Origin of the sequence: Planococcus halotolerans (assembly GCF_003289955.1) — a bacterium.
GTDB lineage: Bacteria > Bacillota > Bacilli > Bacillales_A > Planococcaceae > Planococcus > Planococcus halotolerans.
The window spans coordinates 1-57,671 of record NZ_QLZR01000011.1 but is presented as its reverse complement, the minus strand read 5'-3'; the positions used below and the strand labels follow the sequence as shown (position 1 = coordinate 57,671).

55 protein-coding genes, 1 rRNA gene and 2 riboswitches (1 of these 58 running past the window's edge) are annotated in these 57,671 nt (G+C 45.4%); of the genes, 10 read left to right on the top strand and 46 right to left on the bottom strand.

The window, feature by feature from the left end:
• Both DP120_RS17705 and DP120_RS17700 read right to left on the bottom strand, forming a co-directional pair.
• Positions 1 to 332 carry the 5' portion of a YihY/virulence factor BrkB family protein gene (locus tag DP120_RS17705; RefSeq protein ID WP_112224959.1) on the bottom strand. 607 nt of this gene lie to the left of the window's left edge, so 332 of the gene's 939 nt are visible here — the first part of the coding sequence; it begins with the start codon at positions 330 to 332; its stop codon lies off the left edge, out of view.
• Positions 316 to 777 carry a YtxH domain-containing protein gene (locus DP120_RS17700; protein WP_112224958.1) on the bottom strand — a complete coding sequence of 154 codons (462 nt, stop codon included), beginning with the start codon at positions 775 to 777 and terminating at the stop codon, positions 316 to 318. The genes DP120_RS17705 and DP120_RS17700 overlap by 17 nt, the downstream gene beginning before the upstream one ends.
• 193 nt (positions 778 to 970) lie before the next feature.
• Between DP120_RS17700 and DP120_RS17695 the strand changes: the two genes are divergently transcribed.
• Together DP120_RS17695 and DP120_RS17690 are read left to right on the top strand one after the other, a co-directional pair.
• Positions 971 to 2,344 carry an alanine/glycine:cation symporter family protein gene (locus tag DP120_RS17695; RefSeq protein WP_112224957.1) on the top strand — a complete coding sequence of 458 codons (1,374 nt, stop codon included), beginning with the start codon at positions 971 to 973 and terminating at the stop codon, positions 2,342 to 2,344.
• Positions 2,345 to 2,402: 58 nt separating this feature from the next.
• Positions 2,403 to 2,624: a DUF1128 domain-containing protein gene (locus DP120_RS17690; protein WP_084242285.1), complete on the top strand. Its 222-nt coding sequence runs from the start codon at positions 2,403 to 2,405 to the stop codon at positions 2,622 to 2,624.
• A 93-nt stretch (positions 2,625 to 2,717) separates the two neighbouring features.
• On the opposite strand, the gene DP120_RS17685 is transcribed toward DP120_RS17690, so the two are convergent.
• Both DP120_RS17685 and DP120_RS17680 read right to left on the bottom strand, forming a co-directional pair.
• Positions 2,718 to 3,704, bottom strand: coding sequence for a class I SAM-dependent methyltransferase (locus DP120_RS17685; protein WP_112224956.1), 987 nt, complete (start codon positions 3,702 to 3,704; stop codon positions 2,718 to 2,720).
• On the bottom strand, positions 3,701 to 5,008 hold the full coding sequence (locus DP120_RS17680) for an FAD-dependent oxidoreductase (protein WP_112224955.1): 1,308 nt from the start codon (positions 5,006 to 5,008) through the stop codon (positions 3,701 to 3,703). The genes DP120_RS17685 and DP120_RS17680 overlap by 4 nt, the downstream gene beginning before the upstream one ends.
• 226 nt (positions 5,009 to 5,234) lie before the next feature.
• Between DP120_RS17680 and DP120_RS17675 the strand changes: the two genes are divergently transcribed.
• The 4 genes from DP120_RS17675 to DP120_RS17665 all read left to right on the top strand — a co-directional run bounded on the left by DP120_RS17675 (position 5,235) and on the right by DP120_RS17665 (position 8,638).
• Complete coding sequence (locus DP120_RS17675) at positions 5,235 to 6,467, top strand: aminopeptidase (RefSeq protein WP_112224954.1); 1,233 nt, start codon at positions 5,235 to 5,237, stop codon at positions 6,465 to 6,467.
• An 85-nt stretch (positions 6,468 to 6,552) separates the two neighbouring features.
• Positions 6,553 to 6,693, top strand: coding sequence for a hypothetical protein (locus DP120_RS18560; RefSeq protein ID WP_165843834.1), 141 nt, complete (start codon positions 6,553 to 6,555; stop codon positions 6,691 to 6,693).
• 255 nt (positions 6,694 to 6,948) lie between these two features.
• On the top strand, positions 6,949 to 7,956 hold the full coding sequence (gene mreBH / locus DP120_RS17670; RefSeq protein WP_112224953.1) for a rod-share determining protein MreBH: 1,008 nt from the start codon (positions 6,949 to 6,951) through the stop codon (positions 7,954 to 7,956).
• Between the two features lie 115 nt (positions 7,957 to 8,071).
• Positions 8,072 to 8,638 carry a beta-class carbonic anhydrase gene (locus DP120_RS17665; RefSeq protein WP_112224952.1) on the top strand — a complete coding sequence of 189 codons (567 nt, stop codon included), beginning with the start codon at positions 8,072 to 8,074 and terminating at the stop codon, positions 8,636 to 8,638.
• Positions 8,639 to 8,830: 192 nt separating this feature from the next.
• Here the strand turns inward: DP120_RS17665 and DP120_RS17660 are convergent, their stop codons facing one another.
• The 3 genes from DP120_RS17660 to DP120_RS17650 all read right to left on the bottom strand — a co-directional run bounded on the left by DP120_RS17660 (position 8,831) and on the right by DP120_RS17650 (position 11,748).
• Positions 8,831 to 9,313: a DinB family protein gene (locus tag DP120_RS17660; RefSeq protein ID WP_112224951.1), complete on the bottom strand. Its 483-nt coding sequence runs from the start codon at positions 9,311 to 9,313 to the stop codon at positions 8,831 to 8,833.
• 85 nt (positions 9,314 to 9,398) lie between these two features.
• On the bottom strand, positions 9,399 to 9,947 hold the full coding sequence (locus DP120_RS17655) for a GNAT family N-acetyltransferase (RefSeq protein WP_112224950.1): 549 nt from the start codon (positions 9,945 to 9,947) through the stop codon (positions 9,399 to 9,401).
• 1 nt (position 9,948) lies between these two features.
• A complete protein-coding gene (locus DP120_RS17650) occupies positions 9,949 to 11,748 on the bottom strand; it encodes a M3 family oligoendopeptidase (protein WP_112224949.1) in 1,800 nt (599 codons plus the stop codon).
• A 203-nt stretch (positions 11,749 to 11,951) separates the two neighbouring features.
• On the opposite strand from DP120_RS17650, the gene DP120_RS17645 reads away from it, so the two are divergent.
• A complete protein-coding gene (locus DP120_RS17645; RefSeq protein ID WP_112224948.1) occupies positions 11,952 to 12,671 on the top strand; it encodes a tryptophan-rich sensory protein in 720 nt (239 codons plus the stop codon).
• Between the two features lie 62 nt (positions 12,672 to 12,733).
• Here the strand turns inward: DP120_RS17645 and map are convergent, their stop codons facing one another.
• Together map and thiT are read right to left on the bottom strand one after the other, a co-directional pair.
• A complete protein-coding gene (gene map / locus DP120_RS17640) occupies positions 12,734 to 13,486 on the bottom strand; it encodes a type I methionyl aminopeptidase (protein ID WP_112224947.1) in 753 nt (250 codons plus the stop codon).
• A gap of 223 nt (positions 13,487 to 13,709) precedes the next feature.
• Positions 13,710 to 14,285, bottom strand: coding sequence for an energy-coupled thiamine transporter ThiT (gene thiT, locus DP120_RS17635; protein ID WP_112224946.1), 576 nt, complete (start codon positions 14,283 to 14,285; stop codon positions 13,710 to 13,712).
• 94 nt (positions 14,286 to 14,379) lie between these two features.
• Positions 14,380 to 14,479: riboswitch (TPP riboswitch) on the bottom strand.
• A gap of 140 nt (positions 14,480 to 14,619) precedes the next feature.
• On the opposite strand from thiT, the gene DP120_RS17630 reads away from it, so the two are divergent.
• Positions 14,620 to 15,693 carry a M20 family metallopeptidase gene (locus DP120_RS17630; protein ID WP_112224985.1) on the top strand — a complete coding sequence of 358 codons (1,074 nt, stop codon included), beginning with the start codon at positions 14,620 to 14,622 and terminating at the stop codon, positions 15,691 to 15,693.
• A 262-nt stretch (positions 15,694 to 15,955) separates the two neighbouring features.
• Here DP120_RS17630 and DP120_RS17625 read toward each other — a convergent pair whose 3' ends face one another.
• The 4 genes from DP120_RS17625 to DP120_RS17610 form a co-directional block, all read right to left on the bottom strand.
• Positions 15,956 to 16,906, bottom strand: coding sequence for an SGNH/GDSL hydrolase family protein (locus DP120_RS17625; RefSeq protein WP_112224945.1), 951 nt, complete (start codon positions 16,904 to 16,906; stop codon positions 15,956 to 15,958).
• A gap of 12 nt (positions 16,907 to 16,918) precedes the next feature.
• On the bottom strand, positions 16,919 to 18,148 hold the full coding sequence (locus tag DP120_RS17620) for an aminopeptidase (protein WP_112224944.1): 1,230 nt from the start codon (positions 18,146 to 18,148) through the stop codon (positions 16,919 to 16,921).
• Positions 18,148 to 19,305 carry a DEAD/DEAH box helicase gene (locus tag DP120_RS17615; RefSeq protein WP_112224943.1) on the bottom strand — a complete coding sequence of 386 codons (1,158 nt, stop codon included), beginning with the start codon at positions 19,303 to 19,305 and terminating at the stop codon, positions 18,148 to 18,150. The genes DP120_RS17620 and DP120_RS17615 overlap by 1 nt, the downstream gene beginning before the upstream one ends.
• Before the next feature lie 134 nt (positions 19,306 to 19,439).
• Positions 19,440 to 20,912: a DHA2 family efflux MFS transporter permease subunit gene (locus DP120_RS17610; RefSeq protein ID WP_112224942.1), complete on the bottom strand. Its 1,473-nt coding sequence runs from the start codon at positions 20,910 to 20,912 to the stop codon at positions 19,440 to 19,442.
• Between the two features lie 176 nt (positions 20,913 to 21,088).
• On the opposite strand from DP120_RS17610, the gene DP120_RS17605 reads away from it, so the two are divergent.
• Positions 21,089 to 21,946 carry a TetR/AcrR family transcriptional regulator gene (locus DP120_RS17605; protein ID WP_112224941.1) on the top strand — a complete coding sequence of 286 codons (858 nt, stop codon included), beginning with the start codon at positions 21,089 to 21,091 and terminating at the stop codon, positions 21,944 to 21,946.
• A gap of 166 nt (positions 21,947 to 22,112) precedes the next feature.
• On the opposite strand, the gene DP120_RS17600 is transcribed toward DP120_RS17605, so the two are convergent.
• The 6 genes from DP120_RS17600 to DP120_RS17580 form a co-directional block, all read right to left on the bottom strand.
• On the bottom strand, positions 22,113 to 23,561 hold the full coding sequence (locus DP120_RS17600; RefSeq protein ID WP_112224940.1) for an amidase family protein: 1,449 nt from the start codon (positions 23,559 to 23,561) through the stop codon (positions 22,113 to 22,115).
• A gap of 69 nt (positions 23,562 to 23,630) precedes the next feature.
• Positions 23,631 to 23,789, bottom strand: a complete 159-nt coding sequence (locus DP120_RS17595) for a Fur-regulated basic protein FbpA (RefSeq protein ID WP_084242305.1) — start codon at positions 23,787 to 23,789, stop codon at positions 23,631 to 23,633.
• A gap of 130 nt (positions 23,790 to 23,919) precedes the next feature.
• Complete coding sequence (rlmD, locus tag DP120_RS17590; RefSeq protein WP_112224939.1) at positions 23,920 to 25,284, bottom strand: 23S rRNA (uracil(1939)-C(5))-methyltransferase RlmD; 1,365 nt, start codon at positions 25,282 to 25,284, stop codon at positions 23,920 to 23,922.
• A 70-nt stretch (positions 25,285 to 25,354) separates the two neighbouring features.
• Positions 25,355 to 25,465, bottom strand: a complete 111-nt coding sequence (cydS, locus tag DP120_RS18845; protein WP_420812457.1) for a cytochrome bd oxidase small subunit CydS family protein — start codon at positions 25,463 to 25,465, stop codon at positions 25,355 to 25,357.
• Between the two features lie 15 nt (positions 25,466 to 25,480).
• A complete protein-coding gene (locus DP120_RS17585; protein ID WP_112224938.1) occupies positions 25,481 to 26,509 on the bottom strand; it encodes a cytochrome d ubiquinol oxidase subunit II in 1,029 nt (342 codons plus the stop codon).
• Positions 26,506 to 27,855: a cytochrome ubiquinol oxidase subunit I gene (locus DP120_RS17580; RefSeq protein WP_112224937.1), complete on the bottom strand. Its 1,350-nt coding sequence runs from the start codon at positions 27,853 to 27,855 to the stop codon at positions 26,506 to 26,508. The genes DP120_RS17585 and DP120_RS17580 overlap by 4 nt, the downstream gene beginning before the upstream one ends.
• A 208-nt stretch (positions 27,856 to 28,063) precedes the next feature.
• Here DP120_RS17580 and DP120_RS17575 point away from each other — a divergent pair, with 208 nt between their 5' ends.
• The gene (locus tag DP120_RS17575) at positions 28,064 to 28,492 is read left to right on the top strand and encodes an NUDIX hydrolase (protein WP_112224936.1); all 429 of its coding nucleotides are present in this window, start codon (positions 28,064 to 28,066) and stop codon (positions 28,490 to 28,492) included.
• 53 nt (positions 28,493 to 28,545) lie between these two features.
• Here the strand turns inward: DP120_RS17575 and DP120_RS17570 are convergent, their stop codons facing one another.
• From DP120_RS17570 to rrf, 27 genes are all read right to left on the bottom strand, one after another.
• Positions 28,546 to 29,457, bottom strand: coding sequence for a diacylglycerol kinase (locus DP120_RS17570; protein WP_112224935.1), 912 nt, complete (start codon positions 29,455 to 29,457; stop codon positions 28,546 to 28,548).
• 82 nt (positions 29,458 to 29,539) lie between these two features.
• Positions 29,540 to 30,100: a thioredoxin family protein gene (locus DP120_RS17565; RefSeq protein ID WP_112224934.1), complete on the bottom strand. Its 561-nt coding sequence runs from the start codon at positions 30,098 to 30,100 to the stop codon at positions 29,540 to 29,542.
• Between the two features lie 341 nt (positions 30,101 to 30,441).
• Positions 30,442 to 31,872 (bottom strand): Asp-tRNA(Asn)/Glu-tRNA(Gln) amidotransferase subunit GatB, encoded by a 1,431-nt coding sequence (gatB, locus tag DP120_RS17560; protein WP_112224933.1) that lies wholly within the window; start codon positions 31,870 to 31,872, stop codon positions 30,442 to 30,444.
• Complete coding sequence (gene gatA, locus DP120_RS17555) at positions 31,869 to 33,338, bottom strand: Asp-tRNA(Asn)/Glu-tRNA(Gln) amidotransferase subunit GatA (RefSeq protein WP_112224932.1); 1,470 nt, start codon at positions 33,336 to 33,338, stop codon at positions 31,869 to 31,871. The genes gatB and gatA overlap by 4 nt, the downstream gene beginning before the upstream one ends.
• Before the next feature lie 17 nt (positions 33,339 to 33,355).
• Positions 33,356 to 33,646 (bottom strand): Asp-tRNA(Asn)/Glu-tRNA(Gln) amidotransferase subunit GatC, encoded by a 291-nt coding sequence (gene gatC, locus DP120_RS17550; protein ID WP_112224931.1) that lies wholly within the window; start codon positions 33,644 to 33,646, stop codon positions 33,356 to 33,358.
• Between the two features lie 247 nt (positions 33,647 to 33,893).
• Entirely contained in the window at positions 33,894 to 35,042 is a 1,149-nt protein-coding gene (locus DP120_RS17545) for a CamS family sex pheromone protein (protein WP_112224930.1), read from the bottom strand.
• A 13-nt stretch (positions 35,043 to 35,055) separates the two neighbouring features.
• Positions 35,056 to 37,062, bottom strand: a complete 2,007-nt coding sequence (gene ligA, locus DP120_RS17540; protein ID WP_112224929.1) for an NAD-dependent DNA ligase LigA — start codon at positions 37,060 to 37,062, stop codon at positions 35,056 to 35,058.
• A 14-nt stretch (positions 37,063 to 37,076) separates the two neighbouring features.
• On the bottom strand, positions 37,077 to 39,290 hold the full coding sequence (pcrA, locus tag DP120_RS17535; protein ID WP_112224928.1) for a DNA helicase PcrA: 2,214 nt from the start codon (positions 39,288 to 39,290) through the stop codon (positions 37,077 to 37,079).
• 28 nt (positions 39,291 to 39,318) lie between these two features.
• Complete coding sequence (pcrB, locus tag DP120_RS17530; protein ID WP_112224927.1) at positions 39,319 to 40,020, bottom strand: heptaprenylglyceryl phosphate synthase; 702 nt, start codon at positions 40,018 to 40,020, stop codon at positions 39,319 to 39,321.
• Positions 40,021 to 40,225: 205 nt separating this feature from the next.
• On the bottom strand, positions 40,226 to 40,546 hold the full coding sequence (locus DP120_RS17525) for a YerC/YecD family TrpR-related protein (RefSeq protein ID WP_101803366.1): 321 nt from the start codon (positions 40,544 to 40,546) through the stop codon (positions 40,226 to 40,228).
• A gap of 125 nt (positions 40,547 to 40,671) precedes the next feature.
• Positions 40,672 to 42,402, bottom strand: a complete 1,731-nt coding sequence (locus DP120_RS17520) for an adenine deaminase C-terminal domain-containing protein (RefSeq protein ID WP_112224926.1) — start codon at positions 42,400 to 42,402, stop codon at positions 40,672 to 40,674.
• Between the two features lie 211 nt (positions 42,403 to 42,613).
• Positions 42,614 to 43,204 (bottom strand): GNAT family N-acetyltransferase, encoded by a 591-nt coding sequence (locus tag DP120_RS17515; protein WP_112224925.1) that lies wholly within the window; start codon positions 43,202 to 43,204, stop codon positions 42,614 to 42,616.
• A 204-nt stretch (positions 43,205 to 43,408) separates the two neighbouring features.
• Positions 43,409 to 44,662, bottom strand: a complete 1,254-nt coding sequence (gene purD, locus DP120_RS17510; protein WP_112224924.1) for a phosphoribosylamine--glycine ligase — start codon at positions 44,660 to 44,662, stop codon at positions 43,409 to 43,411.
• 18 nt (positions 44,663 to 44,680) lie between these two features.
• A complete protein-coding gene (gene purH, locus DP120_RS17505) occupies positions 44,681 to 46,219 on the bottom strand; it encodes a bifunctional phosphoribosylaminoimidazolecarboxamide formyltransferase/IMP cyclohydrolase (RefSeq protein ID WP_112224923.1) in 1,539 nt (512 codons plus the stop codon).
• Between the two features lie 31 nt (positions 46,220 to 46,250).
• Positions 46,251 to 46,823, bottom strand: a complete 573-nt coding sequence (purN, locus tag DP120_RS17500) for a phosphoribosylglycinamide formyltransferase (protein ID WP_112224922.1) — start codon at positions 46,821 to 46,823, stop codon at positions 46,251 to 46,253.
• On the bottom strand, positions 46,813 to 47,874 hold the full coding sequence (gene purM, locus DP120_RS17495; RefSeq protein ID WP_112224921.1) for a phosphoribosylformylglycinamidine cyclo-ligase: 1,062 nt from the start codon (positions 47,872 to 47,874) through the stop codon (positions 46,813 to 46,815). Before purM ends, purN begins: the two co-directional genes overlap by 11 nt.
• A gap of 11 nt (positions 47,875 to 47,885) precedes the next feature.
• Positions 47,886 to 49,307, bottom strand: a complete 1,422-nt coding sequence (purF, locus tag DP120_RS17490) for an amidophosphoribosyltransferase (RefSeq protein WP_112224984.1) — start codon at positions 49,305 to 49,307, stop codon at positions 47,886 to 47,888.
• Positions 49,283 to 51,511: a phosphoribosylformylglycinamidine synthase subunit PurL gene (purL, locus tag DP120_RS17485; RefSeq protein WP_112224920.1), complete on the bottom strand. Its 2,229-nt coding sequence runs from the start codon at positions 51,509 to 51,511 to the stop codon at positions 49,283 to 49,285. Before purL ends, purF begins: the two co-directional genes overlap by 25 nt.
• Entirely contained in the window at positions 51,495 to 52,178 is a 684-nt protein-coding gene (gene purQ / locus DP120_RS17480; protein ID WP_112224919.1) for a phosphoribosylformylglycinamidine synthase subunit PurQ, read from the bottom strand. The genes purL and purQ overlap by 17 nt, the downstream gene beginning before the upstream one ends.
• Positions 52,175 to 52,429 (bottom strand): phosphoribosylformylglycinamidine synthase subunit PurS, encoded by a 255-nt coding sequence (gene purS / locus DP120_RS17475; RefSeq protein WP_112224918.1) that lies wholly within the window; start codon positions 52,427 to 52,429, stop codon positions 52,175 to 52,177. The genes purQ and purS overlap by 4 nt, the downstream gene beginning before the upstream one ends.
• Positions 52,426 to 53,142 (bottom strand): phosphoribosylaminoimidazolesuccinocarboxamide synthase, encoded by a 717-nt coding sequence (purC, locus tag DP120_RS17470; protein WP_112224917.1) that lies wholly within the window; start codon positions 53,140 to 53,142, stop codon positions 52,426 to 52,428. Before purC ends, purS begins: the two co-directional genes overlap by 4 nt.
• Before the next feature lie 16 nt (positions 53,143 to 53,158).
• Positions 53,159 to 54,454 carry an adenylosuccinate lyase gene (purB, locus tag DP120_RS17465; RefSeq protein ID WP_112224916.1) on the bottom strand — a complete coding sequence of 432 codons (1,296 nt, stop codon included), beginning with the start codon at positions 54,452 to 54,454 and terminating at the stop codon, positions 53,159 to 53,161.
• Complete coding sequence (purK, locus tag DP120_RS17460) at positions 54,454 to 55,593, bottom strand: 5-(carboxyamino)imidazole ribonucleotide synthase (RefSeq protein ID WP_112224915.1); 1,140 nt, start codon at positions 55,591 to 55,593, stop codon at positions 54,454 to 54,456. The genes purB and purK overlap by 1 nt, the downstream gene beginning before the upstream one ends.
• Positions 55,590 to 56,078, bottom strand: a complete 489-nt coding sequence (gene purE, locus DP120_RS17455; RefSeq protein ID WP_112224914.1) for a 5-(carboxyamino)imidazole ribonucleotide mutase — start codon at positions 56,076 to 56,078, stop codon at positions 55,590 to 55,592. The genes purK and purE overlap by 4 nt, the downstream gene beginning before the upstream one ends.
• Positions 56,079 to 56,212: 134 nt before the next feature.
• Positions 56,213 to 56,312: riboswitch (purine riboswitch) on the bottom strand.
• Between the two features lie 86 nt (positions 56,313 to 56,398).
• Positions 56,399 to 56,587: an NETI motif-containing protein gene (locus tag DP120_RS17450; protein ID WP_112224913.1), complete on the bottom strand. Its 189-nt coding sequence runs from the start codon at positions 56,585 to 56,587 to the stop codon at positions 56,399 to 56,401.
• Positions 56,584 to 57,105 (bottom strand): DUF2179 domain-containing protein, encoded by a 522-nt coding sequence (locus DP120_RS17445; protein WP_205854563.1) that lies wholly within the window; start codon positions 57,103 to 57,105, stop codon positions 56,584 to 56,586. Before DP120_RS17445 ends, DP120_RS17450 begins: the two co-directional genes overlap by 4 nt.
• A gap of 313 nt (positions 57,106 to 57,418) precedes the next feature.
• A 5S ribosomal RNA gene (gene rrf, locus DP120_RS17440) occupies positions 57,419 to 57,534 on the bottom strand.
• Positions 57,535 to 57,671: the final 137 nt, after the last annotated feature.

Below are 57,671 nucleotides of genomic sequence, written 5' to 3'. Positions count from 1 at the left end.
AAGATTTCGTTCAAGGTTTCTTCGATTAAAAGATAAATTTCCCCTGGCACTACATTTCCCATGAAATCATAGATTTGATTTTCAGCGATATTCAAGTAAGGCAGCAGCGTAATCAGGAAAATAAGCAAGGGAAAAATAGACAACAGGAAAAAGAACGCTAACTGCGCTCCAAGTCCTGTGACATCTACATCATTGATTCTTTTCCATAATTCCTTTAGAAACCCGGAGGTACGGGTGACATCGTAACTGGGCCCGTTCGCCGCCGAACTTTCCTGCGGAAGATCTGATTCGGTTTTCTGGTTTTTTTTCAGGGAATTACTGTTTTTTCCCATATTCCGCATCGCGGTTCGAATTATTGTTTGATGAGCTGCTGTTGTCATCAGTCAATGATGATGAAGCAGATGGGTCATCTTCCTTGAGTGCTGATTTGACATCCTTCGTCGAATCAACAACTGCTTCTTTCGTATCAACGAACGCCTCTTTCGTATCCATAGCCATTTCTTTTACCTGAGGAGTCAATTCTTTCAATTCATTGACTTTATCCCCAACATAAGAAGCGTCATCAGAAACGCGCTCATAAAGATTTTGGAATCTGTTTGCCTGCTGCTGAACTGCAGACTTCAATTCATCTTTATTGCTTGCATAGTATTTCGCGTTCTCAGAAACCTTTTTCGATTTCTGCATTACATCATTGCGGGTATTGCGGTCAAATAGGGAAACAATTACTCCCACTGCCGCCCCTACTAATAGTCCTGTCATCAATTTGTTTTGGCTCATTCTGAATTCCTCCCAAAGAATAGTTTGTTCTAGCGTGTCTTTTGAATTTTTCCCTAATTGCAACATATTTAAACTTATCTCATAAAATTTTAAAAAAGCCTTGACTATAGGCAAGAACTTTCGGAATATTAAATCAACAGGAGGTGTAAAATTATATCAGGAAATAGAATTACATAACTTAGGGGGAAACTTGATGGAAAGATTTGAAGAATTATTGGGCACGATCAGTGGGTATGTTTGGGGAGTCCCTCTCTTAATCCTGATTGTCGGAACAGGAATTTATCTTACAGTACGTCTCGGGGTCCTTCAACTTCGTTTATTGCCTTATGCACTTAAATTAACTTTTTCCAAAAATGTTGATAAAGACTCTAAAGGGGACATTTCTCACTTCCAGGCCCTTTCAACTGCCATGGCAGCCACTGTCGGTACCGGTAATATCGTCGGGGTCGCCACTGCTGTTGTACTCGGTGGTCCAGGAGCAATCTTCTGGATGTGGCTTTCTGCATTCTTCGGGATGGCTACAAAGTACGGGGAAGCGGTTTTGGCTGTTAAATATCGCATTACCGATTCAAAGGGACAGATGGCCGGAGGGCCGATGTATTATTTGGAACATGGTTTGAAGCAGAAATGGCTGGCTGTGCTGTTCGCTATTTTTGGCGCAATCGCCGCGTTCGGAATCGGCAACATGACGCAGTCCAATTCTGTTGCTTCAATTGTTGATGAAACATTCGGTCTGGCTCCATGGGCCACAGGACTCCTCCTTACTGCATTTGCAGGATTAGTAATATTGGGCGGGATTAAGACAATCGGTAAAGTTACCGCATTCTTTGTTCCTTTTATGGTTTTGTTTTATGTTATTGCAGGATTAGTTATTATGGTCATGAATTTCGACTTGATCCCTGCCGCTATCGGCACGATCTTCAGTGCCGCGTTTACAGGTGAAGCTGCTGCCGGCGGAGCAATCGGTGCCGCAATCCGTTATGGTGTTGCCCGCGGGGTATTCTCCAACGAAGCCGGTCTTGGTTCAGCGCCAATCGCTGCTGCTGCAGCCAAAACGGATATGCCTGGCCGTCAGGCACTCGTATCTATGACACAAGTTCTGTTTGATACATTGATCGTTTGTTCGATTACAGGAATTACGATTGTCATGTCCGGTCTGTATACGCAAGAAGGACTTGAAGGCGCGCCTTTGACTAGTGCGGCATTCGGTCAGTATCTTGGCGGAGTAGGTCCTTACATTGTCGCATTCGGTTTGATTTTCTTCGCCTCTTCGACAATTATCGGCTGGTCTTATTACGGCGAGAAATGTTTCCAATATTTATTCAAGAGCCCGAACTTGCTGATTGTATACCGTGTACTATTTGTTGCAGCTGTCTTCCTTGGCGCAACTGCTTCACTTACGGTCGTCTGGACATTCTCTGATGTTATGAACGGTTTAATGGCAGTGCCGAACTTAATCGGTCTTCTTGGCCTGTCAGGTGTAATTGTTTATGAAACGAAGAGAATCGTTGCAAAAGCGAAAGAAGAAAAAATTGAGAAAGCTGAACTTGCACGTTCAGGAAATTGACATTTTTTTTGATAAGTGAAATGATAAGGCATACCATACCGAAAGGCAGGAACTTATGATGGACTTATCGAAACAGTCTCCAGAAAACGTCAATTACATGATCGAGGAAATAAAAGCTAAATTGCGGATGGTTAATGTCGATGCGATGAAAGCTGAACATTTCAATGCTTCACAGTATGAGGATTTGCGCGATTTGTATGAAATGGTCAAAAAGCGTGATAATATCACACCAAATGAAATGCAGGCAATCGCCCAGGAACTTGGCTCGCTGCGGAAATAAGAAAAGCGACATCGAAGAGCCGGGCTGTTAGAGTCTGGACAAAGAAAAGCCCCCGAATTTTTTCGGGGGCTTTTTAATATTTATCTGTAATTTCTATTGAGGTTTACTGTACTGCGCAATATACCAGCCACCCTCTTTGATGACAGTGTGGATGCCGAGCATTTCCAGTCCGGCCGCTTGTCCCCAATCACGTAATTCTTCGCGGGTAGGAAGGCGGTACAGATTATCGAAGGAAGAAAAGAAACTGTTGAAGACATTTGCAAATGGAGGATCGTCGCTGCTCCCGGCGATGGGCGTGACGATTGAAAGTACGCCGCCAGGACTGACCCATCCGGCCAATTCATAAATCAGTGCTTCGCGCTTTTCGAGATCAATATAATGGAGAACATTATTCATCATCACCATATCAAAAGTCTGTTCGGGATGATAATCCCATAAATCCGCATTTTGAATTTCGATATTTTCATCCTCGGCTGTCAGCTGCTGCGCTTTTTCTGTCACTTCTTCACTGATTTCAATACCGGTGAATCGGGTTTCCGGAAATCTGCCGGCTAATTTTTTAATGTAGCCCGCTTCTCCGCAGCCGATATCCAGTACCGAACGGATATCGTTTTCACGGATGCGCTTCGACATTTTAGGCATAGCCAGCACTTCGAGCAATCTGCTTGTTTCGGCCACCGTGCCAGCGTGTTTTTCTTCATCAAAATGAAGCCGGTTGCTGTTGCGCATCATTTCCGGGTAATTCAGGAGCGTCGGTATATGAAGCTCCATCATTTCCTTCAACAATACGCCGGAAGAATTATCCCCTTTCGGTTTAGGCAATTTCCATGTATTAGCGAGCTTATGGCGTCCGCGCCCAGCCTCTTTGAGATGTCCAATGGAAACCCCGACGGCCACCCATTGCTCAAGAAGTTTTTCGTCCAATCCATAAGCATCTGCGACATCCGATTTGGCCATCGGCCGCTCAAAGGCCTTAAACAAATCCAGTTCATAACCGACATAGGCATGCCAACTGTAAAGGAATGGTTCATTTCTCTTCATATACATCCTGGCTTTAAACATTTTCATCACATCTATCATATTAACCCCTCATCTTTCCATGGATAATCGTCTTCCCTTGTGTAATATCTCAGCTCTTTTGATTTTTTCGGGAGATCCCTTAAACGGACAGGAATAATGCCTCCCTGGATAAATCTGTCCCTTACGTTTTCCTTCCACATGCCGAGTCCTGAGACATTAAGCATTTGCTTGAAATGAAGAATTGGATCCTCTTCCATCCGTTCGAATGTTTTCTGGCGAAGAAAGCTGACCGGTTTGAATGGATAGGAATACGCAAGCGCAGCCAAGTGGCTGAGCTGGATGACATGATCCGCCCGTTTATAACGGACTTTCTCATACCATTTTAAATTTTCGGGATTTTTTTTATGGTTTTCAATCATATCCGCTGTGAGCTCGCCAAGAATATCTGCGTCCTGGATCGCCATATTCATGCCTTCTCCCGCCATGGGATGGACGGCGTGCGCTGCATCGCCGATAATCGCTTTATTGTCCCTGACGTACGAGGGTGCATGAAACATCACTGGAATCATCAATTGAATTTTCTTCCAATCAGTCAACTGCTGGACATAGCCGTCCATGGCCGGAGCGAGATCCGTATATAGCTTGTGGAAATGACTGATCGGTTTTTCCTTCAGTTCCTTATAATCTCCCTCCGGAATCAGATAGACTGACCGCACCTGATTATCTGGCAATGGAAATAAACCAAGAAAACGATTATATGTAGAGATAATTTGACCGTCCGTAAAAGTTTCAGGCCTCGGGAAAGATACTGTTAAAAAATGATGATTATAGGCAGTTTGTTTAATATCAACTTCCATATGCTTTCTTGTCACAGATGCTCTTCCCTCTGCACCAAAAAAGAATTCTGCCTCGACTTCCAATTTTTCCTTGCCTGCTTTCAGCAATGCTGTGTTTTCGGTATATCCGGTACAGGATGTTCCCGACATATAATGGAAATTCTTATATTCTGATGCAGCCTTCAATAGAATATCCTTGAGTTCTTCGTGATGCACCATGAAGGCAGCATTAAATTTACCGGGCAATACGCTGTAATCCATGAAAGTCTGGTCACGGACCTGAAGTGAACTGGACAGTTCGAGCATATCCAGGACTTTGATTTCGTTGCTACGGGCAGTAATTTCGTCGTAAAGGCCCAATCCCTCGAATATCTGCAGGCTTTTTGGCTGCAGCAATTCCCCTTTATATGTAGGCGCTTTTGCCTTTAAACGCTCTGCCATTACTACTTCAACATTCCGCTGAACAAGTTTAAGGGCGAGTGTAAGGCCACCGATACCGCCGCCGCTGATAAAGACTTGTGTTTTCATCAAACTCAGCTCCTCATTACTGTATTCCTCAAACCTTAGCCAGAAAAACCTCACTACTGGATATCCACACAAATAAAGTCCGAATCTTTTTACCACAAAGATACTTAAGACCTATAAAGTTAGATTTTCTCAATGATTTTCGGAATAACATGGATATTTAGCAGGCAGGCATTGCGGACTATGACTGAAAATTGATACTATAATAGAGATGAGAGGAGAGATTCATTTGACATCATTAAACGATAAATTGACACGCTATGCCGAATTGGCGGTAAAGGTTGGCGTTAACATCCAGCCAAACCAACAACTTTACATAGCAGCTTCACTCGAGGCAGCACCACTTGTACGCCTTATTGTAAAAAAAGCATACGAAACTGGGGCAAAACAAGTATTCGTAGACTGGAATGACGATGAAGTATCAAGACTGCGTTTCGAAATGGCTCCGGAAGATTCCTTCTCGGAGTTTCCTTCCTGGAAAGTTCAGGAGCGGGAGCAATTGGCGGAGCAAGGTGCTGCTTTCATGAGCATTGTTTCGCAAAGCCCTGATCTTTTGAAAGGAATCGATTCCAAACGCATTGCTGCCTTCCAGAAGGCAAGTGGACAGGCACTCAATAAATACCGCCAATATGTTCAATCCGACAAAATCAGCTGGACGGTTCTTGCTGCTCCTTCAAAAGCATGGGCAGCTAAAGTTTTCCCGGATGTGCCGGAAGAACAGCAAATTGAAGCTTTATGGGAAGCCATCTTCAAAGCGGTCCGCGCAGATTTGGACCAGCCGATTGAAGCGTGGAAAGAACATGATGCGTTATTGCATACCAAAGTCGATTACCTGAACGGCAAAAAATATTCGAAATTGCATTACACTTCCCCTTCCACTGACTTGGAAGTTGCTCTTCCAAAAGGGCATTTATGGTGCGGTGCCGGTTCAATCAATGAAAAAGGTGATGCTTTCATGGCCAATATGCCAACCGAGGAAGTATTCACTGTTCCACAAAGAGACGGCGTAAACGGTTATGTTTCGAGCACGAAACCACTTAGTTACGGCGGAAATATCATTGATGATTTCAAAGTCACTTTTGAAAACGGACGCATTACAGACGTAACGGCAAAGCATGGCGAAGATGTATTGAAGCAATTGGTTGATACTGACGAAGGTTCACATTATCTGGGAGAAGTTGCTCTTGTGCCGCATGAATCACCAATCTCAGCTTCCAACATCCTTTTCTACAACACTTTATTTGATGAAAATGCTTCAAACCATTTCGCTATCGGGAGCGCTTACTCTTTCTGCCTTGAAGGCGGCAAGAAAATGTCTTCCGAGGAATTGCTTGAACATGGCTTGAACCAAAGTATTACGCATGTCGATTTCATGGTCGGTTCTGAAAAGATGGATATTGACGGTATTTTGGAAGACGGCACACGTGAGCCGATTTTCAGAAACGGCAATTGGGCATTTTAAATCTCACTAATTCGACACTTAATCTTTTTTCAATTATCATGTATACTAAGATATGATAATCATAGTCGAGAGGGGAGTTATCATCATGTTGTCTGGTATTGTCACAGTATTAGGTTTTATGGCTGTAATCTTCATGTTCTTCTTCACGTTGCTCCATTATTTAGGGAAAGAATTGCATACACATGACGCAGAGCACGTAGATCCGCATCCGGATCGCAAATACTAAATTTTATACTTGAAAGCAGACTTTTTTAACAAAAAAGTCTGCTTTTTTACTAGATTAAAATGACCGAAAGATTACAGTTTGGAAACATTTCATTTGCACATCGATTACATACTAAATCAAACGTCCCACAAAACATCACCTTCTTAATTCGATAGGCCCCCGTTATATTGCATTCTGCTGCACTGAAAAAAACAGCTGGATTTAAGCGTGTTAAAATTCAAAATGGACTTGTTTTATATTAGGAGGAGTTTAGGCATGTTTTCTTCATCGGATATCGGAATTGACTTAGGAACCGCAAATATACTTGTTTATACAAAAGCAAAAGGCATTATTTTAAATGAACCTTCAGTAGTAGCCTTGGACACTAAAACCGGTAGAGTTATCGCAATCGGCGAAGAAGCCAAAGCAATGATCGGCAAAACGCCAGCTTCCATCCGTGTGGTGCGCCCGCTCAAGGATGGCGTAATCGCCGATTTTGATGTGACCACAGATTTACTGAAAATGGTTATGCAAAAAGCAGCGAAGCAAATGGGGGCTGCTTACCGGAAACCGAATGTCATGATCTGTACCCCTTCCGGCGCCACTTCAGTGGAACGCCGGGCCATTCATGATGCAGTTAAACAAAGCGGCGCGAAAAGCGTTCATTTAATCGAAGAACCGGTTGCTGCTGCCATCGGCGCTGATCTTCCTGTAAGCGAACCGATTGCGAGCGTCATCGTGGATATCGGCGGCGGCACGACAGAAGTCGGCATCATTTCGTTCGGAGGCGTTGTTTCCTCCAATACTGTAAAAGTGGCCGGAGACCGTATGGATGAGGATATCGTCCAATACGTACGCAAGCATTACAATGTATTAATCGGTGAACGCACTGCGGAAAATATCAAAAAAGAAATCGGCTATGCGCTGATTCCACATAAAGCAGAAACCATGGAAATCCGTGGACGCGATATTATGACCGGATTGCCGAAGACAGTCACTTTAACTTCAACAGAAATTCAGGAAACGCTGAAAGAGCCATTATTGGCTATTTTGGAGTGTATCCGTGCCACTCTTGAAAATTGCCCGGCTGAACTATCAGGCGATATTGTCGATCAAGGTGTCGTAATCACTGGCGGCGGAGCTTTGCTGAAAGGCATGCAGCAATGGCTGTCTGAAGAAATCTCAGTACCGGTCCATATGGCACCGATGCCACTCGAATCAGTTGCCATCGGCACTGGACGTTCGCTCGTCATGATGGACAAACTCGATAAAATTTCAAAATAACACTATTCCGGAAGCTTTGATGCTTCCGGATTTTTTATTGTCTACGGATGAAAATAGTCATCAGCCTGATTTTCGATTAAAATAAAAGACAGTAACAGTTTAAGGAGTGGTAAATGTGTCAATGCTGAATGAAATACTGGACTATAACAAAAAGTTTGTTCAAGAAGAAGAGTATGAGCAATTCATCACTACAAAATTCCCTGACAAGAAAATGGTCATTTTGACTTGCATGGATACGCGGCTGTTTGAACTGCTGCCAAAATCCATGAATTTAAAGAATGGCGACGTAAAAATCGTCAAGTCAGCCGGCGCTGTCATCAACCATCCATTTGGTGGAATCATGCGCAGCCTGATAGTCGCGATTTATGAACTAAACGCTGATGAAGTTTATATAATCGGACATCATGATTGTGGAATGTCGGCCATTGAACCCCAGAAAATCCTTGAAAAAATGAAGACTAGAGGAATTGCTGAAGAAACCATTGATATGATGCGCTATTCCGGTGTTAATCTCGATGAGTGGCTGCGTGGTTTCGATAATGTTACAGAAAGCGTCCGCCATAGTGTCAACATGGTTCGCAATCATCCATTGATGGATATTAATGTACCGATACACGGACTGGTAATTGATCCGACTACCGGCAAACTCGATTTGGTTGTAGACGGAAATGAAAATCGCTGAAAAGGTTTGACCGAACAGCATTCGGTCGAACCTTTGCGACGAAGCTAGCGCAGCGATGCAACGCCCTTTCATGTCTCGAAGCTAGCGAAGCGATGCAGAGACAGGAGCAAAATTTTTGGCAAGCGAAGCTGACTTGCGGGATATCGATTTCCTATATTTCTTTCTCTACAAGCAAAAACCGCTGAGAATTTTTCAGCGGTTTTCTTTCGGAAAATAAATATAATCAGTCAAAATTCCTTCCTTGCCGAACTGCCTCAGCAAGGAAACAATCTGTCCCCGGTGATAAGAAGCGTGATTGATAAAAGCGAAAAGCATCTCTTCTCTCGTTTCTTCAAAAGAATCCCCACGGAGATTGGTGAATTTCATAAGCTTCTGCCACTGCTCTTCATTCAGTGACGAGAAATACAGTTCCATTTCCGCATGGAGCAGCATAAATGCCTCTTTTGCCTCTGCTGCCGTATCTACACCGAATTGTTCTGCTGCTGGTTTTGCGATGCCGGTCATTCTTAACAGCCATAGTTTTTCAACGGTGATGACATGGCTGACTGTTTCTTTAATCGAAGGAAAGGAACTGTCTCCTTCTTTTGTATAAATTTCTTCTCCAAGGCCTTCTATGTGTGACAGGATTTCCTGGCTTGCCCACTTATGGTAGGCAAACAGTTTATCTCGAAGCATAAGGCACCTTCTTTCTGTCGGCGTATTAGTCCCACAGCCATCTTTTCATTTCTTTCCACCATTTTTTATAGGCGGCCTTACCCTTTCAAAATTCCTTTTCAAGAATGGCATAATGGTAATGATCTTCCCACACCCCATTGATATGAAGAAATTCCTTTAATAATCCTTCATTCATGAACCCAGCCTTTTCCAGTACTCGTACAGAGCCCGTATTTCTCGGAGATACATAGGCTTCGATCCGGTGCAGCTGTATTTTTTCAAAACCAAAAGCGACGATCAGTCCCACAGCTTCTGTGGCAATGCCGCGGCCCGTATAGGATTCATCGATGGAATAACCGACCAAAGCACTGAGAAATGGCAAACGCTTGATGCTGTACATGGAAATATGGCCAATCAGCTTATGCGTGTGCAGTTCAAAAATACCAAAACTGTATTCCCTGTTTTCCCTTGCCTGATAGATGGATTCACGAATTTTCTCACGCTGGACGGCAGGCGTAAAATAACTGTCCCGATGCTGAGGTTCGAAAATTGCCCAGTATTCCCTGTTTCGGAGGAGCAATTGCACCATTTCTTCCGCATCGTCTGCTGTCAAAATCCGAAGGTAGCACAACTTGCCAGTCAATAGAAAATTCATATCATTCAGCAGGAGACGTCAGCGAAATAAACTCTTCAGCATCTTTTACACAAAGAGCAATACCTTTTTCCCAGAATGCTTCTTGTGTAATATCTTCTCCCAGATGCTTCATCGCCAAGTCTTCAGCAGTCATGATTGCCGTATCACGCAAGAGCGCCATATATTTTTCCTCGAATCCTGCTCCTTCTTCCAATGCTTTCGCATAAACGCTCAATGAGAACAAATAGCCGAATGTGTAAGGGAAATTATAGAATGGCACATAAGTAATATAGAAATGGAGCTTGGATGCCCAGAAATGCGGATGAGTGGACTTTAACCCGCCGCCGAATCCTTCTCTCTGTGCTTCTTCCATCAATTCATTCAGGCGAGAAGCCGGTACGACACCTTTTTTCCGTTCTTCATAGAAGCGTGTTTCAAACAGGAACCGTGAATGGATGTTCATGAAGAAAGCGACACTGCGTTGAACTTTGTCTTCAAGCAAAGCAACTTTCTCGTCATCTGATGCTGCATTTTTCACGGCCGCATCAGCAACAATCATTTCAGCGAAAGTGGAGGCCGTTTCTGCCACGTTCATCGCATAGGAACGGTTGATCTGATGGACAGGGCGCAGCGCGTAGGAATGGAATGCGTGGCCAAGTTCATGTGCTAAAGTGGCGACATTCGACATCGAACCGCTGTAAGTCATGAAAATACGTGATTCTTCAGTCATAGGAAGGCCGGTACAAAAACCTCCCGGACGCTTATTGGGCCGGTCTTCCGCTTCGATCCAGCCTTTTTCAAAAGCATCGCGTGAGAATTTCTCAAGTTCCGGACCAAATTTTTTAAAATGTTCCAAAATGAATTCTGCACCTTCCTGATAGGAAAACGATTGGGTGCTCTCTGTTACAGGAGCGTCCACATCGTACCAATCGAGCCCGTCTTTTCCGAGCAATTTCGCTTTCTGGTTAAGGTAATCGACAAACGGCTGTTTGTTTTTTGAAATTGCTCCCCACATAGCATCCAATGTTTCCTGCTTCATACGATTCATCTGAAGCGGTTCATGCAGCGGGTTTTCCCATCCACGCTTTTTATAGACTTCCAGACGGAATCCTGCGATGGAATTTAAAGTCTTTGCGAAGAAATCCTCTTTTTCTGTCCATGCATCCTCGAGTTTCCTATAGGAATCTTTTCTGACTTCCGCGTCAGCATGGGAACTTAAATTATTTGCCTGTCCTACAGACATTGTCTTTTCCTGGCCATCGACAGTGATTTTAATCTTAATGTCACCCACAAGCATATCGTAAAGCTGGCTCCAGCCATGATAGCCATCCATGCTCAATGCCGTAATCAGGTTTTCTTCCTGTTCGGAAAGCAATTGCTTCGCTTCATCGCGCCATTCATTCAGAACGAAAGTGAATTCATTGAGTTCATTATCCTGCATTAATTGCTGCCAGACATAATCATCCGTTTTTGTCAGGTCCTGCTGGATTTTCTGAAGAGCTGAATTGAAACGCGCACTTAAAGTGGCAGATTCACTCTGCAGCAGTGATGCTTTTTTGTCTTCCGTATTTTGTGCCTGCAGGCAGCCGATGAAGGCGCTGGACTGGCGAAGGTGCAGCATCATATCTTTTACGGCTTCAAGCACCTCTGCCACTTGCCGGGCATCTTCCGCTTTTTCCGGCACAGCAAAGTTGCGGGAAAGTTTTTCAAACTCCTCGAGCTTGGGTCCTGCTTCGTCCATATGTACACGCAATTCGGCTGACTCGCTCCCGCCTGGGAACAAAACATCCAAATCCCACACTTCCTGATATTTCACTGTCATGGCTTTTCCTCCTGATAAACTAAATTTTCTAAAAACACTTATGAGTATACCATTTTTCTTCGGATTACGGAATATAGGAGGAGAATCAACAGGCTTGCTGACATATTATCGACGATTTCCCTGAATTTTTTCTGCAATTTGCCGAACAGTTAATTGTTGTCAGAAACAAGGAACGGTATACTGAGAGCGAGGAGGGATTACAGATGTTCCGTTTGATATTAATGACTATCGCCTTTTTGGCCGTTGTTACAGTTAACGCATTAGCCAATATTCTGCCGATAAACGGGCAAACCACCGGCGAAATCTCCAATAGGCTCCCTGTTTTGTTTACTCCTGCCGGTTACGTATTTTCGATCTGGTCAGTGATATACATACTATTAGCTATCTGGATTGTGGGATTCTGGATCCGTTATAAGAAAGAGAAAAAACTGCCTTCCCCAGCCATCAGTTTGTATTTTATCTTAAGCGCTGGCGCCAATATCACTTGGCTGCTGCTTTGGCATTACGAATATTTTGCCTGGTCGATAGCAGCGATGCTCGCATATCTTGGTTCTCTTATTCTCCTGTATCTTCAATATAATAATAATGAGAGAAAAATAACCGAACGGCTTCCTATCTCGGTCAATATGGGATGGATCAGTGTCGCGACCATCTCAAACATCAGTTATGTGCTGACTTACTATAACTGGGGAGGATGGGGCCTCAGCAATCAGCTATGGGCGGTTATTATGCTGACTGTTGCTACTGCACTTGCCCTTCATGTACGCTTCCACCATTCGGATATTCCCTTCGCTTTAGTGTTCGTTTGGGCATTTGTCGGCATTGCCATAAAGCATGGGATGGATGAACTGCTTGTCACAACCGCGTCTTTATTCCTCAGCGGCGTGATTGTCACAGGCATCCTGCTGATCAAGAAAAAGTAGCGTTATGAGTTTTAAATATCAATATTTAAAAAATAAAAAGCCTGCGATATGCAGGCTTTTTTCTATTCCTCTAATTTAGTTAACAAAATCGGTTCGCCTTTTGTGACCAGAACCGTATGTTCGATTTGCGCGACAAGCGACTGGTCCGGCGTGATGAATGTCCAGCCGTCACCCGATTCGATGATATGTTCCGCTTTCTGTGAGATGAAAGGCTCAACAGCGAGGACCATTCCTTCTTTAAGGATTGTCGTTTCCCAGGCATCATAATAATTCAGGATATGCTGAGGAGCTTCATGCAGTGATTTTCCTATGCCGTGGCCGGTCAGGTTTTTGATAACGAACAAGCCTTGCTCTTTCGCTTCCCGCTCAACGGCTTTACCGATCTGATTTAGTTTTGAACCTGCTTTGACTTTAGTCATCGCCCGTTCGAATGCTTTTTCAGCCGCTTCACAAATCTTCTCTTTGTCAGGATGGCCGTCCCCCACTACAAATGAAATTCCTGTATCGGAAAAATAGCCCCCATATGAACCGGATACATCGATATTAACAATGTCCCCTTCTTCGATAACGCGTTTTCCCGGAATGCCGTGCGCCACTTCTTCATTCACACTGATGCAGGTATAACCCGGAAAATCATATTCGGATTTCGGACCGGAAACGCCGCCGAGCTCTTTGAACAATCGTCCGCCCAACTCGTCTATTTCCTTTGTAGTCACGCCAGGCTTGGTCGCTGCTCTCATTTCCTCACGGATTTTCGCGACCATTTGCCCCGCTTTTTTTAACATTTCAATATCTTTTTCATTGGTTGCAATCATTAAATACCCTTCTTTCAAGCTTTTCTATTCAAGAATTATACCATAAAAGAAAAGCGACAGCGAAGAGCTGGCCCATGATTTTAAGGCCAGCTCTTTGCGACGAAGCAGCGAAGCGATGCAGGAGCACGGGTTTTGGAAAGTGGAGCTGTATTGCGGAATATCGGTTTATAGTTTTCTTCATTAATAAACTAAAAGAAGACTATCATAAGATAGCCTTCTACTTTTATTCTTTCACATCGATCAATCTCGGAGCGGCTATAAACAGAATGGAACAGACAAACGCTGTCAGCAGAAACGCCGGTACCATATAAGTCGCGTTGTAAACCAACGAGTAAATATAAACATTGCCCGTCGCAAATTCACTGAAGAACCAGATTCCTACTATGACATGTACCAGATAGCGCAGGAATGCGCCGATCAAAGCTCCTGCTACGATGGATGAGACAGCTTTCCCTCTCGAAACATTCCGTAAATTCTTCAGATATGCAGACCTCATTATTCCCGCCACCCCCACACTGGCGAAAGCAACCAGATAATCGAGCGTCACTTGTGTAAAAGCGAAACCGAATGATAAAGGCACTACATAGACACGCCCCGTAACAAGCTGGAGCAAGCCGACTACTAGACCGGTCAAAATACCTGCTCCCATACCACGACGGAACGCCATCAGGATAATCGGGATCATCACCAGACTGACCGATCCTCCCTGCGGCATACTGAACGCGATGAAGTCCAGGACAAAACCAAGGGCTCCGAAAATCGCAATTTCGAGCATCAACAATAATTTTTTATTTCTCATGATATCCTCCCATGTGTTTGCACATCACCAGAAGGGCCGCCAATAAAAACCATACAAAAAGCGGCACCAGGACAGACCCTGGCGCCGCATAAGGGCAGGTTTCCATCCACATCCCTGCGCAAGTGTTAACTTACAGGTTCAAAGGGTAAGAACGGTTCCGTTCACTCTCAGCAAAAGCTCCCCTTGTGGTGTATACAGTTATTTTCGTAACACCTGTATTGTAACGGACATACAGAAGAGATGCAAGTTCGTTTCATCTGGAGACATTAGGGTATTGATGAAGTAAATGTTGCAGAAAGGCGGTGAAGGCAGCAGAAATTGCTGCTATGCTTATATGATCGAATTATTGAAGGATTTAATCAAAATCAAAAGTGATTCAAAAGAAGGCGCCAATGACGCTCTTCTTTTTTGCGCACGCTGGCTCGAGAAACACGGTGAAACTGTCGAAGTCCATGACAATAAAGGATTTTTGATGCTGACGGCCCAGAAAGGCCAAGGATCAGAAAAGCTGATATGGAACGGGCATGTCGATGTAGTTCCCGGCCACGACGAGCAATTCACTCCAATGGAGGAGCTGGGACGTCTGTATGGCCGCGGTTCAGCAGATATGAAAGCTGGCGTAGCCGCAATGATGCAGGCATTCATCGAACTTGATCCGGAAAAGTTAAAGCGCGAAGTCCAGCTACACCTTGTCACTGATGAAGAGATTGGCGGCCATAATACTTCTGAATGGCTGGTCTCCCAAGGACACAGCGGCAACTTTGTCATTTGCGGTGAGCCTACAGGCTTGAAAGTCGGACTCCAGTCAAAAGGCATCCTGCATATGGATATGGTCTTCAAAGGCAAGCCGGCGCACGGCAGCCGTCCTTGGGAAGGCATAAATGCCATCGAACAGGCGATGAAATATCATATGGCCATGGCGGAGCTGCCTTTCCGAAAAGAATCTACAGAATACTATGAGCAGCCATCCGTCAATCTGGCCATCATCAAGGCCGGTGAACGTTATAATATGGTGCCGGAACTCTGTGAAATGTCCTACGATATCCGTTTTATGCCAGGACAAGATCCAAAAGAAATTACGCGCCAGATGGTGGAACTGGGCGATACACTTAATATCGATTTTGATTATAAGTCCAGCTCATCCACTACACCAGCACTGACAACGACAGCTGAAAACCCATATATTCAAACTTTGCAGGAGAGCATTCGCAGCAATACCGGCAATGAACCAATTCTGTTCGGCCAACACGGAGCTGCAGACACCCGCTATTACGCCGCCGTTACAGGCGGCGAGGGTGCAATCGAGTTTGGACCGACAGGCGACGATTGGCACGGCAACGCCGAGTATGTTGAAATTTCTAGTGTCCATGAATATAAAGATATTCTCGTGTCCCATGCGTTAAGCTGAGTGCTATGTTTAAGTTAACTGGAAAACGGGCATTTATGAAGTATCTATAAAACGAATGGAGCGATAAATATGGCAGTAGGAAGATTATTGAGAACAGCGATTAAATACGGTCCTATAGCTTATCCGGTTATCCGCAAATTTATGAATAAGAAGAAATCAAAAGGAAATGCACAGACTAATACAAGCCAATACAAGACTAAACAACCAAAACGATAAATGAAAATCCCGCGCCTGAATTATCAGGTGCGGGATTTTTTTGATTCTATATAATCGGTAAAACTGTGCGAAGAGCCAGGTAACCCGATTTCAGATCGGGAAGGAGCCCAGCCGATTGATCGGTCTCCACTTCTTCAGCATCTGTATCTGCAGGCTCTCCCGTTTCGGTATCCGGCTGGGAATTGCCGGCAGCCTGCTCATCCTGCTCCTGAAGGATTTCTTCAAAACTTATGGGATTCGGCTCGGGTAATTCGCGGTTTTCCACGACCCAGCCTTCGCGGTACTCTGCCAAAAACTCATTGGCCATCGCCTGGTAACCTTCAAAATTCGGGTGAACATCTCCAGGATTCGGCACTTTAGATACTGCATTTTCACCAAACGCCTCATCGACTGATACAAAAATCGCGCCGGCTTTTTCAGCTTCATTTTCCAGGATTTCATTTAAGATTCCTACCTGCTCAGCTATGCCTTCTTTCTGCGATTCACGGGCATGCGGATAGGCGAAATAATAACCCATAACGTATATATCTGCATTAGGTGCAGCTTCATTCAACCTGCTTAATATATCACTGATATTTTTTCTCGCTTTATTCAGCGCAAAATCTGATTGGATGCGCTGGAATTGGAGCGAGCCGTCAGCCGGATTTGCCTGCACCAGCCGCAGCAGATCATTGGCTCCTGCCGACAATGTGATGATATTAGCCGATGCCAGAAGTTCCTGAGTCGCCTCTTCCTCTACACGCTCCAGAACATCCGCTGTCGTAAATCCAGGAAAAGCGAGATCTTTCGAAAACAATGCGACCGGCTGATTGCGGCTTAACTCCTGTGCGATTAAATCCGCATAACCAGTGTCAATCTGGCTTTGTGGCGTCTGGCCCGCAGCGAGTGAATCACCCAGAGCTATATAGGCAGCCGGTATTTTCACTTCAGCTGTCGCTGTATTCACCATACTGATTGAAAGCGTCAAAGCCAGCAGCGTTGCAGCAGTTTTTTTCATTTCTATCACCTCTTAGAATGCCCAGTTGCCTTTTCGGAAAACCGGAATCTTCGAACCGTCTGCAGTGATGCCATCAATATCCATTTCAGCACTGCCAATCATAAAGTCTTCATGAACAATGGATGTATTCAATCCCAGCTCTGCCAGTTGCTCACGTTCAAGATCGCGGGCACCCTCGTAGCAGGTTGGATAAGAATCGCCGATTGCCAAGTGGTTTGATGCGTTTTCATCAAATAAGGTATTGAAGAACAACAGGCCGGAATCCGAGATCGGCGATTGATGCGGTACCAATGCCACTTCGCCTAGATAAGCCGCGCCTTCATCTGAATTGATCATTTCATTTAACAGCTCTTCACCTGTTTCAGCTTCAGCTTTAACAATTTTGCCATTTTCGAAAGTCAGTGTGAACCCATCGATGATGTTGCCTTGATAGACAAATGGCTTTGTATTGCGGACAAAACCATTGACTCCATTTTTTAATGGAACCGTATAAACTTCCTCTGTCGGCATATTCGCGATGAACGGATTGCCTTGCGGCGTTTTTGATGCACCGGACATCCAGATATGCTTGTCCGGCAATCCGATTGTCAAATCAGTGCCCGGAGCGGAATAATGCAATTTTACAAAACGATGATCATTTAGCTGGGCAGCTCGTTTCTCAAGGAAATTGATATGCTCTTTCCATAGAGCAACAGCATCTCCTCCCCCGATTCGCACGGTTTTGAATATCGCTTCCCAAAGAGCTTCAATCTGCCGTTCAGGTGCTAGATCCGGAAAGACTTTCGCAGCCCATTTTTCTGATGGGATTGCTACAATCGACCATGCCACTTTATCGGAACCCACTGCCTGGCGGTATCTGGCCAATGCCTTGCCCGCAGCTTTCTGAGAGTTCGATAAGCGTTTTGCTGGAATGCCGGTCAATAGATCCGGATCTTCCGCATCAATCCACAAAAAAGAACCGCCCTTCTCAATAATTTCATCGCGCTGCACAACTGACCACTCCGGATACTCCGTAAATGCTTCGTCAGGCGCCAGTTCATAATGCGTACGCGTCTGAACCGGGTCTGAATAATTCACATGAACATTTTTCGCACCGGCTTCATATGCTTTTTTCACGACCAGACGGGTAAACTCAATCGTATCGGTCGTGGTATTGATAAGCACATGCTGATCTTTTTGGACATTCAGTCCAACGTATACGGTCAACTCCGCATACTGTTCCATTTTTTTCTGAAAATCCATTATTTTTTCCCCTTTGTATTTACTGTCTTGCTTGACCCCTCAATCAATTCTCCGCCGTGCATGATTTTCTGAACAGGCTTCGAAGGCAAGTCCTTCGTGAATTTTTTATAATGTCTTTCATCCTGATAAGCTAACAGAGTCAATACTTCACCATCTTTTCCGGCTCTCCCTGTCCGTCCTGAGCGGTGAAGATATTGATCGATTGTTTTTGGAACATCCACATGGATAACGTGTGTTACCGAATCAATGTCCAGCCCGCGGGCTGCGACCTCTGTTGCAATAAGGATTGACACTTCGCCTTTACGGAAAGCATCAAGCGCTTTTTTGCGTTCATCCTTATTCATTTCGGAATGTAATGTGACTATTTTAGTGTCGCGGAACTTTAATTTATTTTCCTTCATCAATAACTGGTCAAGGTTATTGACGAATGCCAAAGCTTTTACCCCGTCGATATGCGATATGCGGCGCAGCAAATCCGTCTTATCACGTTCATCCACTTTTATGAATGAGTGCGTCACTTTTCCTTGCATCGGCATTTCCTCTGCTGTGACATGGAGGCGTGTCGGATGCTGCATGAGACGTTCCGCAACCAGTTCCACTTCTTCTGTAATCGTTGCCGAAACGAGCACCAGTTGCCGCTCATTCTGTGTCTTCTCAATCAGAGCCTTCATGACATTGCGATGTTCGCGTGCCATCAATTGATCTCCTTCATCAAGGACCAGGATGCGGATTTCATGCATTTTCAACTTTTTGCTTTTGACGAGTTCATTCAAGCGACCGGGTGTTCCAACTACAATCGTCGGTTTTTTCTTCAATTTTTCCAATTGGCGCTGCATATTGGCACCGCCGATCAATTGTGTCACGGTTACATCTGTGCCTTCTGTCCACTCCCGCAACACATTTACGATCTGCATCGACAATTCCTGTGACGGTGCAACAATCATTGCCTGTGTGGCTGCCTTTTGCGGATCCACCCGCTGCAGAATAGGCAATACATAGGCCAGCGTCTTGCCCGACCCTGTAGGTGATTGGGCTAAGATATCGTTTCCTGCTATCATTTCAGGAATCATCTGCTCCTGAATCGGCATGATTGATTCAAATCCGGTTTTTTTCCACTTTTCCTGCCACTCTGGTTTTAGTTCTTCTATAAATGTCATTTTAATTCCACCTTCTTTTCAATGCTTACAGTGTACCATATTTGGCGTTCTAACGCCTTTTTTTGATGAATTCCGCTTGCTTGTCATGCACTAAAAACAAAGAAAGCCGCTCCGTAAATCGGAGCGGCCAAAGTTTAAGATTCTGTAGCTTCTTTTCGGGTATAGACCATTTCTTTTTCCTGTTCCGTTACCGGACGCTCCGGCTTTTTGATGAACAGTGCCAACAGCAGCGCAGTTAATGCGATGAACGTTGAAATGAAGAATGAGAAGTTGATGCCTTCAAGCATTGCCATATTCACAATATTTTCCGGCGCAGTTCCACTCTCCAGCAAATCAGCGGCAGCCGATTCAGTGCGGGTGTTCATCAAAGTAATCAGGAATGCAGAGCCGATAGCTCCCGAAACCTGCTGCAAAGTATTATTGATGGCTGTTCCGTGAGGATAAGCTTTCATCGGCAACGTATTCAATCCATTGGTCATAACCGGCATCATGACAAGTGAGATGCCAAGCATCCGAATGGAATAGATAATCATGATCTGCCAATAGCTTGTATCCAATGTTAGCTGGCTGAATAGGAATGTCGTGATGACGACAAGTGCCAAGCCGGGGATTGCCAGAACTTTAGCGCCCCATTTATCAAACAGTCGGCCGGTAATCGGAGACATCATTCCCATTATCAATGCACCCGGCAGCATCAATAAGCCCGAATTAATCGGTGAAATCCCTTTGATGGTCTGAATATAGATCGGCATGAGAATCATCGCTGAGAACATGGACATTGATAATACAATTGAAATCACTGATGACAATGCGAACATCGGGTATTTATAGATCCGCATTTCGAGCAGCGGCTCATCGAGCTTCAATTGGCGCAGGACGAATAACACAAGAGAAATCAAACCGACGGCTATTGTAATGTAGACGACAGGATTGGACCAGCCCAGTGTGCCTGCTGAACTGAAGCCGTATAGAATGCCTCCAAAACCAAGACTGGATAAAACCAGTGAGAACTTATCAAGAGAGATTTCCCGGTTCTGGAATGTTAAATTCTTTAATTTGAAAATACCCAAAAGCAAAGGGATCAATGCTACCGGCAGCACGATGAAAAATAGCACGCGCCAATCGTAGTTTTGAACGATAAAGCCTGATAATGTTGGGCCAATTGCTGGTGCAACGACCATGACAAGCCCGAAATAGCCCATCGCGGTCCCGCGTTTTTCAACCGGAAACGCAGCGAGCATCACATTCATCAGAAGCGGCATCATCAATGCTGCTCCGGAAGCCTGCAAAAGACGCCCGGCGAGAAGGAATGCAAAGGTCGGTGCCAGGCCGGCAATCAATGTCCCCAGTGAAAACAAAGACATTGCGACGATAAAGATGGAACGGTTTGAAAAGCGCTGGATGAAAAATGCACTGGCTGGGATCAATATCCCGTTCACCAGCATATATCCGGTTACCAGCCACTGGGCGGTAGCCGCTTTAATACCAAAGTCTGCCATGATTTCAGGCAGGGCAATGTTCAATAATGTCTGGTTGAATATTGCTACAAACGCCCCTGTGAAGAGTATTGCAATTATGCCGTAAGGCGGCTTTTTCTGTTCGGTCATTGTATTTCTTCCTCCGTATATTTCATGCTGAATTTGTTTTTCTCAATCTCCATTTCATTATTCTATACCCGCAGTATATATTTATCAACAAAAATATACCGGTTGTTTAGTTTTATTGCTTAATTGCCCAATTACGGGTATTCTGAGGATAGACTACGAGTATAAAGGTGAGTTAAATGAATCGAAAAAAACAAAACATCATAGATGCCGCATACTCTCTTTTCATCAGCAAGGGGTATAATTCTACTTCAATCCAGGATATCCTCGACGAAGCAGGCATTTCAAAAGGCACTTTTTATAATTACTTTACGTCCAAAACGGAATGTCTTATCGCTATCATGGAATCGGTAGGCAACGAAATTCGCCAGAAACGGATGGAAGCTGCTGCCGGAAAACCGGTGAATGATCCGACAGTGCTGGCCGAGCAGCTATGTGTAAGGATTCAAATGAACCGGGAGAAGAATCTTTTTTCGCTGTACGAAAGCATTTTCTATTCCCAGGATAAAGAATTAAAGGATTTTGCGAAGAATTCCTATCGAAAAGAATTGGATTGGATATCTTCCCGCATTATTGATATATACGGACCAAAAGCAGCCCCATTTGCACTTGATAACGCAGCAGCGGTGCACGGATCAGTTCAGCAGCTTGTGAATATCTGGCAGCTGACAACGGATGAGGATCTTCCAACGAAAAAATTGGCGTCTTTTGTCATTAACCGTCTGGACGTTTCCATTTTGGCTCAAATGGAATCTGGAGCACGTTTCATTTTGGCGCCGACCGTTTACACCGAAAAAACTTCTGATAACCTTTCTGTAAAAGAACTTGCACAGCAACTTGAAACCTGCAGCCTCTCTTTCGGAGAGGATCATGCTTCCCGGCAGCTTGTGCTTTTTCTTGCAGAAGAACTGAAATCGGAAGCACCTCGCAAAGCCCTGCTTGAAAGTGTGCTGGGAACACTTACAAATAATCCGGAGCATGAATCGGACTTACTGATTTTACTTGAACAGGTATGGAAGAAACTCGCCAAATTTTAAACGAAATAAAAAGAGGCTGTCCGATAAGTCATCAAACGACTTATTGGACAGCCCCTTTGTCTCTAATAAAGTGCAGGGAAATACTATTGCTCCTGTCTCTGCATCTCTGCGCTAGCTTCGTCGCAAAAGGAGTTGCCCAAAATTCCTTTTGGGACAAGTCCTTTTACTATGGTTTTTTTCTTCCTTTTGTCGCTTGTTCAAAAGCGAAGGCATACTCGATCATCTTTGGTTCACTGAATGCCATTCCTGTAAATGTTATTCCAAAAGGCTCTTTCGTTTCAGTGAAGCCAAAAGGGACAGTGATAGCCGGGAAACCGGCAGCCGCCCCTACATTGCAGCCAAAATCCTGCGGCAGGATGATAGCATCAGCACCGATCTCTTTCAAAGTGGCATTAATCCCCTGTTCGGCAGCCAGGAAGCGATTGCGTTCAAGTGCTTCAACATATTCCCTTTCGGTCAGCATCCCTGTCAGAAGGTTTGCCTGCTCCAGCAGGTTTTGGCCGAATTTCAGCATTTTATCGGAGTTTTCACTATTGAAAGCAATTATATCGTCCATGGATCTAATCGGATTCATCGAATTGGTCCTTGCCAAATAAGCATTCAAATCTGCCTTGAATTCGTGGAGCAACACGGCGAACCCCAGATCTTCTTGGTTTGAGCCAAGATCCACATTTTCAATAATTTCGGCACCACATTCTTTAAGTTTCATTTTCGCCTGTTCAAATAATTCCATTTGCTCGTCAGAGATTTCCTTGAATAATTCCGGAGTCACAGCCAGCCTGACATTTTTTAAACCGTCTTTTTTCAGATGGACGCTCCAGTCGTAAGCTTCAAAATCACTGGAAAACCTTGTGATTGGATCATCTGGATCAAAGCCGATGAGAACTGAAAAGACATTCACTGCATCTTTGACTGTCCGGGCAAGTGTTCCAGCCGTGTCCTGGGTATGGGATAAAGGGATGATGCCGTTTCGGCTGATCATCCCGACCGTCGGCTTCAAGCCAACAAGACTGTTTTGGGCGGCCGGATTTATAATCGAACCGGAAGTCTCCGTACCGATTCCTGCAGCTGCCAGATTAGCAGCAACAGCAGCTGCTGACCCGGAACTGGAGCCGCCCACATCAAAAGCTCCGTAAGGATTGTGGACCTGGCCTCCCCGTGAGCTGTACCCGTTTGTCATTTTATCCGACATAAAATTGGCCCATTCAGTCATATTCGTCTTGCCCATTATCACCGCTCCGGCTTTCTGCAGCTTTTCAATCACAAAGGCATTCCTGTCTGCATAATGTTTTTCAAGAGCCACAGAACCGGCACTGGTATGCATTTTATCTGCAGTATCCATATTATCTTTCACCACTACGGGTATTCCGTGCAACGGCCCTCTCGCTCCCTTTCGCTGCCGTTCAAAATCAAGCGCTTGGGCGATTTGCAGAGCATCCGGATTAATTTCAAGAAGTGCATTGATATTTTTATCACGCAGCGATATATTCTCCTTATACATCAGAACCAATTCCTCTGAAGTTACATTCCCTGCCTGCATCTCTTCCTGCATTTCAGACAAGGTCATTTCATCGAGGCGGTCTCTCCGGTAATCCTCCAGCTTTTGATGATGCATATTATTCCCTCCCGTATCCTTTTTTTAACCATCAAAGGAAATTCTGATGGAAAATAAAAAAGCCGCAGCTTACGAGCTAAGGCTTTTCTGCGTATATTCCTTCATCAATTCATATAAACTCAATTCATATAATTGCCGTCCATTAATTTTAAAAACATTCTGCGCCACCAATTCCTCGATGACATTTGAGCGTTTATCTTCGAATTTCGATTCTGGTATCTGTTCCATGCTATTCGTTCTCTCCTTGTGAAGTATTCCTTTGTCTTTACCCACCGGAGCCCCTTCATGAAACGTTTCTATAGAAATAAAATAAAGAAAAACCGGATGCAAATTGCATCCGGTTCACTTTATATGAAATTTACTCAGCAAGCTGCAGCCATGCAACTGCCTCACAGTGTGTGGATTGCGGGAACATGTCCACCGGCTGCACTTCCTGGGTGCGATAGCCGCCGTCTTCGAGTATGCGTAAATCTCTGGCAAGTGTCGCCGGGTTGCAGGAAACATAGACAACTCGTTCCGGCCGCTGTTTCAGGATGGTTTGCAGCAATTGCTCATCGCAGCCTTTTCGCGGCGGATCAACAACAAGTACATCCGCTTTTTTGCCTTCTTTATACCAGCGAGGAATCACCTGCTCGGCAGGACCTGCCTCGAATAAGGTATTGCTAAGGCCATTGAGTTCCGCATTGCGTTTGGCGTCTTCGATAGCGGGCGGAACAATTTCCACGCCCATGACGAATTTTGCCCGCTGCGCAAGGAATAAGGAAATCGTTCCTATACCGCAATAGGCATCAATGACAGTTTCATTGCCGGTCAGATTGGCATATTCGAGTGCCTGGCCGTAAAGCACTTCTGTCTGCTCCGGATTTATCTGGTAAAAAGAGCGTGCTGAAATTTCAAACCGGACATCGCCGATCTGGTCTTCGATAACATCTTTGCCCCATAGTGTAATAGTTTCATCACCGAAAATGACATTTGTTTTTTCCGGGTTAACGTTCTGGACAATCGATACCGTTTCCGGAACCAGCTCCTGAATCAATTTCAAAGCTTCAGCAGCCTGCGGGAATTTCTTTTTCTTGGTAACCAGCACGACCATGATTTCTCCTGTGGCACGCGCTTTCCGTACGACCACATGGCGCAGCTGTCCGCGGTGAGTTTCTTCCTCATATGGTTCAATGCCCATTTCTGTCAGCTTATGTTTGATGCCGGCCATAATGCTGTCCGCTTCCGGTGTCTGGATGATGCAGATATCGGTATCGGCAATCTGGTGCGAGCGTGGCTGGTAGAACCCGGCGACCACGCGTCCATCTTCCATGCCGAAGGGAATCTGCGATTTATTGCGGTAGCGCCACGGATTTTCCATTCCTTTGACAGGATGGACGGGAACGTCAGGCAGCTTGCCGATGCGGGTGATGGCGTCACGCACAAGCTTGCGTTTAAACGTCATCTGCCCTTCATATGACAAATGCTGAATCTGGCAGCCACCGCATGTATCGAATACTGGACAAGGCGCTTCGACCCTGAACGGCGAGGCATTTTCAATTTCCAGCAATTTTGCAAAACCATAGGATTTAAGTGTCTTTAAAACATGGATGTGGACATCTTCTCCCGGCAAAGCACCGTGGATGAATAATGGATATCCCTCTACTTTGGCAACTCCTGCCCCGTCGTGGGTCAAATCTTCCACGTGGACCAGCAGCCGATCATTTTTGTTTACAGGTTTCAATTCGTTCACTCCATTTCACGTTTCTCTATTCTACATGAAAAAACGCGCCAGGCAAAGCCTGGGCGCGCATTCAATCGTTATCTTTAGGTACCGATCCATCTTTCAATGCAAACCAGAAACCGAAAACCAGTGAAGCTAATAATACGAGAAACGGTGCATAGAATATCAAGAAATCCTGCATGGAAATTGCCCCCTTTTATGCATGATAATCCGATTTGCCTTTGACATAATCTTTATCGAACAAGAACAGGCGGAACAATAGATACAATGACGGCAGCAACAAGCCTAGGCCTGCTATAAACGCAATAATTAATGCGATTGCCATCGATTCGTTGGTAAAACCATCGTAGATAGTCAGATATGGATATAAAAGATATGGATAATGGGAAACGCCATATGCGAAAAATGCTGTAAAGAATTGACCGACAAGCAAAATGAACGCCAACCCATAGTTTTTCTTCTTCCAGATTAGATAAACTGTTCCGATAAACAACAGGAACGAAATTGCGAATGCCCACCAAAGATCCAGAATCCGGCTATAATGCTCAGGATTGTGGCCGCGTAATTCGAATATGATCCCTGTCGCCGTAACGATAGCAGGTCCTGCCCATACGAGCGCGTATTTGCGGATCAGTTCAGTTGCCTTGACGTCACCCGCTTTATTGGCATACCAGGTCAGAAATACTGCGGAGATGTAAAGCACTGCGGTAATGCTCAGCACAACGATGCTCCACATCAACGGACTCGTAAAGAGTGCCCAATAATCCAGATAGGGTTCGCTGCCATTCATTTTGATGAAGCCGCCTTCCGACATGGCGAGTACCGGTGATAAGGACGCCGGCAGCAGCAGACCCGATAATCCGTACATATAAATGTAGCCTCGGTGATTGATTCGCGCTCCGTAAGTCGCAAAGGCATAATAAGAGCCGCGGATGGCGAGCAAAATCAGCGCCAGACTGGCAGGGACGAGCAAAGTCGTTCCATAATAGAATGCGGTTTGCGGGAAGAACCCGATGATTCCCACAAAGAAAAATACGAAGAACACATTCGTAACTTCCCAAACCGGCGACAAATAGCGCTGAATGATGTTGGTTAAAATATGCTGTTTGTTCGTAAAGGCGCTGTAAGCGTTGAAGAAACCTGCTCCGAAATCAATGGATGCCACAATTACATACAGGAACAGGAAAAGCCAAAGCACCGAAATTCCGATTATTTCAAGCGTCATTCCGGATCACCGCCTTTGTCAGCCTTTTGTCTTTGTGCAAGTTCTTTCTCTACTGGATTACGTTTATACATCCGTGATAACACCACGATGGTTCCGATTCCCAGTATGAAATACAATCCTGCAAACAGAATGATCATTAAATCGACCTGGCCGCTTGTAGTAGCAGCCTCGCTTGTTTTCATATAACCACGCAGAATCCATGGCTGCCGTCCGACTTCCGTAAACCACCAGCCGGCCTCGATTGCGATCAACGCCAACGGTCCGGTTGCCACTGTCAGCCAGCGGAACCATCTCTTCGTGATTATCGGCCATTTGCGCCATGCCGCTACGACATAGACAAAGGAGAAGAATGCAAGCCACATGCCGATTGTCACCATCGTATCAAACAGATAATGTATCCAGAGCGGCGGAATTTCGTCTTCAGGAAACTCATTCAGCCCCGTAACTTCAGCATCAGGCAAACCATGCGCCAGTATGCTCAGTGCATAGGGGATTTCAATCGCGTACTTCGGTTCCTGCCCGTCAAGCACACCGAAAAGAATCAACCTTGCTTCGTCTTCTGTTTCAAAATGCCATTCGGCAGCTGCCAGTTTTTCAGGCTGGTATTCGGCAAGGTATTTACCGGAAAAGTCACCGATTAGAGCTGTTGCAATTGAAAACACAAGACCGAGTTTCATGGTCATCAACAAGGCTTTTTTATGATATACATGAGTCGATCCCTGTAAGATGCGGAGAGCGGCGATCGATGCCAACACAAACGCGCTGGTCATGAAAGCCGTAGACATGACATGCGCCACTTTTGTCGGCACAGCCGGGCTTAGCATTGCCAGCAATGGGCTGACATTGATCAATTCACCATTCACCAAATCGAAGCCTTGCGGCGCATTCATAAATGAGTTGACCATCGTGATGAAGACCGAGGAAGCGGCCGCTCCCAGTGCCACTGGAATCAGCAGCAGCAAATGTTTTCGCTGATCTTCGAAACGGTCCCATGTATACAGGTAAATACCAAGAAAAATTGCTTCAAAGAAAAATGCGAATACTTCCATAAACAATGGCAAGGCAATCACATTTCCCGCCATTTGCATAAAGTTCGGCCAAAGCAGAGATAATTGCAAGCCGATTGCTGTCCCTGTCACAACCCCGACTGCTACTGTTATAACAAATCCTCTCGCCCATCTGCGGGCAAGCAGAATGTAATGATCATCTTTCTTTTTGATCCCGACCCACTGTGCGATCAAAATCATCAGTGGCACACCGACTCCGATTGTTGCATAAAGAATGTGGAACGAAAGAGTCATCATTGTCAGGATACGGCTTAATAACGCTGTATCTTCAAATCCCATTTCCTTTATCCCTCCCAAGGAATATAGTTCACCGTAAGTTCTACATTTATTGTACCCTAAGCAGACCTGCTGAATCCCCTAAGAGGAATTCAAAAACCGCACATTTTCCCCAAACTTTGAATAAGCTGTGACAAGAATTGATAATATCACTTGAAATTTATTAGAATTTTTAGTATTCTATAAAGAACATAAAAAAAGGGTGATTTATATGGAAACAAGCAGAAAAGTATTCGCCTACATCACAAGAGGCCCAGATGAAAACCGCGAATTACTGGTTTTCGAGTACAAAGGTGAACCGGAAGTCGGTGTTCAGGTACCCGGAGGTTCAATCGCTGATGGAGAAATGCTAATTGATGCACTTTACCGCGAAGTTCAGGAAGAGACGGGACTGCCACGCGATGTATTGGATTTTGCAGGAAAAATCCACAAGTATAATTATTATCCGGAGCACCGGGATAAGGTATACGAACGCAACATCTTCCATTTCGAATATACTGGTGAAAAAGTGGATGAATGGGAGCATACTATCAAAAGCAACGGGCGTGACAACGGCATGACTCTGTTATTCCGTTGGGAACCGGTGGATGATTTGCCGAAACTTGCGATGGAGCAGGACAAAGCGATCGAACTTTTGTAGAACTGGGAAAACACAGAAAGAAGCCTTGCAGTCTGTCGGCTGCAAGGCTTCTTTTATTTGATATCTTTTTCGTTAAGCGAATGGATCGGCACCAGTACTTCGATATGTTTTTCAAGGTTCTGGAATACGGCCGGCAGCACTCCGCCAAACTCTCCATCCAGATTCAACATGACACGCTCCTCGGAAGAAACTGAAATCCTGCTGGCTTTTGCATAGATGACGTGAGGATTGGAAAGATGCTCTCCACGGAGTGCAAGTGAAGCCAACCGGATAAACTCCGCCATATTCACTTCCTTCAAAATCAGCAAAGTGAACTTCCCATCGTTGATGCTGGCATCTGGCGCCAGCTTTTCAAAACCGCCGACCGAATTGGTCAAACCAATCAGGAACATCATCGCTTTATCATCAAAAACTTCTCCGTCGTACTCGATACGGACGTTGGATGAACGGATGGATGGCAGCATTTCAATGCCTTTCAGGTAATAAGCCATCTGTCCAAGAACCGTTTTCAGCTTGCTCGGCACTTCATAGGTCAGTTCAGTCATTCTTCCGCCGCCGGCGATGTTAATGAAATAACGATCGTTCATCATGCCGACATCCACTGGAACCGAATCACCTTGAATAATGATATCGACAGCTTTATTGATATCACGGGGAATATGTACGGCACGCGCAAAGTCATTAGTCGTCCCCATCGGGATCAATCCTATTTTAGGGCGATTTTCAAATTTCGAAACGCCGGATACGACTTCGTTCAGCGTACCGTCCCCGCCTACAGCGACTATCAGGTCGAATTTTCTTTCAACAGCTGTAATCGCCGCTGCAGTTGCATCTCCTTCACAGGTCGTAGCATGGCAGGACGTTTCATACCCCGCGATTTCCATTCTTTCGAGTACTTCCGGCAAATGCTTTCGGAACAACTCCCTGCCGGATGTCGGGTTGTAAATAATGCGTGCTCGTTTCATAAGATTTCAGCCTTTCTACACTTACTCTAGAAAATAAGACAATAAAAAAAGTTAAAAGTTCCTTTTACCGCAAGTTTTCTCTTTAAGTCAGTGATTTGGTCAAAACTGCTTTTAATTCCTGATAGACGCTGTTCCAAAACTCGCTTTTGTATACAAAGCCGTCCGTTATTTCGCCAATCACCGTTTTAAAATGCAGATCGTATTGAGGATCTTCTTTTTCCGGCAATTTTGCTTTCAATCCATCCACAAATTCCTGGACCTTTTCAGATCTTGGCCCCCAGTCTCCAAGCACTTCTCCGTCCTGCGATAAAATGATATATTTCGGAATGGAACGTCCGCCATTCGTCAAGTAGCGGTCCATCAATTCCAGGTTTTCATCCCGGTAAACGCAGCGGACTTCAACGTCTCCTGCATCCGCAATTTTACGGAGTATCGCATTATTCATCATGGCATCCCCGCACCAGTCTTCTGTAATCACAAGGATATGTGGATTCTTCTCTTTTAATAAAGAGATAAATTCCTTATCTTCCGGCATTGTGAATTTCTCGTAAATTGAATAAGACTTTTCCTGGTTGGATTCCATTTGGGACATATAATTTTCAAGCGTAATCGCGTTTTCGAAATAGTTCTGTTCCAGTGTCATGATATCACATCTCCTTTAAATCCAGTTTACTTGTCTTTATCAAAACCATCAAATTATATCTTTCCTAAAGAAAAGCGCAAGCGCCCGTTTAGCTCTGAAAGGCAAGAGATGGACCAAATGGAATTTGGGACATCTCTTTGCGACGAAGCTAGCGCAGCGATGCAACGCACTTTCATGTCTCGAAGCTAGCGAAGCGATGCAGAGACAGGAGCAATAAGGGGTAGACAGAATAGCGGAGCGGCGTTCCTTGCCGTAGAGCTAGGCGGGCTTATGACCCGAAGAGCTGGGCAGCTAGAGTCTGGACACAAAAAAGATGGCCCATTAAAGGGCCATCCATCATTTTATCGTTTGTTGATTTCTTCCAAAAGGATTTTATTTAATAATGGCGGGTTCGCCTGTCCTTTGGTTGCTTTCATGATTTGACCGACCAGGAAGCCGATTGCCCGGTCCTTGCCGTTCTTGAAGTCTTCGATTGATTGCGGGTTGGCATCCAATGTATTCGTCACATATTCACGCAAAACGCCCTCGTCCGAAATTTGGACAAGCCCTTTTGCTTTTACGATATCATTGGCGTCGCCGCCTTTTTCAATCAATTCACGGAAAACTTTCTTGGCAATTTTAGATGAAATCGTTCCATCTTCAATCAATTTAATCATTCCAGCCAAGCCTTCAGGGGTCAAAGCCGTGTCTGCAAGTTCTTTCTGCTCAGCGTTCAAGTAAGCGGAAACTTCACCCATCAGCCAGTTGGAAACCAGTTTAGCGTCTGCTCCGGCTTCAACTGAAGCTTCGAAAAAGTCGGAAATCGGTTTTGCCAGTGTCAACACCATGGCATCATATGAAGACATGCCCAGCTCTGAAACGTAGCGCGCTTTACGCGCATCCGGCAGTTCCGGAATTTCTGCGCGGACGCGTTCAATCCAAGCATCATCGATGACAATATCCACAAGGTCCGGTTCCGGGAAATAACGGTAATCGTCAGACCCTTCTTTAACACGCATCAGAATTGTTTTACCAGTGGATTCGTCGTAACGGCGAGTTTCTTGCGGAATAATGCCGCCTGACAGCAATACCTGTTCCTGGCGAATCTGTTCATGTTCAATACCTTTGCGGACATAGTTGAACGAGTTCAGGTTTTTCAATTCCGTTTTCGTACCGAATTGCTCCTGCCCATAAGGACGCAGGGAAATATTCGCGTCGCAGCGAAGTGATCCTTCTTCCATGCGGACATCGGAAACACCTGTGTATTGGATAATAGCTTTTATTTTTTCCAGATAAGCATAGGCTTCTTCCGGTGTACGGATATCCGGTTCAGAAACGATTTCGATCAATGGCGTTCCCTGGCGGTTATAATCGACCAGCGAATAGCCTTTATCGGTATGCGTAAGTTTACCCGCGTCTTCTTCCATATGAAGGCGTGTGATGCCAATCCGTTTTTTCTCGCCGTTCACTTCGATTTCAATCCAGCCATGTTCGCCGATCGGCTGATCAAATTGAGAAATCTGGTAAGCTTTCGGGTTATCCGGGTAAAAATAATTCTTGCGATCGAATTTGGTGTGGCGTGTAATCTCACAGTTTAATGCAAGTGCCGCTTTCATCGCCCAGTCCACCGCAGTTTTATTGACTACCGGCAGGACTCCAGGATAACCAAGGTCGATGGCGTTTGTATTCGTGTTCGGTTCTGCTCCGAAATGTGCAGGAGATGGTGAAAACATTTTGGAATCGGTTTTCAATTCTACGTGCACTTCGAGCCCGATAATCGTTTCAAAGTTCATTGTGCTGCTCCCTCCCATAATTGAGGAGTTTTTTTATGGAAATCTGTCGCCTTCTCAAAAACATCGGCTACACGATAAACCGTTTCCTCATCGAAATAATTGCCGATGATCTGCAGGCCAAGCGGCATATCGCCTTCAAAACCGCACGGTACAGAAATCGCCGGGACACCCGCAAGATTGACCGGTATCGTCAGAATATCATTGGCATACATTGTCAATGGATCATCAATGATTTCACCAATTTTAAATGCCGGTGTCGGAGTTGTCGGTGAGATGATGACATCGTAGTTCTTGAATGCATCGTCAAAATCTTTTTTGATCAGCGTGCGCACTTTCTGCGCTTTTTTATAATAAGCATCATAATAACCTGAGCTTAACGCATAAGTCCCAAGCATGATCCGGCGTTTCACTTCATCGCCAAAACCTTCTGCACGTGTATTCATATAGAAATCCAGCAGGCTGCTCGCTTTATTCGTGCGGTAACCGTAACGGATTCCGTCGAAACGGGACAGGTTGGAAGAAGCTTCAGATGAAGCCAGTAAATAATACGTTGCAAGTGCGTATTTTGAATGCGGCAATGAAATCTCTTCCACTGTAGCGCCTTTTTCCTTCAATACCTCAAGTGCGTCATAAACCGCTGCTTTAGCAGATTCGCTGACGCCCTCTGCGAAGTATTCCTTTGGCACGCCAATACGGAGACCGTTGATATCGCCCGTCAAAGCAGCCGCAAAGTCAGGTACTTCGACATCAGCTGAAGTGGAGTCCTTTTCATCATGCCCGGCAATTGCCTGCAATAATAATGCATTATCTTTTACATTACGTGTCACAGGACCAATTTGATCCAATGAAGAAGCGAATGCGATTAAGCCGAAACGCGATACACGGCCATATGTCGGTTTCATGCCGACAACGCCGCAGAATGCAGCCGGCTGACGGATGGAACCGCCAGTGTCAGAACCAAGTGTGAACGGCACTTCTCCTGCTGCTACTGCTGCAGTCGAGCCGCCTGAAGAACCGCCTGGCACATAATCCAGGTTCCACGGGTTTCTGGTCTTTTTATAATAGGAGTTTTCGTTTGAAGAGCCCATCGCGAATTCATCCATATTTAACTTACCGACAATCACCATTCCTGCCGCACGCAGCTTTTCAACTACAGTCGCGTTATAAATTGGATTGAAGCCTTCCAGGATACGGCTTGAAGCTGTTGTTACCAAGCCTTCTGTCATGATATTGTCTTTAACACCAATCGGCAAACCGAATAATGGCCCGCGCTGTTCCATTGGTGCAGTATCCATTTCACTTGCCGCCGCCATCGCCTTTTCTTCATTCATTGCCAGAAAAGCATCGACTTTCGGGTCAAGTTCGTTGATGCGTTCGATTGTCTGTTTTGTTATTTCTGTGATTGTCGCTTCATTACTATGTATCAATTCCTGTAATTCAGCAGCTGTCTTATCGTAGAATTTCATGGTTTCCCTCCTCGCTATTATTCCAGAATGGTCGGAACTTTTACTTGTCCCGCTTCGTGTTCTTTAACATTTTTCAATACCGTTTCGCGCGGCAATCCTGCCTCCGCTTTATCTTCACGCAATACATTGACCATCGGCAGTACGTGTGTTGTCGGTTCAACATTCTCTGTATCCAGTTCATTTAGAAGCTCCATCGCATTTGTGATGGCTTCTAATTGTTCTGCAAAGTGGATCGCTTCTTCATCAGTAATCGCCAGACGCGCCAAATGGGCAACCTCGATCACTTCTTCTTTTGTCATTTTCGCCATTTCCTTACACCTCCGGAATCAGTAAACATACGCTATATCATATCATTTTAAATCGAAAAGCGGAAGCGCCTGGTCAGCTCTGACAGGTATAAGGCGAAACAGCGTAGTGGCGCTTTTTGCCACGCAGCTGTTTTGACTTATATCCCGAAGAGTTAGGCGCTGGAGTCTAGACACAAAAATAAAATGAATAGAGACAGCCGCACCGGCTGCCTCTTAAGCCGCCCGTTAAATCAGGAGCAGACTTTTTTTATTCATAAATATGGACAATCGGTTCAGTTTCATTGGTTTTTCTCAATATCAGCGCTTCCGCTCCATTGACCGAGTTCAAGTCGATTTCCACCTGGATATTCTCGGGGAAATGCTTCATGACAAGTCCCGTTAAATACTGTGTAAAACCGATGACTTCCGATGAACCGTAAAACTGGATCGGAATCTCAATTTGCAGTTTGCGGATCGAATCCCCTTGATAAAAGCCGGTTCCGATGACACTTGTGAAATTCGAAAAGTACTCTTCGACGTCCTGCTTGAAATTTTTGAACACCGTATCCACTTCACGATACTTCTCTTCAGGATTGCTCGAAGGGAAAATCACGAATTCTTCATTGATTGGATTCCACTTGGCCACTGAATTTTCACCGCCCGGAGCAACTCCGTAAATGAAGTATGTGCCGGCAGTAATTGTACTGCGGCTTTTTTGCTTGAAGAGGCCGACGGTGATCGGAATATCCGCCATTCCTTCTTTTTGGCGCAGCCGGTTGACAATTTCATCTGCCATCCGTTTGCCTTCCGATTCCAATCGTTCCTGTGAAATCGTTTCTTCATAGGACACCCCTTGATCATTCTCACTGTAATAAATGGAGTTGAGGGCAAGTCCCACAGATACACCACCGAGTCGGATCGTATCTTCATTGGTTTTCACCAGGTAATTCTGTTCGATAATGTGTGCCAGAATTTCCGGCGATGGATTCTCACGGGTTTCGCCAGCTTCCAGCTCTTCTTCAGATAAAGGTGCACGCTTGTCTTCGGCATTCAACCCGGTCGGATTATCTTCTGGATGGTAACGGCGCAGCCATGCAGAAACTTCTTCATCTGTTATCTTCTGGCCTTCCTGAAAATAATAATCGTCAGGAGAAAATTGATTTTGCGATAAACGCAGCAGCCCTTTTTCCGCTTCTTCGATATCGTAGCGGGAATTAAGGCGATTGACGATTTTACCTCGCGTGGCACTTTGTTTATATGGCAAAAGGGTCCGGTAAAACTGATCATCCAATTGCATGCTTGGAATAATTGCGGTTTCCACTTCCTCTGTGCCAATCACTTCTGTTTCATTTGTTTGCGTCGGCACACAGGCGGTTAGCAGCAAGATGCTGGCAGGGATCCACCAAAAGCGTTTCATTTTAAATATCTCCTCATTTGTTCAATTCTTCTATCAATTGCTGCTCATTCCAGACTTCAATCTTCAAGTCCAAAGCTTTGTCCAGTTTGGAACCTGCTTCTTCCCCGGCAATCAACAGATCGGTTTTCTTGCTGACACTGCCGGATAACTTGCCGCCCATCGCTTCGATGCGTTCTGTCGCTTCCGAGCGGGTAAGCTGTTCCAATTTGCCGGTCAGTACAATTTTCTTGCCTGCAAAGGCATTCGAACCGGCTTCCACCTGCACTCGTTTGCCGGTATAGCTAAGATTGACGTTTTCAGCGGCTAAACGTTCCACCAAGGCGCGAACTTCTTCGCTGTCGAAATAAGTGACGATGGCATCGGCCATTTTATCGCCGATTTCATGGATCGCCGTCAATTCCTCGAGCGGGGCATCCATCAATTTTTCCATCGAACCGAAATGCTCAGAAAGAATACGTGCCGCTTTTTCGCCGACATGGCGGATGCCAAGGCCGAACAATAAACGTTCCATCGAGTTGCTGCGTGAAGCATCAATCGCTGCAATCAGGTTGGATGCCGATTTTTCACCCATCCGGTCAAGTTCCAACAATTGATCTTTCGTCAATTTATAAATATCGGCAATATCCGCAATCAACTGCTCCTGGTAAAGCTGTTCGATAACTTTTTCACCGAGTCCTTCGATATTCATCGCATTGCGCGATACGAAATGGATTAACCCTTCCGTAATTTGAGCAGGACATTTCGGATTGACGCACCGCAGTACGACTTCCCCTTCGATCCGGACAAGTTCCGCATCACACGCTGGACAGTTCTCAGGCATGCGGAAAGGTTCTTCATCACCGGTTCTGAGTTCAATCATAGCACGGACCACTTCCGGAATAATGTCACCCGCTTTTCGGATAATGACCTTATCGCCGATGCGTATATCTTTTTCTTTGATCAGATCTTCATTATGCAAAGATGCGCGCTGGACGGTCGTCCCGGCAACTGATACGGGATCCAGAATGGCGGTCGGCGTAACAGCGCCTGTACGTCCGACGCTGAGTTCGATATCAATAAGATTGGTCATCACTTCTTCAGCGGGAAATTTATAGGCAGTGGCCCATTTTGGGCTTTTCGCCGTAAATCCAAGTTCCTGCTGCTGAAGAAAACTATTGACTTTAATGACGATTCCATCGATTTCGTATGACAGATTGCCACGTTTTTCTGTCCAGGTTTCGATATACGCTAAAACTTCCTCGACACTGTGGCAGACCTTGCGTTCACTATTTGTCTTAAAGCCAAGTTTCTGCAAGTAATTCAACGACTCGTTATGTTCATCCAACCCATAATTTTCAGCATCCCCGCCGATGCCATAGATAAAGACATCCAAATTGCGGTTCGCAGCTATTTTAGGATCGAGCTGCCGAAGTGAACCGGCAGCCGCATTGCGCGGGTTGGCAAAAACTTCTTCGCCGTTTTCGCCACGCTCTTCATTCAATTTATGGAAGGATTTTTTTGGCATGAAAACTTCACCGCGCACCTCAAGCGATACCGGTTCCTTCAATTTCAATGGAATTGAACGGATGGTCCGAAGATTGACTGTAATATCCTCTCCCACCCGTCCATCGCCGCGCGTAGCGCCGCGGACAAACTTGCCGTTTTCATATATAAGTGAAACAGCGAGCCCGTCGATCTTCAGCTCGCAGACATATTCTATCTTTTCACCCGCACCATTTCTGACGCGTTTATCGAATTCCCGCAGGTCATCTTCTCCGAAAACATTCGACAAACTCAGCATCGGACGGTCGTGTGTCACTTTTTCAAAATTTGAAATCGGTGCCCCGCCAATTCTTTGAGTCGGTGAATCCGGGAACACCAGATCCGGATATAAAGTTTCCAGTTGGATCAATTCATTTAGCAGCTGATCGTAAACTGCATCAGGAACCATTGGATTATCCAGCACATAATAGGCATGGCCGTAGTTACCGAGCAATTCATTTAATTCACTTACCCGCTGTTCCGCTTTAATACGGTCCATAATATACCTCCCGATTATACTTTCTCAATCGGCGCAAATTTGGCAAGAAGCCGCTTGATGCCGACTGGGCTTGGGAATGCGATATCCAGTTCTGTCTGTTCGCCATCCCCTTTGACACCGACTACAGTGCCCGTTCCCCATTTTTTATGTGTCGCTTTATCGCCAGGCTTCCAGCCAAGCTTGTCGCCGCCTGATTGCTGATAGGCAGGACGCGTTACTGCAGCGCGTCTCGGTGCCTGCTTGTAGCTCGTTGCTGCGCCGGCACGGTGCTGTGCAACCGTCTGCTCGATCAAGTCTTCAGAAATTTCATTGATGAAACGGGACGGCATATTCCAATTGCTCTTGCCGAATAAAGTACGGGAAGATGCATGTGTTAAATATAACCTTTTTTCTGCTCTTGTAATCCCCACGTAAGCCAGGCGCCGTTCCTCTTCCATTTCCTCTTCATCGTTATTGGAACGGGAATGCGGGAATACATTCTCTTCCAACCCAATGATGAAGACGACCGGAAATTCAAGCCCTTTAGCTGCGTGCATTGTCATGAGAATAATCGGTCCATCTGTTTCTTCTTCATCGTCCAACGAATCAATGTCAGAAATCAAAGCAAGATCCGTCAGAAACGCAACAAGTGATTTATCGTCGCTTTGTTTTTCGAATGCCTGTGTCACCGATAAGAACTCATTCAAGTTCTCAAGACGGCTTTCGCCTTCAATGGTTTTATCGTTCTGGAGCATCTGGCGATAACCGGATTTCTTCAGAACTTCCTCGACCAATTCAGTGACCGACAGGTATTCCTGCATTTCCGTGAACCCGGCGATCATATTGCGGAATTCAAGAGCCGTCTGGGCAATTTTCGGAGAGACACCCATAAAGTCGACTTCCTGCAGCGCATCCATGATCGTGCGGTCCTGTTCAATTGCAAATCCGGCCATCCGTTCAAAGGAAGTTGCGCCGATTCCGCGCTTCGGTTCATTGATGATCCGCGCCAGCGACAAATCGTCGTCGTTATTGGCAATCAACCGCAGGTATGCGAGAAGATCCTTGATCTCCTTGCGGTCATAGAACTTCGTTCCGCCGACGATCGTATAGTTCATATTCGATTTTACGAACATTTCCTCCATGATTCGCGACTGGGCATTGGTGCGATAAAGAATCGCGAAATCGGATGTCTTATAATTTTCCTCATCCATCAATCTTTGGATGGTTTGGACGACAAATTGTGCTTCCTGCCGCTCATCACTCGCTTTATGCAGCGTAATGGCCGGTCCTTCATCGTTGTCGGTGCGTAATTCTTTCGGATAGCGGCTTGTATTCCGCTTGATCACGTCATTTGCTGCCTGCAGAATGCGCTTCGTTGACCGGTAATTCTGTTCAAGCATGATCACTTTTGCATTCGGATAGTCTTTTTCGAATGACAGGATATTAGTGATATCAGCTCCGCGCCAGCGGTAAATCGACTGGTCCGAGTCTCCGACCACACAAATATTCTTAAACTTGCTCGCCAGTTTCTGGACTAGCTGGTATTGTGCATTATTCGTATCCTGGTACTCATCCACATGGATATACTGGAATTTATTCTGGTAAAATTCCAGGACATCCGGTTCTTTATTCAATAAAGTCAATGTCGTCATGATCAGATCATCAAAATCGAGCGACTGATTTTTTTGAAGGCGTTTTTCATAGCCCTCGTAAACATCCGCAATCGTCTTCTCGTACGGGTTATGTGGATTTGCGTTGCCTGCAAATTCCGAGGCTGTGATGCACTCGTTTTTCGCCGAAGAAATGGCGTTCAAAATCGTTCTTGGCTCATATTTTTTCGGGTCGAGGTTCTGCTGTTTCAAGACATTTTTAATAACCGACAATTGGTCGGTCGAATCAAGAATGGAAAAATTTCTTGAAAATCCTAATTTATCGATGTCACGGCGAAGGATACGGACACACATCGAGTGGAATGTGGAAACCCACATACGCTCGCCTGTGCCATGCCCCAGCAGGCCATCGATCCGGTTGCGCATTTCACGCGCCGCTTTATTCGTAAATGTAATCGCCAGGATGTTGGAAGGGTAAACTTGCTTCTCCAGCACGAGATACGCAATCCGATGCGTCAGCACTCTCGTTTTTCCTGATCCGGCACCAGCCATAATCAGCAATGGGCCTTCAGTCGTTTTGACCGCTTCTTCCTGTTCCGGGTTCATTCCCTTTAATAGATTCTTCGTTATTAATTCCATTGTGCACCACCTCGAACGTTTGTTCTTATTATAACGATTGATCTATAGATTCCGCAACCGCCGCAACGGTTCTAATCGCTTGTTCAATATTTGTATAAATGACATTGCCTACAACGACTGTATCCGCGAACCGCGCCATTTCCCGCGCCTTTTCAGCTGAGTCAATGCCGCCTCCATAAAAGAGGCGTGTATCGGATAAATGCCCTTTTACCGTTTTAACTAATTTTGGATCGCCGTAAATACCGCTGTATTCCAGGTAAAAAATCGGCAATTTGAAAAAACGCTCAGCCAGCCGGGCATATGCCACCACATCTTCATCGTCAAGCAAACTGTCGGCATCGGTTAATCGTGCCGCCTTGCAATCCGGATTCAAAATGCAATAGCCTTCAGGAATCAGCTCTTCCCAATCCATCAGATCCCCGTATTCCCGGATTGCTTCATGGTGAAGGCCTTTGATCCATTTCGGATCCCGGCTGTTCAGGACAGTCGGGATGAAATAAAAATCAAATCCCGGCGCCACCGATTCAATTGTTGAAATTTCCAGCACGGCCGGCAGAGAATAAGGGCGGACGCGCGCCATTAAATCAAGTACATTTTCGAGTGTGACATCATCGCTGCCGCCTATCAAGATGGCATCAGTCCCGGATTCACAAATTCGTTCCAAATGTCCATCGGAAATTTTCTTTGCAGGATCCAATTTGAACACATGCCGCCACGATTGATAATCCATTTCGCTTCACCTTACTTCTAATCATTTCGTCTATTTATTATAACAAAAGAAAAGCGCAAGCGCCCATTCAGTCCCTATGGACGATGCAAGTTCAGACAAAGTAAAAGGCCATCCACTAAGCCCAATCACTGACTTAATGGACAGCCTTTAAATTCCGCTGCGCTTATTATGAGATTCCACTCTATTTATCCGCGCCGCCAAACTTTTATTCTTTCGGCAACTGGAATGGTTTTTCATCCGGATAAAGCCGCCCGAGCATTTCGTCGTAGCCGTCATTACCGTAGTTCAGGCAGCGGCGCACCCGCGAAATTGTCGCTGTGCTTGCACCGGTTTCATTTTTAATCTTTTCATACGTCTTCTTCAGCCGCAGCATTCGCGCAACTTCGAAGCGTTGGGATAATGATTGGATTTCACTGATCGTGGCAAGATCATCGAAAAAGCGATAAGCTTCTTCCCGATCTTTCAACGCCAATATTGCATCGATCAATTGATCAGTTTGTGGGCCTCGGATTTTATCAACTTGCATTCAGCTATACCGTCCTTTCCTTGCTATCCATTGCGGGAAAAAGGAAATCTCGCTGCTATCAGCTTAGCATTTCCTATACTATCAAATAAACCACTTAGCTTTAGACTCCTCCGATTCCGCGATAATTATCTCATGAACGCCGGAAACAGGATTTTCTTATTCATGACATCGTAAATTCCTTTTTGCGTTACCCGGACATAAGGAAGATGGGTCGCCTGTAAAAACAGCAAAGTGTAAATAGCATCGCCGTGCTTATAACCCCGCTCTTTCAATGCCTGTTTCAGGACGGTTTCCTGCTCCATAATCTGTTCCATCGGAAGATCGGACATGCCCCCTCCAAGAGGAAGCGGGATATTGCAAACCATTTCATCGCTTTCCATCAATACGATGCCGCCATTCATTTCTTTCAATTTATCAAAAGCCAGCCACATCTGTTTGCGGTTTTTGCCGATCAGAATGATGTCGCCAGTATTCGAGTAGGATGAGGCGAATCCTTCTACGGCATTAGTGAATCCTTTGATTAATGTATTGACGCGCCATTTTCCGTGCTTATCAATCAGCATCAGGAAACTTTCATCATGGTCTTTGGATAGAGTTCCGTCATGCGTATCAATATTGACCGAATAAGGTTTAACGATAACATCATTGACCATATCAAGCCCGAACGGCATGGAAAATTGGAAATCATCCTCAGTAAGATCAAAATCCATCTTCAGATCCGGCAGCACATCCCAATTTATTTTAGGCAGTGCCTTCACTTTTTCACCATTTCTCTTCAGCCATTTCCCTTTTGAAATGACACTTGACGGCACCGGATTGTCAATCGAATCCAGTATGTTGAGGTTTGCGTAGCGGCCTGTTGCTATCAGCCCATGCATCGCTGTCATATTATAATACCTTGCTACATTATAAGATGACATCATGTAAGCTTCAATCGCCGGGACGCCTGCTTCGAGAGCAATCCGTATGCAAAGGTCGATAACTCCGTCTTTATGGAATGTAGGCGTTGATCCGTCAGTCGTCATCATCAATTTCTCGTAGACATTCAATTCACGGTCCACGACGCCTTTCAATAGACTCGGTAAATCCGGACGGATCGACGAGTGCCGGAGTGTCACGCCGTAGCCATGCAGCAGGCGCATCTCCACTTCATCAATCGTCATCGCCTCATGATCTCCATCAGCACCAAGCAATTTCATCCGGGCAAGCGTTTTTTCGGAAGCTCCCGGAAAATGCCCTTCTATCTTCTTTCGCGTCATTTTCGCCTTTTGAATCCAATACAGCATCTGATCATCGCCAGCCATCAGTTTCGGCCACCCAGTCAGCTCACCGCCAAGCAATACTTCCGGACGATCCAGCCACTCACCGACCGATTTGGAAGTAAAGAGCAAATCCTCAGCCGCCAGTTCTGTCTGCGAATCAAAACGAGTCCACCAATAGAAAGTGAAAGGAAGTTTGTTCAGCTGATCCAAAATTGAAAACGCTTTCTCATTTTCCATCGATAAAAATAACGTAAGGTTATCGGATATGAAAGTGGTTGTTCCCAATTGGGCTGAATAATCCGCGAACGATTGAGGGTTATAAAGCTGGAAGGGGTGGACATGGGGTTCGATATAGCCCGGAACGATGAATTTGCCTGCCATGTCAACGACTTCAGTCGTGTCGCCGATCAACGGCATTTCCTGTCCTGCATATACAATCCGGTCGTCATGAATCCAGATATTACCGGTCATCCATTTTTTATAGATACCGTGCAAATAATATGCATTTGTCAGAACTAGATTCGGTGCCTGTTCTTTCCCGATGATTTTCAGTTGATTGCGCAATTCGATGTTTTTCCAAAGTGGATTATCCATATGCCCGCTCCTTTCCGCTGTCTATATAATACTTTATATACTAGCATAGTAATGCATTTAAATACAGCTGAACCATTGAATAAATGGAACATTCTGATAGTAGTCGAAAAAGTTTGAATAGGCTATTTTTAAAGACATGGCCATAAAAAAGTCAGGAAAGACGAAAGCGGCGCTTTCGTTCTTCCCTGACTCTGGGGCACTATCAGTTCAATTAATTGTTGATTGGATTGCTGAATTGTTTAAGAACATCTTTCTTGTCGTTCTCTTTAAATGTCAGAACCTCTTCAACCGGCTCGTAAGATTCGCCGTAGAAATGTTCATCTTTGTAAGTGTGGATGTCTTCATACATTTTCTTCATGCCTTCAAAGATTTCTTCTTCGCTCTCGTTGCTCGGTGCCCAGTAAAGGATTTCCATCGAGTTCTCTTCACCTGTCGCAATCGAGCGTCGGTTATAGCCGATGGAAGAAGCATGCTCAAAGCCTTCACGTGAATAGAAACGAAGACGTTTTTCCGTGTCTGTATCTTCGTAATTCACCGGTTCAACTTCAAGGATGATAGGTTTTTTCTTGTCTTTAAGCATTTGAAGCGTTTTGCTGCCGATTCCCATACCGCGGGATTCTTTAGCCACAAACAGATAATCCACGAAAGTGAAATTCGGGAATTCTGCATACATCAAAACGTGATATGGACCTTCATCTTTATAATAAACACTGCCTTTTTCCTTTAATAACGTGTCCATATGCTCTTTTGACTTCATTTCTACAATTGGGAAATATTGATTCAATTTTTCATACCAATTCATAATTATTGCTCCTTTCGAGTTTTGGATGCCCTGCTGATTTTGTTGTCGGGGTAACGATGGGCCTTGATTCTGGAGTTTAAATAGAGGTAAACGTGGGCTGTTGAAAATCCTCAACTTTTTCTTTCAATTCCAGATAAGAAAAACGAAAGAAAAAATGACACAGTTCTTGTCGAATTTGTGTCATTAATTATTATACCATGTAATTTAGCCTAATGCACGCCATCCGATATCCGTTCTATACATGAAACCGGACCAGGACAATGCATTGACCTGTGCATATACTTTTTCCTGCGCTTCCTTAACGGAATCTCCTTCTGAAGAAATGAACAGCACTCTGCCGCCATTTGCTGCAAACCCTTCACTGGTTGCCTTGGTCCCTGAATGGAAAATATCAACTCCTGACAGGCTAGCCAAGTTCGGAAGGACCTTCCCTTTAACCGGTTTGTCAGGATAGCCTTCTGCCGCTATCACTACACCAAGCACAGCTTGCTCCTGCCACTCCAGCTCGTATTTTTCGCCTTCCAGTAAAGCATTCATGAAATCACCGAAATCCGATTTCATTCGCGGCAGCACGACCTGGGTTTCAGGATCGCCGAACCGTGCATTGAATTCAATGACTTTCGGCCCTTGCGCAGTCAAAATAACCCCTGCATACAGAATGCCATTAAATGGAGCCCCTTCGGCAGCCATTGCTTCAACCGCCGGTTTGACGATGGTGTTGAATGTGGCTTCAACCGTTTCAGCGGAAATTTGGGGCACCGGCGAATATGCACCCATACCTCCCGTATTCGGCCCTCTGTCTCCGTCAAAAGCGCGTTTATGGTCCTGGGAAATCTCCATTGGGTAAATTGCGCCGTTATAGACAAATGACATGAACGAGAATTCTTCCCCATCCAGAAACTCTTCGATGACAACTGTCGAACCGGATTCACCGAATTTCTGATCTTCCAGCATATCGTGCACTGCGGCAATTGCATCTTCTTCGGTTTTTGCTACCACTACTCCTTTGCCGGCAGCGAGGCCGTCCGCTTTGATGACGATCGGTGCCCCCATCTGCCGAATAAATTCAATTGCAGGTGCAATTTCCGAAAATGTTTTGTATGCAGCCGTTGGAATATCATATTTTGCCATCAATTCTTTCGCGAAAGTCTTGCTGCCTTCAATTTGTGCAGCAGCTTTGGAAGGACCGAAAACCCGCAGGCCCTGGCCCTCGAAAAAATCGACAATGCCTGCTGTCAACGGCTGTTCAGGCCCCACAAAAGTGCAATCTATTTGGTGCTCTTTTGCAAATTCAGCCAGCGCGGCAAAATCCATTTCATCAATCGGCACAAGTTCTGATTCAAGGCGCATTCCATCGTTTCCTGGCGCAGCATATACTCTTTCTATAGAAGCAGATCTTGCAAACTGGCGGACGATTGCATGCTCACGTCCGCCCCTCCCAATAACCATAACTTTCATGCCTCTGCCCCTCTCGAATTAATGTTTAAAGTGACGAATTCCCGTAAAGACCATGGCAATGCCATATTCGTTGGCTTTATCAATGGATTCCTGATCTTTCTTTGAACCACCCGGCTGGATGATGGCTTTTATTCCGGCTTTAGCCGCAGCTTCAACCGTATCGGACATCGGGAAAAATGCATCCGAAGCCAGGACTGCCCCTTCTGCACGCGCGCCTGCTTGCTCCAACGCAATTTTGGCGGCGCCGACACGGTTCATCTGTCCAGCTCCGACACCAAGAGTCATATCCGAATCACATACTACGATAGCATTGGATTTCACATGTTTGACAACGTTCCATCCGAGTTTCAGCGCTTCCAGTTCCTGTTCATTCGGCTGACGGTCTGTGGCAACATGGATATCTGCATCTTCGAAACCGAAAGTATCGGGCTGTTGAACGAGCAAACCGCCTTCTACAGTGACCGTATTCCACTTGTCCTGTTTTGTTCCATCAAAAGGAATAGTCAGCAAGCGAATATTTTTCTTTTGAGTCAATATTTCCAACGCTTCAGCCGAAAACTTTGGTGCTATAACAATTTCCAGGAATATCCCTGACAATTTTTCCGCAGTTTCAGCATCCACTTCACGGTTTAGCGCAACAATCCCACCAAAAATGGAAGTGGAATCCGCCGCGTAGGCTTTATTGAATGCATCGGCAATCGTACTACCAGTGCCTACTCCACAAGGGTTCATATGTTTCACCGCAACCGCTGCCGGTATTTTGAATTCCTTGATGATCTGAAGGGCAGCATTCGCATCCTGAATATTATTATACGACATTTCTTTGCCATGCAGTTGCCCGGCAGCTGCAATGGAGAAATCGGAGCCAAGGGGACTGCGATAAAATGCCGCTTTCTGATGGGGATTTTCGCCGTAGCGAAGCGATTGCTGCAATTCGTATGTAAGTGTCAACGTTTCCGGATATTCTTCTCCCGTCAGGTCGGTTAGATAATTTGAAATATAAGAATCATAAGCCGCTGTATGGCGGAAAACTTTCGCTGCCAGACGTCTTCTTGTTTCAGGACTGGTTACAGCTTTGTCTCCGCGCAGCTCACTCAGGACAACTGCATAATCGGCAGAATCCACAATCACCGTAACATAAGCGTGATTTTTTGCTGCAGAACGAAGCATCGTCGGTCCGCCGATATCGATGTTTTCAATAGCGTCGTCGACTGTCACCCCCGGCTTTGTAATCGTTTCACGGAAGGGATACAAATTAACACAGACGATTTCTATAGGGGAAATGCCATTCTCAGCCATTTCACTCTGATGCTGAGAATCATCGTGTTTTGCCAAAAGGCCGCCGTGGACCAGCGGATGAAGAGTTTTTACGCGTCCATCAAGGATTTCGGGGAAGTTCGTTATTTCATCAACTGCTGTAATCGCAACACCATTGTCTTCCAAAAAGCGTTTGGTTCCGCCTGTCGACAGGATTTGATAGTCCATTTTTTCCAGTTCTTGCGCAAATTCCAATATGCCTGATTTATCCGATACACTTAACAAAGCTCTCTTTTTCAAATCGAATCCTCCTAAGAATAATGCAGATGTTTTATTGCGTGAATAATCGCTGCAAAGTTGCAGGATAAAGTCTATGTTCGATTGCATGGATTTCTTTTTCAACAGCTTCGCGGCTGCGGCCGTTCACTTTGAAGGATTCCTGGGCAATAATGCTGCCGGTATCCATTCCCGCATCCACATAATGTACTGTAACTCCTGCCGCTTCAGCTCCGGCCGCCATCGTTTGTCCAATGGCATCTTTTCCTGGGAAAGCGGGCAATACTGATGGATGAATATTGACGATGCGGTTTTCATAAGCCCCTAAAAGCACCGGCCCGATCAATCGCATAAAGCCTGCCAGCACAATCCATTCCACTTGCAGACTTGCAAGCTTTTCTTTCAGCATCTCTTCATATAATTGTTTGGAATCATAGTCGGATGGCATAAAAGCAAAAGATGGGATGTTGGCTTGTTTTGCACGTTCGACGACATAGGCATTCGGACGGTCTGTCACAACAAGAGCGATCTCCGTATTCAAACTGCCTGCTTTTACCGCATCAGCGATCGCCTGAAAATTAGAGCCGTTTCCAGAAGCGAAAACGGCGATTTTAATCTTATTCTTCATTGAGTGTTCCATCCTGTTCACCTTTGAATCGTACACCAGCTGCTGCAGACACATGGCCAATAATATATGCCCGTTCGCCGTTCTTTTCGGCTGATGCCAATACCTGTTCAGCATCTTCAGCGGAAACGGCAAGCACAAAACCGATGCCGGCATTGAAAACAGAAAACAAGTCCCGGTCTGACAACGAACCTTTTTCCTTCAGCATTTCAAAAATGCGCAATACCGGCCAGCTGCCAAGCTCAATTTCAGCACCTAATCCATCCGGCATCATTCGCGGCAGGTTTTCGATAAATCCGCCGCCTGTAATATGAGCCATGCCATGAATTTCTGTTTTGTCAGCAATTGCCGCCACTGTTTCCGCATAAATTTTCGTCGGGGTCAGGAGTTCATTGCCAAGCGGCCCGAGGTCTTCGTAGCCATCAATTATTTGGTCAAGCTGAAAATGGTTCTGTTCAAACACAATATTGCGCACCAGCGAATAACCGTTTGAATGGATGCCACTGGAAGCAAGGCCGATCAATACGTCTCCTGCAGTTATTTTTTCTCCGGTGACAATTTTCGATTTCTCAGCCGCGCCCACAGCAAAACCGGCAATATCGTACTCGTCTTCTTCGTAAAGCCCCGGCATTTCCGCCGTTTCTCCTCCAATAAGAGCTGCACCGGCTTCAACGCAACCGTCCGCTACACCTTTTACGATGCTCTCAATCTTTTCAGGCACAGCTTTTCCGACCGCAATATAATCCAGGAAGAAAAGCGGTTCCGCTCCTTGAGCGACGATATCGTTGACACACATCGCAACGCAATCGATGCCGATTGTATCGTGTCTATCCGCAAGAAAAGCCAATTTCAATTTCGTGCCGACACCATCAGTCCCCGATACCAGGACCGGCTCCTTCAAATTCAATTCGGACAAATCAAACATCCCGCCAAAGCCGCCGAAAGCACCCATCAATCCTTTTCTTGCAGTGCGGTCGACATGGGACTTCATCCTGTTGACAGCTTCGTAGCCGGCTTCAATATTCACACCCGCTTGTTCATATGCTTTAGACAAATTGGTTCCTCCTATTGGCTGACTTCTTTTTGATGAGGCAAAACGGTATCCGGATAAATATCCGTCGGGTACTCCCCAGTAAAACAAGCCAGGCAATGGCCGCATTTGGATCCAGGATCGGTGCGTCCTATATTTTGGACCATGCCTTCAACTGACAGAAATGTCAGCGAGTCCGCACCAATCTGTTCGCGCATTTCTTCCACCGTATTATTGGCAGCGATCAATTCACCTGACGTACTCGTATCAATTCCGTAGAAACATGGATTTTTGATCGGCGGAGAACTGATGACCACATGAACTTCCGTTGCTCCCGCTTCTTTCAGCAAAGTGACAATCCGGCGAGAAGTTGTCCCTCTGACGATGGAATCATCGACCATAATGACCCGCTTGCCATCAACAACCTGGCGAACCGGAGATAATTTCATCTTCACTCCCTGTTCCCGCAAATCCTGGGAAGGCTGGATGAAGGTGCGGCCAACATAGCGGTTTTTAATCAAGCCCAGCTCATACGGAATTCCGCTTTCTTCTGAATAACCGATGGCGGCTGAAATGCTTGAATCAGGAACGCCTGTAACGACATCACCCTCAATCTGAACTTCTCTCGCCAATTGTTTGCCCAGGCGCTTACGCGCTGAATGTACATTGATGCCGTCGATGTCTGAATCCGGACGAGAGAAATAAACATATTCCATCGTGCAGATTGAGCGATCATTCGGATAAGCAAAGCGTTCAGCCCGCATTCCTTCTTTGTCTATAACGATAAATTCGCCGGGTTCAACTGAACGCACAAATTCCGCGCCGACGATATCAAATGCGCAAGTTTCCGAAGCGACAAGCCAAGCGTCTCCAAGTTTGCCGATTGAAAACGGGCGAAGGCCGTGGGGATCGAGTGCAATATACATCGCCTCTTCCGTCAGGATTGCACAGGCAAAGGCGCCTTTTAATAATGATAGCGCATTTTTTATCTTTTCTTCAAAGCTTTCATAGCCGCTGCGTTTAATCAGATGAGCTAAAACTTCAGTATCCGAGGTGGTTTGGAAGATACTTCCCTGGCGTTCCAGATGTTCTCTCAGATGATTGGCGTTCACCAAATTACCGTTATGGGAAATGGCAAGGCCGCCGGTAGTCGAATTGAACAGCAGCGGCTGGACATTTTCGATGCCACTGCCTCCAGCTGTAGCGTAGCGAACGTGGCCAATTGCTCCGGTGCCTCCCATTTTCGCAAGTTTCTCAGGGGTAAATACTTCATTGACCAGACCTTCCCCTTTGACCGGTTTCAGGTTTTGACCATCAGTTGTTACGATGCCTGCGCCTTCCTGCCCTCGATGCTGCAAGGCATGGAGCCCGTAATAGGTAATTTGAGCAGCATTTTCATGTCCCCATATTCCAAAGACACCACATTCTTCGTTTAAGCTTCTGATTTCAGCAAGCATGGTATTGCCCCTTTCCAAGCTGTGCGAAGCGTATCGACCGAATCATGTATCCAGACGACACCGTCTTCACTTTTGATCGTTAATTCCCCGGAGTCTGTGACTGTTCCAATTTGCTTGGCACCTTGAACGACCTGTTCGAATTGTGATGAGTGGCCAGGAGAAACTGTAACGATGAACCGTGATTGTGACTCGCTGAAAAGAGCTGTCGTTGCCGAACCGGAAAGTTCGATATCCATTCCCAGGCCGTTGCCGAAAGCCTTCTCTGCAATAGCTACCGCAACGCCGCCTTCTGCCACATCATGAGCAGATGCCACCAGCCCTTTCTGAATGGCTTCAAGAATCTGCTGCTGACGCTGTGCTTCAACACTTAAATCGATGGACGGAGCTTTGCCGAAAATGCGTCCTTCCACCATTTTCTGAAGCTCACTGCCGCCAAATTCCGTCAAACTGTCACCGATCATATAAACCAAATCGCCGGCATTTTTGGCGTCCTGTGTTGTTACATGCGATAAATCTTCAACCAGGCCAACCATACCGATTGTCGGTGTCGGATAAATCGCTGTTCCGTTTGTTTCATTGTATAGAGAGACATTTCCGCCGATAACCGGTGCATCAAGAATTGTACAGGCTTCAGACATGCCATCAGCCGCTTTCTCAAGCTGCCAGAAAATCTCCGGTTTTTCCGGATTCCCGAAATTCAGGCAATCCGTTATTGCGAGCGGCTTCGCTCCAGATACCACGACATTGCGCGCCGCTTCTGCCACCGCAATTTTCCCGCCCATTTCAGGGTCGAGATAAATATAGCGGGAATTGCAATCCGTCGTCATCGCCAGGCCTTTATTGGTACCCCGAACACGGATAACAGCTGCGTCCGATCCCGGACTTACCACCGTACTCGTGCGGACCTGATGATCGTATTGATCGTAAACCCATTCTTTCGAAGCGATGGTCGGCTGCTGCAATAAAGACTTAAGCGTCTCACCGTAGTTTTCAACTTTCGGTTCAACGTTTTCCATCTGCTGATATTCCTTATAGTAAGCTGGCACACTCGAAGGCTTATGGTAGACCGGTGCATCTTCCGCAAGTGCATCGACTGGCACTTCAGCCACGATTTCACCTTTATGGACAAGGCGCAAAGTGGAATCATCCGTTACTTTACCAACCGTAACAGCATCCAGTCCATATTTCTCGAATAACTTAACGATCTCAGGCTCACGGCCTTTTTTCACAACGATCAGCATGCGCTCCTGCGATTCTGACAACATCATCTCGTAAGCTGTCATGCCGGTTTCGCGCTGCGGGATATGATCCAGATCCATTTCAATTCCTGATCCGGCTTTTGACGCCATTTCAGCTGACGAAGAAGTCAGGCCTGCAGCACCCATATCCTGAATGCCGATCAACGCGTCGGATTTCACCAGCTCAAGGCAGGCTTCAAGCAACAGCTTCTCCATAAATGGATCTCCCACTTGAACCGCCGGGCGATTGTCGCCTGAGGATTCCGTCAATTCTTCCGAAGCGAAAGTAGCACCGTGAATTCCGTCACGGCCCGTTTTAGCTCCGACATACATCACCGGATTGCCGACACCGGAAGCAATGCCTTTTTGAATATCCTGATGGTCGATCAAACCGACGCACATAGCGTTAACCAATGGGTTGCCGTCATATGAAGCATCAAACTGCACTTCGCCGCCGACAGTCGGGATGCCGATGCAATTGCCGTATCCAGCGATGCCGGCAACCACTTCTTCAAACAAATACTTAACTCGAGGGGTAGTCAGTTCGCCAAAGCGCAAGGAATTTAAAAGCGCAATAGGCCTCGCCCCCATTGAGAACACGTCGCGGATGATGCCGCCAACGCCGGTTGCAGCTCCTTGATAAGGCTCAATCGCTGAAGGGTGATTATGCGATTCCATTTTGAAGACCACTGCCTGGCCATCACCGATATCGACAATTCCTGCGCCTTCCCCTGGCCCCTGAAGAACCCGGGGAGCTTTTGTAGGGAATTTTGCCAGCACAGGTTTTGAATTTTTATAAGAGCAATGTTCCGACCACATAACCGAAAACAAGCCGGTTTCCGTGTAATTCGGCGTTCTGCCTAGAATATTTTCCACCATGGCGAACTCTGCATCGGATAATCCCATTTGCTGATAGACTTTCTGCTCTTTGATCTGCTCAGTATTTGGCTCAAGCGTGACTGACATTTGCTTCCCTCCACTGTTTGACGATTGATTTGAATAAAGAAAGTCCGTCACTGCCGCCGATTAAATCGGAAACGGCACGTTCCGGATGCGGCATCATACCGAGCACGTTGCCACGTTCGTTGACGATTCCCGCAATATTATTGCGGCTGCCGTTAAAGTCATCCGCATAAGAGAACACGATTTGGTTATTGTTCTTCAACTGTTCATAGGTCGCATCATCGCAGTAATAATTCCCTTCGCCATGTGCGATTGGAATCCGTATTTCCTGGCCAGCCATATATTCATTCGTAAATAAAGTATTGGCATTTTCAACTTTCAAGCCGACAGTCCGGCACATGAATTTCAGATTTTTATTGCGCAGCAGAACGCCTGGAAGAAGTCCTGCTTCAGTAAGAATCTGGAATCCGTTGCAGATGCCGAGCACCGGTTTGCCTGCTTCCGCCGCTTTCTTCACTTCATCCATCACCGGTGAAGACTGGGCAATCGCGCCGCAGCGCAAGTAATCGCCATATGAAAAGCCTCCCGGCAATAAAATCCCGTCATAGCCGCTTAAATCAGTTGAATCATGCCAAACGTACTCTGCTTCTTCACCCAGTTCATCCTTGACCGCGTGGTACATATCCAAGTCACAATTGGATCCAGGAAATACGATTACTGCGAATTTCATTGCGAGACAGCCTCCTCGATTTCGAAACGGTAATCTTCAATCACCGTGTTCGTCAATAACTTCTGGCACATTTCATTTACAAGCGCATCAACATCACCGGCGTCATCGGTAATCATCAATTCCAAGTATTTGCCGATTCGTACATCTTCAACTTCCCCGTAGCCCATCTTATGAAGTGAACCCATTACTGCAGAACCTTGTGGATCAAGTACGCTTTCGCGCAAAGTGACATATATTTTAACTTTTCTCATGAATGTTGTCCTCCCAGTTTAGCTAAAATGAGTTCATACGCTTCTGTTAAATTGCCGAGATTCCTTCGAAATACATCTTTATCGAGTTTTTGCTTCGTTTTTGCATCCCAGAGTCGGCAAGTATCCGGAGAAATTTCATCCGCCAATAGGATTTGCCCATCATTGTCACGGCCAAATTCAATCTTGAAGTCGACAATGTCCACGCCGACTTCCTTGAAAAATCCGATTAATACTTCATTGACTTCAAGCGCCTTGACGCGCAGCTCGCGAATCTCTTCTGTCGATGCCAGCTCCAGCATTTCAATATGATCTTCTGTAATAATCGGATCGCCGAGTGCATCATCCTTGTAATAGAATTCAACGATTGGCCGCTTCAAAACCGTTCCTTCTTCCAAACCGAGGCGTTTGGCCATACTGCCGGCTACAATATTCCGTGTCACCACTTCGACCGGAATAATCGAAACCTGCCGGACAAGCTGTTCATGGTCAGACAATTGTTTGACAAAATGCGAAGCAATCCCCGCTTTCTGCAATCTTTCGAAAATCAATGATGTAATTTTATTGTTCAACATGCCTTTTCCGGTAATTTCCGCTTTCTTTTCACCGTTGAAAGCTGTCGCTGAATCTTTGTATTCCACCCATAAAATATCCTGTTCGTCCGTTGCGTATAAGCGTTTTGCTTTGCCTTCGTACAATAGCTGACCTTTTTCCATGTAGGAAAACCTCCGTTTAGTTTAATCCAAGCCGGTTGAAAATCATGTCCACTTGCTGCAAATGATGGTTGTAATCGAAGCAATCATCCAATTCTTCTTTTGACAGCTGGGAAGTGATTGTTTCGTTCGCTTCCACGATTTTGCGGAAATGCGTCTGGTTCTCCCACGCTTCCATCGCACAAGGCTGCACCGTATCGTACGCCGCTTCACGAGCCATTCCTTTATCGATCAATGTCAGCAATACCCGCTGCGAATAAATCAGACCAAGTGTCGAGTCCATATTGCGCTTCATGTTTTCCGGGAATACCGTCAAATTCTTCACGATATTGCCGAATCGGTTCAGCATATAATTCAAAGCGATGGTCGCATCAGGCAGGATTACTCTCTCTGCAGATGAATGCGAAATATCGCGTTCATGCCAAAGTGATACGTTTTCGTATGCCGTCAGCATATAACCGCGGATCAAACGCGCCAGCCCTGTCATATTCTCAGAACCGATCGGGTTTCGTTTATGCGGCATCGCAGATGAACCTTTTTGGCCTTTAGCGAAGAACTCTTCCACTTCACGCGTTTCCGATTTCTGCAGTCCACGAATCTCTGTCGCAAACTTCTCAATTGATGAGCCGATCAAAGCCAGAACACTCAAATACTGCGCATGGCGGTCACGCTGCAAAGTCTGTGTCGAAATCGGAGATGCTGCAAGACCAAGTTCCTTACACACATACTCTTCAACAAATGGATCGATATTGGCATAAGTCCCAACCGCACCGGACATCTTGCCCGTTTCGATGGATTTTGCTGCCGCTTCAAAACGTTCCAGATTACGTTTCATTTCTTCGTGCCATAAAGCGAGTTTCAAGCCGAAAGTCGTCGGTTCTGCATGGACGCCGTGCGTCCGTCCCATCATTACGGTCATTTTATGCTCTTTGGCTTTATTTGCTAGTATTTCAATGAAATTTGTCAAATCTTTGCGGATAATCTCGTTTGCCTGTTTTAATAGGTAAGACAATGCCGTATCCACGACATCAGTAGAGGTCAGGCCATAATGCACCCATTTACGCTCTTCTCCAAGCGTTTCAGATACCGCACGTGTAAATGCCACCACGTCATGGCGGGTCTCTTCTTCAATTTCAAGAATTCGGTCCACTGAAAATGAAGCGTTTTTTCTGATTAAAGCTACATCTTCTTTCGGAATATCCCCAATCTCTGCCCAGGCTTCACAAGCTAAAATTTCCACTTCCAGCCAAGCATTGTATTTATTTTCTTCTGTCCAAATTGCGCCCATTTCGGGTCTTGTATAACGTGCTATCATTAGTTTTCCTCCAATTTGTCCGACCAAATGCCGGACGCTTCTATTTCATTTATTGTGCCTGCTAAATCTTTTGTAAGGATTGTTACATGGCCCATCTTTCGGTTATGTTTTGCTTCTTCTTTGCCATAGAGATGGATAGACCAACTCGGATAATGTGCGATTTTCGAGGCCAGAGGCGCTACATGCTGCCCCAATACATTGACCATCACCGTTTCCGACCATAATTCCGGCTTACGCAGCGGCCAGCCGCAAATGGCACGGATATGCTGATGAAACTGGGAGCTATTCGTTGCTTCAATCGAATAATGGCCAGAATTGTGCGGGCGCGGCGCAAGTTCATTGACGATGACATCGCCATTTTTCAGCACAAACATTTCGACCGCTAAAGTTCCAACCATGCCAAGGTGTTCTGCAATCTTTTCAGCAGCATCGGTCGCTTTTGATATCGTCGACTCATCCACCCGTGCAGGAACAATCGTTTTGTGCAAGATATGATTTTTATGGACATTTTCCCCTATCGGCAATAAAGCTGTTTCCCCGTTGCCATTTCGCTGGATAATGACAGAAATTTCTTTGGTGAAATTCACAAATTCCTCGGCAACACAGACACCATTAGCAAACAGCGGCTCAGCAAGCTTCAAATCGTTCTCAGACCGTATTGTCACTTGACCTTTACCGTCATAACCGCCTTTTGCAGTCTTGACTATAAACGGATAATCGATTGTTAAACTTTTCTCAATGAGTTCAGCGTAATTTTCAGCGGTTATATAATTCGCTACCTGAACACCTGATTTAGTAATTTCCTCTTTTTCATAAACCCGATTCTGTGTGATGCGGATGAGCTCGGAGCCTTGAGGAACATATGCGATCTTACACAAATGCGATAATCCCTCAACATCGATGTTTTCGAATTCATAAGTGATGACATCACTCACTGCCGCCAGTTCCTCCAATGCCTCCAAATCATCATATGGAGCAATTAATTGCGTATCTGCTACCTGACCTGTTGGTGAATCCATGGAAGGATCCAGTACCGCAATTTTAAACCCTGCTTCTTTGGCAGCCATCGCCATCATGCGCCCCAATTGGCCGCCGCCGATAATTCCAATGGTTTGTCCCGGCAAGATCGTCTTCATCATATTAGGTCCTCCGTGCTTTTTAGAACTTCAGCTTTAATACTTTCCCTGCGTGACTGCAGCACCTCTGCCACGTCTTCGTCAAAGGCACCAAGTATCTGCGCTGCCAAAAGACCTGCATTTACAGCACCGGCTTTGCCAATCGCCACTGTAGCGACCGGTACTCCTCCAGGCATCTGAACAATTGACAGCAATGAATCCAGACCATTCAGAGCTTTAGACTGAATCGGAACGCCTATAACCGGCAATGTAGTTTTAGCTGCTAGCATTCCAGGTAGATGGGCTGCCCCACCTGCACCTGCAATAATCACTTTAAGTCCGCGTTCTCTTGCTTCTACAGCATAACTGAACATCAAATCTGGCGTCCGGTGGGCAGAAACTACCTGCTTTTCATAAGCTATGTTCAGCTCATCCAATACGTCACAAGTGTTTTTCATTGTTTCCCAATCACTCGAACTTCCCATGATCACACCGATTCTCGGATTCATCGAATCTCTCCTTTTAGAAAGTAAAAAGCCCTCAAATAAACTGCTCACTTTTACGTGAAAAGCAGTTTACTTAAGGACTTCAAAATCAACGAAATATAGACTGATGGCATACATGCACATCCCTCGCGTCATTTCCATAAGTTGCTTTCCCGCATAGTCCAGACATTCCGGTGTCTTGGTAGAGACGCAGAAGCCAATTCTTCTGCATATATGGGGTTTCCTAATTAATCATAACAATTCAACATTTACTAGTCAACACTAAAATCCGAACATTAAGTTGTCAGAATATAGTATAGTTCGGATATTACTCTTATAAAAATTTATTCTTCTATTTTTAACCCTTTAAATTTTATTATTTGCCTTACTGGAACCGGCACTCCGTCTTTTTCTTCAAATAACGGCTCTTCTTTTCTGCCAGCTGCCATATACCCTTCAGCTTTCATGCGCTCCAGACAGTCTTCCATTGTCTCGTTTTCGGCAACTTCAAACCATATTGTTTTTTTACTCATTTAAATAGATTTCCTTTCCTAACCTGCTTAACCCAGAATCCGCCATGAATCGATTTAGGTTCATAAGCAATGATAAATGCTTTAGGATCGATTTCTTTAATAGTGGTATATAGTTTTAACTCCATTTTTCTTGGCGTTAAAATTTGCATGGACTGACGGTCGCCATCTCGTCCATTGGCTGCCCAATCAGTGACACCATAACCTTTTTCACGCAATGCTTTAGGTAAAAGCTGGTTTTGTTCACTAGTAATAACGTTTACTGTAATATATCCGAGTGCCATCTTCTCTTCTATTTTAGATCCAACAATAACTCCTGAACCATACCCGATTGCATACGCTACAAGATTTTGAATTTGGTCCAAGTTATCCAGCACCAATCCAAGACCCACTATATAAATCACTGTTTCTACCATACTGACCATCGCGGCTAAATAGCGATAGCCTTTTAAAGTCATAATCATTCTTACAGTAAAAAATGATACATAAACAATATTGATGGAGAAAATGATGATTATCATTAACCATGGATTTATTTCCAATTCGTACACCCTTTCATTTTCCCTTAAGAATCAAATTTCATATTAGTGGAATCCACACCATAAAGCAAGAGCGAAAGGTCGTCCATGCCTTTTCAATTACTGGTGCATTTATAGTAACTTACTCTTTTGCAGAACAATTTAAGTTGCTGATAGTGTTTACTCAAATTCATCATGTGTGATTTTTCTTCTATGTAGTATATAGAAGAAAACTTTTGACCATGTAGAAATCAAACTTTCTTTTAATAACAAAAAAGGCCGCTACCGCTTGCGCGGTAACGACCTTCTGCTGTATGCCCAGCGGCGTCCTACTCTCACAGGGGGAGACCCCCAACTACCATCGGCGCAAAAGAGCTTAACTGCCGTGTTCGGGATGGGAACGGGTGTGGCCTCTTTGCCATCGTCACTGGACTGGTTTTTTTGAGTGCTTGCGCCCTCAAAACTGGATAAACGGACATGGAAACATTTTTGATGCAAAGCAATTCATAAAAGTAATTGGTTAAGTCCTCGATCGATTAGTATTCGTCAGCTGCACGTGTCGCCACGCT

Excerpts from the sequence above, each read along its gene's own strand:
- DP120_RS17700 (WP_112224958.1), bottom strand. The coding sequence starts at position 777 with ATGAGCCAAAACAAATTGATGACAGGACTATTAGTAGGGGCGGCAGTG.
- DP120_RS17695 (WP_112224957.1), top strand. The coding sequence starts at position 971 with ATGGAAAGATTTGAAGAATTATTGGGCACGATCAGTGGGTATGTTTGG.
- DP120_RS17690 (WP_084242285.1), top strand. The coding sequence starts at position 2,403 with ATGGACTTATCGAAACAGTCTCCAGAAAACGTCAATTACATGATCGAG.
- DP120_RS17685 (WP_112224956.1), bottom strand. The coding sequence starts at position 3,704 with ATGATAGATGTGATGAAAATGTTTAAAGCCAGGATGTATATGAAGAGA.
- DP120_RS17680 (WP_112224955.1), bottom strand. The coding sequence starts at position 5,008 with ATGAAAACACAAGTCTTTATCAGCGGCGGCGGTATCGGTGGCCTTACA.
- DP120_RS18560 (WP_165843834.1), top strand. The coding sequence starts at position 6,553 with ATGTTGTCTGGTATTGTCACAGTATTAGGTTTTATGGCTGTAATCTTC.
- mreBH (WP_112224953.1), top strand. The coding sequence starts at position 6,949 with ATGTTTTCTTCATCGGATATCGGAATTGACTTAGGAACCGCAAATATA.
- DP120_RS17660 (WP_112224951.1), bottom strand. The coding sequence starts at position 9,313 with ATGCTTCGAGATAAACTGTTTGCCTACCATAAGTGGGCAAGCCAGGAA.
- DP120_RS17655 (WP_112224950.1), bottom strand. The coding sequence starts at position 9,947 with ATGAATTTTCTATTGACTGGCAAGTTGTGCTACCTTCGGATTTTGACA.
- DP120_RS17650 (WP_112224949.1), bottom strand. The coding sequence starts at position 11,748 with ATGACAGTGAAATATCAGGAAGTGTGGGATTTGGATGTTTTGTTCCCA.
- DP120_RS17645 (WP_112224948.1), top strand. The coding sequence starts at position 11,952 with ATGTTCCGTTTGATATTAATGACTATCGCCTTTTTGGCCGTTGTTACA.
- map (WP_112224947.1), bottom strand. The coding sequence starts at position 13,486 with ATGATTGCAACCAATGAAAAAGATATTGAAATGTTAAAAAAAGCGGGG.
- thiT (WP_112224946.1), bottom strand. The coding sequence starts at position 14,285 with ATGAGAAATAAAAAATTATTGTTGATGCTCGAAATTGCGATTTTCGGA.
- DP120_RS17630 (WP_112224985.1), top strand. The coding sequence starts at position 14,620 with ATGATCGAATTATTGAAGGATTTAATCAAAATCAAAAGTGATTCAAAA.
- DP120_RS17625 (WP_112224945.1), bottom strand. The coding sequence starts at position 16,906 with ATGAAAAAAACTGCTGCAACGCTGCTGGCTTTGACGCTTTCAATCAGT.
- DP120_RS17620 (WP_112224944.1), bottom strand. The coding sequence starts at position 18,148 with ATGGATTTTCAGAAAAAAATGGAACAGTATGCGGAGTTGACCGTATAC.
- DP120_RS17615 (WP_112224943.1), bottom strand. The coding sequence starts at position 19,305 with ATGACATTTATAGAAGAACTAAAACCAGAGTGGCAGGAAAAGTGGAAA.
- DP120_RS17610 (WP_112224942.1), bottom strand. The coding sequence starts at position 20,912 with ATGACCGAACAGAAAAAGCCGCCTTACGGCATAATTGCAATACTCTTC.
- DP120_RS17605 (WP_112224941.1), top strand. The coding sequence starts at position 21,089 with ATGAATCGAAAAAAACAAAACATCATAGATGCCGCATACTCTCTTTTC.
- DP120_RS17600 (WP_112224940.1), bottom strand. The coding sequence starts at position 23,561 with ATGCATCATCAAAAGCTGGAGGATTACCGGAGAGACCGCCTCGATGAA.
- DP120_RS17595 (WP_084242305.1), bottom strand. The coding sequence starts at position 23,789 with ATGGAACAGATACCAGAATCGAAATTCGAAGATAAACGCTCAAATGTC.
- cydS (WP_420812457.1), bottom strand. The coding sequence starts at position 25,465 with ATGCAGGATTTCTTGATATTCTATGCACCGTTTCTCGTATTATTAGCT.
- DP120_RS17585 (WP_112224938.1), bottom strand. The coding sequence starts at position 26,509 with ATGACGCTTGAAATAATCGGAATTTCGGTGCTTTGGCTTTTCCTGTTC.
- DP120_RS17580 (WP_112224937.1), bottom strand. The coding sequence starts at position 27,855 with ATGGGATTTGAAGATACAGCGTTATTAAGCCGTATCCTGACAATGATG.
- DP120_RS17575 (WP_112224936.1), top strand. The coding sequence starts at position 28,064 with ATGGAAACAAGCAGAAAAGTATTCGCCTACATCACAAGAGGCCCAGAT.
- DP120_RS17570 (WP_112224935.1), bottom strand. The coding sequence starts at position 29,457 with ATGAAACGAGCACGCATTATTTACAACCCGACATCCGGCAGGGAGTTG.
- DP120_RS17565 (WP_112224934.1), bottom strand. The coding sequence starts at position 30,100 with ATGACACTGGAACAGAACTATTTCGAAAACGCGATTACGCTTGAAAAT.
- gatB (WP_112224933.1), bottom strand. The coding sequence starts at position 31,872 with ATGAACTTTGAAACGATTATCGGGCTCGAAGTGCACGTAGAATTGAAA.
- gatA (WP_112224932.1), bottom strand. The coding sequence starts at position 33,338 with ATGAAATTCTACGATAAGACAGCTGCTGAATTACAGGAATTGATACAT.
- gatC (WP_112224931.1), bottom strand. The coding sequence starts at position 33,646 with ATGGCGAAAATGACAAAAGAAGAAGTGATCGAGGTTGCCCATTTGGCG.
- DP120_RS17545 (WP_112224930.1), bottom strand. The coding sequence starts at position 35,042 with ATGAAACGCTTTTGGTGGATCCCTGCCAGCATCTTGCTGCTAACCGCC.
- ligA (WP_112224929.1), bottom strand. The coding sequence starts at position 37,062 with ATGGACCGTATTAAAGCGGAACAGCGGGTAAGTGAATTAAATGAATTG.
- pcrA (WP_112224928.1), bottom strand. The coding sequence starts at position 39,290 with ATGGAATTAATAACGAAGAATCTATTAAAGGGAATGAACCCGGAACAG.
- pcrB (WP_112224927.1), bottom strand. The coding sequence starts at position 40,020 with ATGGATTATCAATCGTGGCGGCATGTGTTCAAATTGGATCCTGCAAAG.
- DP120_RS17525 (WP_101803366.1), bottom strand. The coding sequence starts at position 40,546 with ATGCAAGTTGATAAAATCCGAGGCCCACAAACTGATCAATTGATCGAT.
- DP120_RS17520 (WP_112224926.1), bottom strand. The coding sequence starts at position 42,402 with ATGGATAATCCACTTTGGAAAAACATCGAATTGCGCAATCAACTGAAA.
- DP120_RS17515 (WP_112224925.1), bottom strand. The coding sequence starts at position 43,204 with ATGAATTGGTATGAAAAATTGAATCAATATTTCCCAATTGTAGAAATG.
- purD (WP_112224924.1), bottom strand. The coding sequence starts at position 44,662 with ATGAAAGTTATGGTTATTGGGAGGGGCGGACGTGAGCATGCAATCGTC.
- purN (WP_112224922.1), bottom strand. The coding sequence starts at position 46,823 with ATGAAGAATAAGATTAAAATCGCCGTTTTCGCTTCTGGAAACGGCTCT.
- purF (WP_112224984.1), bottom strand. The coding sequence starts at position 49,307 with ATGCTTGCTGAAATCAGAAGCTTAAACGAAGAATGTGGTGTCTTTGGA.
- purL (WP_112224920.1), bottom strand. The coding sequence starts at position 51,511 with ATGTCAGTCACGCTTGAGCCAAATACTGAGCAGATCAAAGAGCAGAAA.
- purQ (WP_112224919.1), bottom strand. The coding sequence starts at position 52,178 with ATGAAATTCGCAGTAATCGTATTTCCTGGATCCAATTGTGACTTGGAT.
- purS (WP_112224918.1), bottom strand. The coding sequence starts at position 52,429 with ATGAGAAAAGTTAAAATATATGTCACTTTGCGCGAAAGCGTACTTGAT.
- purC (WP_112224917.1), bottom strand. The coding sequence starts at position 53,142 with ATGGAAAAAGGTCAGCTATTGTACGAAGGCAAAGCAAAACGCTTATAC.
- purB (WP_112224916.1), bottom strand. The coding sequence starts at position 54,454 with ATGATAGCACGTTATACAAGACCCGAAATGGGCGCAATTTGGACAGAA.
- purK (WP_112224915.1), bottom strand. The coding sequence starts at position 55,593 with ATGATGAAGACGATCTTGCCGGGACAAACCATTGGAATTATCGGCGGC.
- purE (WP_112224914.1), bottom strand. The coding sequence starts at position 56,078 with ATGAATCCGAGAATCGGTGTGATCATGGGAAGTTCGAGTGATTGGGAA.
- DP120_RS17450 (WP_112224913.1), bottom strand. The coding sequence starts at position 56,587 with ATGAGTAAAAAAACAATATGGTTTGAAGTTGCCGAAAACGAGACAATG.
- DP120_RS17445 (WP_205854563.1), bottom strand. The coding sequence starts at position 57,105 with ATGATAATCATCATTTTCTCCATCAATATTGTTTATGTATCATTTTTT.